Annotated in this window: 37 protein-coding genes (2 of these 37 only partly in view); 25 read left to right on the forward strand and 12 right to left on the reverse strand. The window is 36.9% G+C overall.

Annotated features, from left to right (window positions below; translation table 11 throughout):
• Together K9M53_RS02935 and guaA are read right to left on the reverse strand one after the other, a co-directional pair.
• Positions 1–460, reverse strand: partial view of an ABC transporter substrate-binding protein gene (locus tag K9M53_RS02935; RefSeq protein WP_224017830.1) — the beginning only. The gene continues 713 nt to the left of window position 1, outside the view; only the first 460 of its 1,173 coding nucleotides appear in the window; it begins with the start codon at positions 458–460; the stop codon falls past the left edge of the window.
• A 137-nt stretch (positions 461–597) separates the two neighbouring features.
• Positions 598–2,133 carry a glutamine-hydrolyzing GMP synthase gene (gene guaA, locus K9M53_RS02940; protein ID WP_224017832.1) on the reverse strand — a complete coding sequence of 512 codons (1,536 nt, stop codon included), beginning with the start codon at positions 2,131–2,133 and terminating at the stop codon, positions 598–600.
• A 102-nt stretch (positions 2,134–2,235) separates the two neighbouring features.
• On the opposite strand from guaA, the gene K9M53_RS02945 reads away from it, so the two are divergent.
• From K9M53_RS02945 to htpG, 5 genes are all read left to right on the forward strand, one after another.
• Positions 2,236–3,591, forward strand: coding sequence for a glutamine synthetase family protein (locus K9M53_RS02945; RefSeq protein WP_224017834.1), 1,356 nt, complete (start codon positions 2,236–2,238; stop codon positions 3,589–3,591).
• A gap of 98 nt (positions 3,592–3,689) precedes the next feature.
• On the forward strand, positions 3,690–4,733 hold the full coding sequence (locus tag K9M53_RS02950) for an aminoglycoside phosphotransferase/kinase family protein (RefSeq protein WP_224017836.1): 1,044 nt from the start codon (positions 3,690–3,692) through the stop codon (positions 4,731–4,733).
• Between the two features lie 126 nt (positions 4,734–4,859).
• Entirely contained in the window at positions 4,860–5,705 is an 846-nt protein-coding gene (locus K9M53_RS02955) for an HAD-IIA family hydrolase (protein WP_224017838.1), read from the forward strand.
• A gap of 93 nt (positions 5,706–5,798) precedes the next feature.
• Positions 5,799–6,956, forward strand: coding sequence for a GAF domain-containing sensor histidine kinase (locus K9M53_RS02960; protein WP_224017840.1), 1,158 nt, complete (start codon positions 5,799–5,801; stop codon positions 6,954–6,956).
• Positions 6,957–7,455: 499 nt separating this feature from the next.
• Positions 7,456–9,303 (forward strand): molecular chaperone HtpG, encoded by a 1,848-nt coding sequence (gene htpG, locus K9M53_RS02965; RefSeq protein WP_224017842.1) that lies wholly within the window; start codon positions 7,456–7,458, stop codon positions 9,301–9,303.
• Between the two features lie 86 nt (positions 9,304–9,389).
• Here htpG and recJ read toward each other — a convergent pair whose 3' ends face one another.
• Both recJ and K9M53_RS02975 read right to left on the reverse strand, forming a co-directional pair.
• Entirely contained in the window at positions 9,390–11,096 is a 1,707-nt protein-coding gene (gene recJ / locus K9M53_RS02970) for a single-stranded-DNA-specific exonuclease RecJ (protein WP_224017844.1), read from the reverse strand.
• A gap of 124 nt (positions 11,097–11,220) precedes the next feature.
• Positions 11,221–12,183, reverse strand: a complete 963-nt coding sequence (locus K9M53_RS02975; protein ID WP_224017846.1) for a polyprenyl synthetase family protein — start codon at positions 12,181–12,183, stop codon at positions 11,221–11,223.
• A 287-nt stretch (positions 12,184–12,470) separates the two neighbouring features.
• On the opposite strand from K9M53_RS02975, the gene K9M53_RS02980 reads away from it, so the two are divergent.
• From K9M53_RS02980 to K9M53_RS03015, 8 genes are all read left to right on the forward strand, one after another.
• Complete coding sequence (locus K9M53_RS02980; protein WP_224017849.1) at positions 12,471–14,189, forward strand: OmpA family protein; 1,719 nt, start codon at positions 12,471–12,473, stop codon at positions 14,187–14,189.
• A gap of 146 nt (positions 14,190–14,335) precedes the next feature.
• Positions 14,336–15,163: an outer membrane protein assembly factor BamD gene (locus tag K9M53_RS02985; protein WP_224017851.1), complete on the forward strand. Its 828-nt coding sequence runs from the start codon at positions 14,336–14,338 to the stop codon at positions 15,161–15,163.
• A complete protein-coding gene (locus tag K9M53_RS02990) occupies positions 15,132–15,473 on the forward strand; it encodes a DNA-directed RNA polymerase subunit omega (protein WP_224017853.1) in 342 nt (113 codons plus the stop codon). The genes K9M53_RS02985 and K9M53_RS02990 overlap by 32 nt, the downstream gene beginning before the upstream one ends.
• 78 nt (positions 15,474–15,551) lie before the next feature.
• Positions 15,552–16,742, forward strand: coding sequence for a bifunctional phosphopantothenoylcysteine decarboxylase/phosphopantothenate--cysteine ligase CoaBC (gene coaBC, locus K9M53_RS02995; RefSeq protein WP_224017855.1), 1,191 nt, complete (start codon positions 15,552–15,554; stop codon positions 16,740–16,742).
• On the forward strand, positions 16,735–17,652 hold the full coding sequence (gene porD / locus K9M53_RS03000) for a type IX secretion system protein PorD (protein WP_224017857.1): 918 nt from the start codon (positions 16,735–16,737) through the stop codon (positions 17,650–17,652). The genes coaBC and porD overlap by 8 nt, the downstream gene beginning before the upstream one ends.
• The gene (locus K9M53_RS03005; RefSeq protein WP_224017858.1) at positions 17,649–18,050 is read left to right on the forward strand and encodes a DUF4296 domain-containing protein; all 402 of its coding nucleotides are present in this window, start codon (positions 17,649–17,651) and stop codon (positions 18,048–18,050) included. The genes porD and K9M53_RS03005 overlap by 4 nt, the downstream gene beginning before the upstream one ends.
• On the forward strand, positions 18,047–18,742 hold the full coding sequence (locus K9M53_RS03010; RefSeq protein WP_224017859.1) for a CoA transferase subunit A: 696 nt from the start codon (positions 18,047–18,049) through the stop codon (positions 18,740–18,742). The genes K9M53_RS03005 and K9M53_RS03010 overlap by 4 nt, the downstream gene beginning before the upstream one ends.
• A 53-nt stretch (positions 18,743–18,795) precedes the next feature.
• Entirely contained in the window at positions 18,796–19,449 is a 654-nt protein-coding gene (locus K9M53_RS03015; RefSeq protein ID WP_224017860.1) for a CoA transferase subunit B, read from the forward strand.
• Between the two features lie 50 nt (positions 19,450–19,499).
• Here the strand turns inward: K9M53_RS03015 and K9M53_RS03020 are convergent, their stop codons facing one another.
• On the reverse strand, positions 19,500–20,591 hold the full coding sequence (locus tag K9M53_RS03020) for an Mrp/NBP35 family ATP-binding protein (protein WP_224017862.1): 1,092 nt from the start codon (positions 20,589–20,591) through the stop codon (positions 19,500–19,502).
• 166 nt (positions 20,592–20,757) lie between these two features.
• On the opposite strand from K9M53_RS03020, the gene K9M53_RS03025 reads away from it, so the two are divergent.
• A complete protein-coding gene (locus K9M53_RS03025; protein ID WP_224017863.1) occupies positions 20,758–21,423 on the forward strand; it encodes a carboxypeptidase-like regulatory domain-containing protein in 666 nt (221 codons plus the stop codon).
• Positions 21,424–21,449: 26 nt separating this feature from the next.
• Here K9M53_RS03025 and K9M53_RS03030 read toward each other — a convergent pair whose 3' ends face one another.
• Both K9M53_RS03030 and fumC read right to left on the reverse strand, forming a co-directional pair.
• Positions 21,450–22,040 (reverse strand): hypothetical protein, encoded by a 591-nt coding sequence (locus tag K9M53_RS03030; RefSeq protein ID WP_224017865.1) that lies wholly within the window; start codon positions 22,038–22,040, stop codon positions 21,450–21,452.
• A gap of 234 nt (positions 22,041–22,274) precedes the next feature.
• Positions 22,275–23,672, reverse strand: a complete 1,398-nt coding sequence (fumC, locus tag K9M53_RS03035; protein ID WP_224017867.1) for a class II fumarate hydratase — start codon at positions 23,670–23,672, stop codon at positions 22,275–22,277.
• 408 nt (positions 23,673–24,080) lie between these two features.
• On the opposite strand from fumC, the gene K9M53_RS03040 reads away from it, so the two are divergent.
• Together K9M53_RS03040 and K9M53_RS03045 are read left to right on the forward strand one after the other, a co-directional pair.
• Positions 24,081–32,237: a fibronectin type III domain-containing protein gene (locus tag K9M53_RS03040; protein WP_224017869.1), complete on the forward strand. Its 8,157-nt coding sequence runs from the start codon at positions 24,081–24,083 to the stop codon at positions 32,235–32,237.
• Between the two features lie 132 nt (positions 32,238–32,369).
• A complete protein-coding gene (locus K9M53_RS03045) occupies positions 32,370–33,761 on the forward strand; it encodes a chloride channel protein (RefSeq protein WP_224017871.1) in 1,392 nt (463 codons plus the stop codon).
• Between the two features lie 74 nt (positions 33,762–33,835).
• Here K9M53_RS03045 and K9M53_RS03050 read toward each other — a convergent pair whose 3' ends face one another.
• The 3 genes from K9M53_RS03050 to K9M53_RS03060 form a co-directional block, all read right to left on the reverse strand.
• Positions 33,836–36,172: a hypothetical protein gene (locus K9M53_RS03050; protein WP_224017873.1), complete on the reverse strand. Its 2,337-nt coding sequence runs from the start codon at positions 36,170–36,172 to the stop codon at positions 33,836–33,838.
• Between the two features lie 116 nt (positions 36,173–36,288).
• On the reverse strand, positions 36,289–36,834 hold the full coding sequence (locus K9M53_RS03055; protein WP_224017875.1) for a hypothetical protein: 546 nt from the start codon (positions 36,832–36,834) through the stop codon (positions 36,289–36,291).
• Positions 36,835–37,072: 238 nt separating this feature from the next.
• Entirely contained in the window at positions 37,073–37,588 is a 516-nt protein-coding gene (locus K9M53_RS03060) for a hypothetical protein (protein ID WP_224017877.1), read from the reverse strand.
• Between the two features lie 228 nt (positions 37,589–37,816).
• On the opposite strand from K9M53_RS03060, the gene recG reads away from it, so the two are divergent.
• From recG to K9M53_RS03080, 4 genes are read left to right on the forward strand one after another with little or no spacing between them, the layout of a single operon-like run.
• Positions 37,817–39,910, forward strand: coding sequence for an ATP-dependent DNA helicase RecG (gene recG, locus K9M53_RS03065; RefSeq protein ID WP_224019170.1), 2,094 nt, complete (start codon positions 37,817–37,819; stop codon positions 39,908–39,910).
• A 59-nt stretch (positions 39,911–39,969) separates the two neighbouring features.
• Positions 39,970–43,638: a DUF7948 domain-containing protein gene (locus tag K9M53_RS03070; protein WP_224017879.1), complete on the forward strand. Its 3,669-nt coding sequence runs from the start codon at positions 39,970–39,972 to the stop codon at positions 43,636–43,638.
• A 34-nt stretch (positions 43,639–43,672) separates the two neighbouring features.
• On the forward strand, positions 43,673–44,701 hold the full coding sequence (locus K9M53_RS03075; RefSeq protein WP_224017881.1) for a PorP/SprF family type IX secretion system membrane protein: 1,029 nt from the start codon (positions 43,673–43,675) through the stop codon (positions 44,699–44,701).
• A 52-nt stretch (positions 44,702–44,753) separates the two neighbouring features.
• Entirely contained in the window at positions 44,754–45,398 is a 645-nt protein-coding gene (locus K9M53_RS03080) for a hypothetical protein (RefSeq protein WP_224017883.1), read from the forward strand.
• Here the strand turns inward: K9M53_RS03080 and K9M53_RS03085 are convergent.
• Positions 45,395–45,919 (reverse strand): LOG family protein, encoded by a 525-nt coding sequence (locus tag K9M53_RS03085; RefSeq protein WP_255580670.1) that lies wholly within the window; start codon positions 45,917–45,919, stop codon positions 45,395–45,397. The genes K9M53_RS03080 and K9M53_RS03085 overlap by 4 nt on opposite strands.
• Positions 45,920–46,010: 91 nt before the next feature.
• Between K9M53_RS03085 and K9M53_RS03090 the strand changes: the two genes are divergently transcribed.
• From K9M53_RS03090 to K9M53_RS03110, 5 genes are all read left to right on the forward strand, one after another.
• A complete protein-coding gene (locus K9M53_RS03090; protein WP_224017887.1) occupies positions 46,011–47,558 on the forward strand; it encodes a sodium:solute symporter in 1,548 nt (515 codons plus the stop codon).
• An 89-nt stretch (positions 47,559–47,647) separates the two neighbouring features.
• On the forward strand, positions 47,648–48,289 hold the full coding sequence (locus K9M53_RS03095; protein ID WP_224017889.1) for an O-methyltransferase: 642 nt from the start codon (positions 47,648–47,650) through the stop codon (positions 48,287–48,289).
• Between the two features lie 74 nt (positions 48,290–48,363).
• Positions 48,364–49,527 (forward strand): glucosaminidase domain-containing protein, encoded by a 1,164-nt coding sequence (locus K9M53_RS03100; protein WP_224017891.1) that lies wholly within the window; start codon positions 48,364–48,366, stop codon positions 49,525–49,527.
• A 3-nt stretch (positions 49,528–49,530) separates the two neighbouring features.
• Complete coding sequence (hpt, locus tag K9M53_RS03105; protein WP_224017893.1) at positions 49,531–50,058, forward strand: hypoxanthine phosphoribosyltransferase; 528 nt, start codon at positions 49,531–49,533, stop codon at positions 50,056–50,058.
• 79 nt (positions 50,059–50,137) lie between these two features.
• Complete coding sequence (locus K9M53_RS03110) at positions 50,138–51,895, forward strand: vWA domain-containing protein (protein ID WP_224017895.1); 1,758 nt, start codon at positions 50,138–50,140, stop codon at positions 51,893–51,895.
• Positions 51,896–51,921: 26 nt separating this feature from the next.
• Here the strand turns inward: K9M53_RS03110 and K9M53_RS03115 are convergent, their stop codons facing one another.
• Positions 51,922–57,671 carry the 3' portion of an alpha-2-macroglobulin family protein gene (locus tag K9M53_RS03115; protein ID WP_224017897.1) on the reverse strand. It continues 361 nt past the right edge of the window, so the window shows 5,750 of its 6,111 coding nt (coding positions 362–6,111); the start codon falls outside the window, past its right edge; the stop codon is at positions 51,922–51,924.

Genomic DNA, 57,671 nt, shown 5'->3' on the forward strand with positions numbered 1-57,671 from the left:
TTACAATTACTAAGTAAGGATTGTCTGTAATACCGCCATCATTGGGATAAGTAACGGAAATAAACGGAATGTGTTTTTGTGACGCAAATGCTGCCAACTCTTTATATTCTTCGTCTTTAACAGAACCTATAATTAAATTCAGTGCATCTAATTTTTTATTCTTTATTAGTTCGGAAACAGGGTCGCTATAAGATTTTGAATCGTAAACAGCAGCATTAACAGTAGCGCCGTTTATATCCATTGAATCCAAGGCTATTTCAGCACCCTGTACAAAGTCCAATCCCGGTATAATAAACTTGGGAATGCCTTGTTTATACAAAAACGTTTGATTGTTAAAAACAGAATCTAAATAAAGCGGCGCAAAAATTCCAACATGATAAGTCTTTGAATTAGTCTGGGCAATTAGTGTATGACTAATCGTTAGTAATAAAACAATCGCTAAACAAACTCTTCTTATCATATTATTCGCTTCAATAAAAGTTCAATAGTAGTAATGCTGATGAACGTAATGTGACACAACAATGTTTAATAGTAATACTTATGTCTGATGCATAATAAACACAATTGTTATTACTAATTATTCATTATTAATTAAGATTACTCCCATTCAATGGTTGCCGGCGGTTTGCTGCTTATATCATACACCACACGATTAATGCCTCGTACATTATTGATTATCTCGTTTGATATATCAGCTAAAAAATCATAAGGTAAATGCGCCCAATCAGCCGTCATTCCATCAACGGATGTAACCGCTCTTAGTGCTACTGTATATTCATACGTTCTTTCATCACCCATTACGCCAACACTTTTTACCGGCAACAAAATAGTACCTGCCTGCCATACTTCTGAATATAAATTCGCTTTTTTCAAGCCATTAATATAAATATCATCAGCATCCTGCAACAACCGTACCTTTTCTTCTGTAATCTCTCCTAAAATTCTAATGGCTAATCCCGGACCGGGAAAAGGATGACGGAAGATGAGATCCGGTGGAATTCCTAATTCCAATCCAACACGACGAACTTCATCTTTGAATAAATAACGCAAAGGCTCTACCAGGCCTAATTTCATTTTTTCAGGTAAACCACCTACGTTGTGATGAGATTTGATTGTTACAGAAGGTCCATGCACTGAAACAGACTCGATTACATCAGGATAAATAGTACCCTGACCTAGCATCTCAATGCCTGTTAATTGCTTTGCTTCTTCATCAAAAATTTCTATAAAGCCGCCGCCGATAATTTTTCTTTTTTCTTCAGGATCAGTTTTCCATTTCAACTTATTGTAAAAATGTTCTTTGGCATCTACACCTTTTACATTTAATCCAAGATGTTTGTAAGTTTCTAATACTTGTCCAAATTCATTTTTACGTAATACGCCGTTATCAACAAAAATTCCAAACAGGTTTTTGCCAATCGCTTTGTTGATCAATGTTGCAGCAACAGTGCTATCCACGCCACCGCTTAATGCCATGATCACTTTTTTATCACCTATCTGTTGCTTTAATGCTTCTACTGTTTCGGTAATAAAATGTGCCGGGGTCCAGTCCTGGTGGCATCCGCAAATATTTACTAAAAAGTTCCTGATGATTTTTTTGCCTTCGGCAGAATGATATACTTCCGGATGAAACTGTAATCCATATAAAGGATTGCCTTGTTCACTGTTACGCATAAACGCAGCAACAGGAATGCTATCGGTAGTTCCCAGCAATTCAAATCCTGCAGGTAATTCTTTAATAGTATCGCTGTGGCTCATCCACACTTGAGATGTTGTGGAAATGTTTTGCAGTAGTGCATCTTCTTTCTGTAATTGTAAAATCGCTCGACCGTATTCACGTTTAGCACTTTTATCTACTCTTCCGCCAAATAATTTGGCAGTTAATTGAGCACCGTAACAAACACCTAAAACAGGTAATTTATCAGCCATTGACTTCACATCAACAGTTGGAGCTTTATCTTCATTTACTGAAAAAGGAGAACCGGAAAGAATAATACCTTTCAAGCCTTCTTCGTATTTTACTTCTTTGTGATATGGGGTTATTTCGCAATAAACATTGGCTTCACGAACCGCACGGGCTATTAACTGTGTGTATTGAGAGCCGAAATCGAGAATAAGAATTTTTTCCGTCATGGTGGTGCGAAGGTAAATAATTCGGATTTAAAAGAGGTTTATCAATTCCAATTCTTAGCCATTAAGTAATTATCTTTATTGCCATTTTAAAGTTGTGCAGAAATGACTGAAAAAGAGATCATAGAAATTATAGAAAGCAGCGAAAGTAATCACATAAAGGTTGCTGTTACTGATATCGATGGCGTGCTGCGAGGCAAAATAATTAACAAGCAGAAATTTTTTAAAGCTGTAAAAGACGGCTTCGGCTTTTGCAATGTGATTTTTGGATGGGATATAAATGATGCCTGTTATGACGAAAGTGATGTAAGCGGATGGCACACCGGTTATCCCGATTCAATTGCTACAATTGATTTAAATACATTGCGCCATGTTCCGTGGAATGAAAATATTCCTTTCTTTTTGGCTGATTTCAGCAATGCAAAAGATGTAAATGTTGCCTGTCCCAGAACATTATTAAAAAAGATAAAACAGCAGGCGGATGATGCAGGTTATGCTACATTGTTTGCAAAAGAATTTGAGTGGTTTAATTTTAAAGAAACACCCCAATCTTTATACGAAAAGAACTTTACCAACTTGCAACCACTAACACCGGGAATGTTTGGTTATTCGTTGTTGCGTACCTCTCAATACCAATCTTTTTATAACGATATATTTAATTTGTTGCGCAGGTTCCATGTGCCGTTGGAAGGGTTGCATACAGAAACCGGTCCGGGTGTATACGAAGCAGCTATTGAATATACCGATGCCTTGGAAGCAGCAGACAGAGCAGTGTTATTTAAAACTGCTGTAAAAGAAATTGCTTATCGACATGAATTAGTTGCAACATTTATGGCAAAGTGGAACAGCAGTTTACCCGGTTGCAGCGGACATATTCATCAAAATTTATTAAGCGTAAATGGTGAAGAGAATTTGTTTTACGATGAAAAAGAGAAAGATGGCATTAGTAAATTAATGCAACATTATATAGCCGGACAATTATATTGTTTGCCTTTTATTATGCCGATGTATGCACCTACTACCAATAGCTATAAGCGTTATGTAGAAGGAGCCTGGGCATCTACTTCTATTAGCTGGGCAATAGAAAACCGTACAACGGCGTTGCGTGTAATTAACCAAACACCGATGCATACACGATTGGAAACACGAGTGCCCGGTGCTGATGCCAATCCTTATTTATCTATTGCTGCAAGTTTAGCATCAGGATTGTATGGTATTAAAAATAAATTACCATTAACAATTGCTGCAACAAAAGGAAATGAGTACGAAAACACCCATTCGCAAAAATTGCCCAAAACATTGCAGGAAGCAACCACGGCAATGAAAGATTCACCTGTTGCAAAAGAATTGTTTGGAGAGGCTTTTGTAAATCATTTTATTTTAACAAGAGAGTGGGAGTGTAAGCAGGTAGTAGAAAGTGAACCCAACGCAGAATTAAAAAGATATTTTGAGATTGTCTGAACCAGGATTTAGCTGATTTTTATGATTCAACTGATTGTAATTACTAATTCATCTCAGGGAATTATTAATTATCCATTATTAATTATTAATTAAGAAGAATGTCCTTTATAGATTTTACAGCCATAGTGAAAGAAGCCTGGAATGCTTATGATGATACAAGAGAGATCATACGCATTGTAGATATCAGTGCTAAAGTTTCTACCAATTATGTTTTTAGAATAACGTTTAAAGATGAAAGCTTCATCATTGCCAAGCTCAGTTATTTTGGCAAGTTTGAACATTTTGTAGAAGATCACTCTATCATCAATGCATTGTCGAATAATTTATCGGCACCGTTTGAGAATTTTTTAGCCCGTTCATTAATGAAAGGTAATTCGTTGTATGTATATCGTTTTCAAAATGAGTTGTTGGATGCCTGGGTCGTATTCTATCGTCCGATAGAAATAAGAAAGCGTTTGCCACGTCGCTTGGATGAAGAACAGATAACCAGGCTGGGAACACAAGTGGCGCAATTTCATAAAGCCTGCTCTAACATACGTAATACATTGCCCAATTCATCTAAAACATTAAAGATGGATATTGACTCATTGTTGCGTACGCTCGACACGGATTATGGCAAATACGAATACCGTATGTTCATTGATGAAATAAAAAAGCAAACTGATCTGTTTTATGAACATCGTGAAACATTACAATCGGATACGTTTGAAAAAATTCCGGTGTTTATTGATTGGAACATCGGCAACTTTTCTATTACGTCTTCTTTTAAATTGTTCTCCCGTTGGGATTATGATTGGTTTAGAGTGAGCAGTCGCATACTGGATTTGTATTTTATGAGCCGTGTTGTGAGCGATATAGGAGATAAAACTGTTTTTAGTTATATCATCAATCCGTTAATGGAAGACAGGTTCATACTTTTCTTAAAAGCCTATCATGCCGAATATCCATTGACAAAAAATGAAGTGCTGTTTTTAAAAGAGGCATACCGGTTTTTTATATTGAATTATGTGGTAAAAGATGGAAGGCATTTCTTTCATGAGATTTTTGCGAACAAATTATTGCATGAAGCATACAAGATCTATTTGCCATCAATAGAAAAAGAATTTAAAGCAGATAAAATTTTGAAGGCGTTAAATCTTTAATTAATAGATCGTCTTCGACAGGCTCAGGCTGACAGCTCTTTGTCATGGTGAGCTTGGCGAAACATAGACAAAAAGCGGCGTTACTATTCATTTGACTTAAAGGCAGTGTTTCACAAAAAATAGAAAATGAAAATTCAACCATTTCAATCAGTAGCAAAAAAATTTAAAGCTGTTTTCTTAGATTCTTACGGAGTAATAAAAAATTATGGCGGCTTAATAGATGGTGTGCAAGGCACAATCGATTTTATTCGAAAAGAAAATATTGCCTTACGCATATTAACCAATGATGCATCAAGAAGCAGAACGCAGCAGGCAGAAGGCTTTTTGAAACTGGGTTTGAAGGGAATTGAAAAAGAAGAGATCATTACATCCGGAATGATGGCTAAACATTTTTTGGAGCAAAAAATATTGCACGGAAAAATAGCATATCTCGGCACCGAAAATTCTGCTCATTATATTTTACAATCGGGTTTACAACATATCGCTGTAAAAGATATCGACCTTAATAATATGAATGATGTTTCTGCTTTTGTTTTTTTAGACGATGAAGGCTTTGACTGGAACACCGATATCAATAAAACCATCAATCTTTTAAAACATAGAAATATTCCTGTAATTGTTGCTAACTCCGATAAGTTATATCCTGTTTCCAAAACACATGTATCGGTTGCTACCGGCGGCATTGCACAATTGGTAGAAAGCATTCTTAATAAAAAATTTATACATTTTGGTAAGCCCGATTCGCAGATGTTTATGTTTGCTTTTGAGCAGCTCAATTTAAGAGATGGATTTGGCAAAAAAGATATTTTAATGGTAGGCGATACCTTGCACACTGATATTCTTGGTGGTAATAAATTCGGCTTACAAACTGCATTGGTTTTATCGGGAAATACAGATGCAGCAGAGGCGCAGCTTCAAATAAATTCTACTGGCATCATCCCTGATTTTATATGTAATTCTATTGGAAATTGATCTTGCGTAATTGTTTTATAAGATGACGAAAATCAGGTAATGTATTTTATAAAGTTCTACTTTTGTATCGCTTGATTACTAAACCTCAGAACTATGCAATTACCTCCTATTCCGGCGGATGAAGAACTGCGCCTGAACGACCTTCTTTCTTACGAAATATTAGACACTATTGAAGAAAAAGAATTTGATGACCTGGCTGAACTGGCAGCTGATATCTGTGGTTGCCCCAGTGCATTAATTACATTTATTGATAAAGATCGACAGTGGTATAAAGCCCGTAAAAATGTTGGACCAACTGAAATAGCCCGAGATCTTTCCTTTTGCGGGCATACGCTGTTATTCGATGGCGTAATGGTAATTCCGGATGCTAAATTGGATGAACGCTTTTTTGATAATCCTGCAGTAGCAACAGGATTAAGAGTGAATTTTTATGCAGGTGCTCCGATCATAAGTGCAGCAGGAAATAAGATTGGAACCGTCTGTGTTTTTGATCAGGATCCAAGAAATAATTTTACAGATCGGCAAAAAAAGATGTTAAGCATTATTGCAGATCATGTAACCAAGTTATTGGAGTTACGCATCGCTAATAAAAATATCATCAATAAGTCAAACGATTTAATTGCAATAGAAAGAAAGATGGCGCAATTAAATATTGAAGCAAGAGAAGAAGAGAATACAACCATTGCGTATCAACTGCACGAAAATTTTATACAAACATTAGGTGCCGTAAAACTGTATATCGATTTTGCCTCACAATCGAAAGACCTGGCAGATCATTTTTTAGAGCTGAGTAAAGAGCAGATTCATTTACTGATCGATGAAATGAAGGCACTGACGAAAACCATTACTCCTACTACGTTACAAAGTGCCAACTATTTACATGTTATTGAAGATATGGTATATCGATTCAGCGAAGAGAATAATATTAAAATAAGTTTTAAGACTGATGACGGTGCTGCTGCCATCGATTCCGGTATAGGGTTAACCTTGTATCGTATTGTAGAGCTGCATTTAAAAAATGCGCAACATGCCGGTGCTAAAAAAATCACTATCAGTATTAAAACAGGAAAGCAATTAAAGATCACTATTAAAGATGATGGAGTTTACAAGGACAGCGCTGAAAAGAAAATGTACTTCAGTAATATTTATACACGTGCCGACCTATTAAAGGCAAAAACAAAGAAAACAAAAACCAAGTGGGGGCATAATGTGCTGCATATTGATATACCAGTTGCTGTGATGAAAAAATAGGTTTTTATTTTTAGCTTTACTTATAATGCGTTCAATAATACATCACAACCCGTTCCCAACTCCTTAATAATACCTTTATAAATACATCATATACCGTTATCAACTCCATTAATAGTAGTTTTTAACTGCTAAGCAATGCCTTCTTTACGGCTTGACAGTGCGTTTTTAAATACATTCAAAAGCGTAATTAAGTCCATGCCAACCCTTTTTGAACGGGCTGGTAACCCTTACTGAACGGATCGGGAGGGCGTCGATATAGGATTGTCAGGGAGTTTGGAAGGGGATTTAACCCCCTTCCGAACGGCTATTGTATAAGACAACTATTTCATTGTAATTAAAGAGTTTGGTTGCATTTAACTTATACTTCAATATTTTTGCCATCCTGTCAGCAAACCCTTGCTGGCATTTTATTTGTTTAAACGAAAAAATCATTTAACTAATTAACGTACCCGTCAAAGCCTCCCCTTTAGGAGAAATTTGATGGGGTAAAATTTTAATCATGCAAAAAGGAAGTATAAGAGTACAAACAGAGAATATCTTTCCAATCATTAAGAAGTTTTTATACAGTGATCACGAGATTTTTGTGCGTGAGCTGGTAAGTAATGCAGTAGATGCTACGCAGAAATTAAAAACACTTTCCAGCATCGGGGAAGCAAAAGGAGAATTAGGAGAATTGCGTATTGACGTAAAGCTGGATGCTGAAAAAAAGACATTGACCATCAGCGATCGCGGTATTGGTATGACAGCGGAGGAAATTGATAAGTACCTGAACCAGGTAGCTTTTAGCGGCGCCGAAGAGTTTTTAAATAAATACAAAGGACAAAACGAAAACAATATCATTGGGCATTTTGGATTGGGATTTTATTCCTCATTTATGGTGAGCGATAAAGTAGAAGTAATCAGTAAAAGTTTTAGAGAAGGTGCAAAAGCGGTTCGTTGGGAATGTGATGGCAGCCCGGAGTTTACATTGGAAGAAGTAGAAAAAGAACATCGTGGGACTGATATCGTTTTATATATTAATGAAGAAAGTAAAGAATTTTTAGAAGATCATCGTATAGAAAATATCTTAAAGAAATTTTGTAGCTTTTTGCCTGTTCCGATCTTCTTCCAGGATAAGCAAATTAATAATACCAATCCTGCATGGACAAAGAAGCCAAGCGAGCTTACAGATGAAGACTATAAAAACTTCTATAAAGAATTATATCCATTTGGTGAACCGCCTTTATTCTGGATCCATTTGAATGTTGATTATCCGTTTAATCTTACCGGCATTTTATATTTCCCTAAAATCAAGCAATCGTACGAAGTACAAAAAGATAAAATTCAATTATACAGTAACCAGGTTTTTGTAACCGATGAAGTGAAGGATATTGTTCCTGAATTTTTAATGTTGCTGCATGGCGTAATTGATAGTCCGGATATTCCGTTGAATGTTAGCAGAAGCTATTTGCAGGGAGATCCTAACGTAAGAAAGATAAACAGCCATATCACTAAAAAAGTAGGAGATAAGTTAGAAGAGATCTTTAATAAAGACAGAAAATCTTTTGAAGAAAAATGGGAAAGTCTTGGTTTGTTTGTGAAGTACGGAATGATGACCGACGATAAATTCTTGGACAAGGCAAACAAGTTTCATTTATTGGAAGATACTACCGGCGGCACTTTTTATACATTGGAAGAATACAGAACAGCAACAGAAGCTTTGCAAAAAAATAAAGATGGCAAGCTGGTGATCTTATATACTACTAATCCTGTTCAACAAGATGCATACATACAGCAAGCAACTGCAAAAGGTTATAAAGTAGTTAAGTTGGAAACCATTATTGATGCAGGATTCATCAATCAGATAGAAATGAAATGGGAGAATGTAGCGTTTACAAGAGTAGACTCCGACATTGTTGATAATTTGATTGATAAACAAGAAAACAATACCAGCGTATTAAGCAAGGATGAAGAAGAGACCTTAAAAGGATTGTTTGAAAAACAATACAGCGATATTCATGCAACAGTAGAAATAAAAGGCTTAAGTGTGGACGCACCGCCGGTAGTAGCAACTCGCCCTGAGTTTATGCGTAGAATGAAAGACATGGCGGCTTTGCAAGGACAGATGGGCGCTTTCTATGCACAAATGCCTGAAGAAGTAACGTTGACAGTTAACGGCAATCATAAAATCTATAAAAATGTTTTAGCAGAAGCTGCAAAAGATAAGCAGGAAAAGATCGTTCATAACCTGGCTGATTTGGCTTTATTATCTCAGGGATTATTAAAAGGTAACAGTCTAACGGAGTTTATTACAAGAAGTGTGGATCTAATGGCGAATGAACCTGCGAGTAAGATAATAACGGTATAGTTTTGAAATGATATTTTATATTAATAAGCCGTTAAGAAGGAGATCTTAGCGGCTTATTTTATTTTCTTGGCATCTTTGCGTGAAACCTACTCACTTAATTTGACATCAATAACTTTCAGTTGAAGAGTTTTCGTCCCATTCCATTCATTTTCATCCAACGTAAAAACAATATCAAACGGTTTTTTGGTTTGCAGCAATTCAAAATGAGTTGCCATATTAAAACCAATGCCGGTAAAAGATATATTGCCTTGCTTTACTACAAAACGTAAATGCAGTTCTTTTACGATCTTTGAAAAGCCTGTATCCAGTACGTTTCGGGCTACAAAAACCGGGCGCATATTTTCCGGTCCATAAGGTTCCATCTGGCAGATGATATTGTAGAAAGAATTGTTGATGTCACTGAAATTTATTTCTGCATCGATAATAATTTCAGGTATCAATAAATGTGCTTCAATAGTAGAAGAAACAACTTGCTCAAATGAGTTATTGAATGCTTCTAAATTTTCAGGTAATAAGGATAATCCTGCTGCAGCAAAATGACCACCATAGCCCAGCAAATGTTCACGACAGGCATGAATGGCTTCATATAAATTAAATCCCGGTACGCTTCGGGCGCTACCGGCAATAACATCACCACTTCGTGTAAGCACTACCGTTGGGCGGTAGTATGTTTCAATCAATCTGCTTGCAACAATACCCACCACACCTTTATGCCAATGCTCTTTAAATACTACTGTCGATTTTCTTTTTATTAATTCGTCATTGCCGTTAATAATAGATAAAGCGTCTTCTGTTATCGTGCTGTCAGCTTCTTTTCTATCAGTATTATCGTTGTGTAATAGTTCTGCGTATTCTAATGCTTTATTGTAATCCTGTTCAATAAAAAGTTGCACTGCTTTACGGGCATCATCCATTCTGCCGGCGGCATTCACTCTTGGTGCAATAACAAAAACTACATTGTTTATACTAAGCCGTGTTTTATTCAATCCGCCTAATTGAATTAATGCTTTAATGCCATTGCAAGGATTACTATTTATCCTTTCTAAACCATGATAAGCCATGATCCTGTTCTCGCCGGTAATAGGTACAATGTCTGCTGCAATAGCGGTAGCTAATAGATCCAGGTAACATAAATAGTGTTCTTCGTCTATGTTAAACTCTTGTGCTAAAGCAGTGGCAAATTTGAAGGCAACGCCACAACCACATAATTCTTTATAAGGATAATTGCAATCAATTTGTTTTGGATTGAGAATGGCAACAGCAGGCGGTAAAACTTTATCCGGTAAGTGATGATCGCATACAATAAAATCAATACCTAAGGTTGCTGCATATTCTATTAATTCAACAGACTTTATTCCACAGTCAACAGAAACGATTAAGCTGAAATTATTTTCCTTGGCAAAATCAATTCCCATTTTGCTTACGCCATATCCTTCTCTGTATCGATGCGGCACGTAAAACTCAACTAAAGAAGGTTCGTATAGTTTACATAAAAATTGATACAGTAAAGCAATGCTGGTAGTTCCATCCACATCATAATCGCCAAAAACCAATATTTTTTCTTTTCTTTCAAATGCAGTGGTGATGCGACTTACAGCCTTGCCCATATCTTTCATTAAATAGGGGTCGTGTAATAGAGATAGTTGCGGACGGAAATAATCTTTTGCCTGCTCATAGGTTTCTATTCCCCTTCCTGCAAGCACTTTGCAAAGTGTAGGATTTATTTTTAATGATCGATGAAGACTGTTTACAATAGCTTCATTGGGTTGTATAATTCTCCAGCGCTTATTCATAATAACACTAATTGAAACGAACTACACGAATGTATGTTTTTTGTTGAATAAAGATGAGGACGCACAAGGGAGTGACACAAGAAAAGCTAAATAGTAGTACAAAAGTCAAGTACAAAAAATTATGCTAATACTTTCTATCGGTAATGTACATTACCAGTTTTTCCAATCCATCTCTTACATTGTTTTGTGGAAACTCGTGCAGGATGCTTAGCGCTTCATCGCGGTATTGGTTCATTTGTTCGGCAGCATATTTTATGCCGCCAAATTGTATCACGGTGTCGATCACACGATCTACTTTTTTGGGATTGGTGTTCTCGTTTTTAATAATATAGATGAGTTCTTTTTTGGTGGCTTTATCAATATTATTGAGCGTATAAATAAGCGGTAGCGTAAGTTTCTTTTCTTTTATGTCGTTGCCGGTTGGTTTGCCAACATCTTCTTTTCCATAATCAAAAAGATCATCTTTAATCTGAAACGCAATGCCGATCTTTTCACCAAACAGACTCATTTTGTCCCTTATATCAGCGTTTTGGCTGGTACTCCATGCTCCTACAGCACAGGCAGAAGACAGTAATGAAGCAGTTTTGCCTTTAATGATCTCAAAATAAACGGCTTCGTTTAAATTAAGATTACGGGATTTTTCTATCTGCAGCAATTCACCCTCGCTCATCTGTTTTACTGCTTTGGATAGTATGTGGAGATGTTCAAAATCGTTATTATCGGTAGAGAGCAATAAGCCTTTTGATAACAGATAGTCCCCTACCAATACGGCTATCTTGTTTTTCCAGATAGCATTGATAGAAAAAGAACCCCTTCTTTCCATTGCTTCGTCTACAACATCATCATGAACCAATGTTGCTGTATGCAATAATTCAACCAATGCTGCTGCTCTGTAAGTGCTTTCGTTTACGGGTGCCTGTAACTTGGCACTTAAAAAAACAAACATCGGACGAAGCTGCTTTCCCTTGCGCTTTATGATATATTTCATTATTCTGTCAAGCAAAGGAGCCTGACTTTTAACGGAATCTGAAAATTTCTTTTCAAAAATGCTCAATTCTTCCCCTATGATGTCCTTAATAAAGTTCATGTATAAAAAGAAGCAATATAGTGCAGTATATCACCTCTGCAAAGATTATTCTTACTGTTTTATTTTAAAAGTAAAGATGAAATTGAACAACATGTAGAATTTTATTTTAAGACGACGCAGCACATGAAAATAAAAAACAGTCTGTGCAATGTGTAAAAAACATAAGAAATATCAATAAGAGGGAGCCTAAATACACAATAAAAAAATTTGCGTTTTGAATCTCAATTGATATTTTTGCAAGAGATCAGTTTTAATTTTTCAGAATTTTAATAATCAATCAATTAGTTATGTCAAGCAAAAAGTACAAATTAATGTTGTTGACTTTATGTACATTTTTGGCGATAGGGACTTTCGCTCAAAAAAATACATCTGTCTACGACGTTTACGATTCGGCCGTAATAACCAAAAAAGGCCAGCCACAACAAAATGAATTTTGGAACAATCATTATGATTTTCCTGCTAAACCTCGTAATCAATGGGAAATAGGTGCTTCTTTAAGCACTATCACAGAAAGTAGTGATATTCCTTCTGTATTTCCTACACTTCCTTCATTTGAAGTACACGTAAGAAAAGCATTGGGATATGTATTTTCTTTAAGATTACAATATACACGTGGTATTGCTAAAGGATTGAACTGGAATCCTTCTGACAACTATAGATACAACTCTGCATGGGTAGCAGATCCTAACAGTCCTTTTGGACCTAATAAAACATTGTATGTAGGCGGTCCTAACGCAGGCGGCGGTATCGATTCTTATAATCCAGCCGGCTCATCTAATCCTGTTAATCATGTTTTTTATAATTACAAAACGCTTATTAATGATTTATCATTAGAAGGTCTTATTACATTGAATAACATTCGTTTCCACAAACAAAAAACGGGCTTTAATATTTATGCAGGCGGTGGTATCGGTTTAACATGGTACCATGCTACTGTAAATGCAGGTAGAGATGATGGAACTAACTATAACACTTTATTTAGTGCAATTTTGAATGGTGTTGGTTCAACTCCAGCTATTCCTATCACTTACGATAACAGAAGCAAAATAATTGATGCACTTAAAAATGGTTATGGTGGTATTCCTGGTATGGATAATACATACGAAAGCCGTGCAGAAAGCGAAGCCAGCCGCCGTCCTACTCAGGGTGATGGATATTATACATTAAAACCTTCAGGTACAGTACTTGTTGGGATTGCTTATAAATTAAGTAACAGAATCAATCTTCAATTAGAAGATCGTCAAACTTTCGTAAAAACAGATTTATTGGATGGACAACGTTGGGCAGAACAAGTTGCGGGAAGCCCTGTATTGACTCCTGATTATGATTCTTATAACGTTCTTTCTCTTGGTATCAACTTCAACTTAGGTGGTAAAGCGGTTGAACCATTATATTGGTTAAATCCATTGGATTATGCTTACAGCGAGTTGAACAATCCTAAACACATGAACTTCCCTAAACCTAAGTTCGATGATGCGGATGGTGATGGCGTAGTTGACCAATTGGATAAAGAACCAAATACACCTGCCGGTGCTCCAGTTGATACACATGGTGTATCAAGAGATACTGATGGTGATGGTGTTCCTGATTACAAAGACAAACAATTAATTACTCCTACAGAATGTCAACCTGTTGATGCGGATGGTGTTGGTAAATGCCCTCCTCCTCCTTGTTGCGATTCATTAAAAGGTGGATTTAATCCTAAAAATGCTTGTCCAACTGATTATCCAAGTGTTTCTTTCAAAGGAAATGGTATTGGATTAAGCGGTGATGCTAAAGCATTATTAGCAACAGTGGCTGCTAAAATGAAAGAAAGCCCTGATTGCAGTGTTAAGATCGTAGGATATCCTGGTGCTTCTAAAGCTCGTCAGTCATTAGCAGATAAGAGATTAGCTGCAATCACTAAATACTTAGTAGAAACATTAGGTATCAGTGCTGACAGAATTACTACTGACAAAGTGATTGGCGGTGGTGATGAAGGCACATTTGATATCAAATCAAACTAGTACTTTTTGCTTATTGATATATTACCCTCCCGGTTTCGGGAGGGTTTTTTATTTCAGCTGTTTATCAAAACATTAACCGCTTATTTTTTGCCGATAAATAAATAGCAGTGATTTTTGGGGTAAATCCTTTAAATTTGCACTCCTTTATGCGTTTCTTAAAGATAGTCACAGTTGTTTTTTGCGTAGCAGCAGTATCATCCTGCAATAAATTTGGCAAGGTGTTGAAAAGTAAAGATTCGGCTTACAAGCTGGAGCAAGCGGATAAATATTATGCAGCAAAAAAATATCTTCAGGCGCAACAACTATACGAAGATCTATATACGATATTTAAAGGTACAGAGCGATTTGAAGAATTATATTACAAAGACGCCTATTGTTATTACGAGCTAGGAATGTATAAAGATGCTGAGAATTTCTTTAAAGGATTTTTGGAAACATTTCCTAACAGCAATAAAGCGGAAGAGGCAGATTATATGAGGGCTTATTGCTTTTACAAGCAGTCGCCTAAAGTGGAATTGGATCAAACTGCCACTACCAAAACGATTGGTATGATGCAGACATTCATTAATACGCATCCTGGTTCTGCTAAAATAAAAGAAGCAACTGAAATTATAGATAAATGTAGAGAGAAGTTGGAATTGAAAGAGTTTCAGGCAGCTGAATTGTACTATAAAATAGGGCAGTATAGAGCAGCCGCCCTGGCTTATGAAACGGTTTTGAATGATTATCCTGAATCAGCTAAAGGTGATGAATATGAATTGAAAATAGTAAAATCCTATTATCAATTTGCCCGTTTAAGTATATTTGAAAAGCAGCAGGAACGTTATGAAAAAACGATCGCTTCATATAATGATTTTGCAGACCGGTTCCCCGAGAGCAAATTGTTAAAGGATGCGGAAGAATATAAAACTTTAAGTCAAAATAATATTAAAGAAATACAAAATGAGCAAGCTAAGACGTCAACTCAGCGCTAATACTACAAACGTAGTGGAGCCAAAAAATCTGTTCGATATTAAACAAAGAACAGGTAATCTGTACGAATCAATTGCTATTATTGCTAAGCGTGCAAACCAAATCAATATTTCTATTAAAGAAGAATTGCATAATAAGCTGGAAGAATTTGCCAGCCATACAGATAGTCTGGAAGAAATACACGAAAATAAAGAGCAGATAGAAATTTCAAAAGCTTATGAAAGAATGCCCAACCCGGCATTGTTGGCAACACAGGAATTTATTGAAGAAAAGATATACTTCCGTAAAAACGAAGAAGACCTTTTTAGTTAATACTTTTCTTTTAAGAGCTTTTTTAGATAAGAAGTTATAATTTTAATGCCGTATCGCCATTGGCGATACGGTTTTTTTATGTTGCAAAATAAAAAAATATTGATCGGGGTTACAGGCAGTATTGCTGCTTACAAAATCCCCATTTTAGTTAGACTATTAATTAAGGCAGGTGCAGAAGTAAAGGTGGTATTAACTCCTGCCGCAAAAGAATTTGTTTCTCCATTAGTACTTTCTACACTTTCCAAAAATGAAGCCTTGGTTGACCTGTCAACGAATAACTCTTGGGCCAATCATGTACAATTAGGTAGATGGGCTGATGTATTATTGATAGCTCCTTTAAGTTGTAACACGCTGGCAAAATTTGCAAATGGAAGTTGTGATAATTTATTAACGGCAGTTTATCTTTCGGCAACCTGTCCTGTAGTAGTAGCTCCGGCAATGGATGAAGACATGTGGCATCATCCTTCCACAAAAAATAATCTTTCAAAAATAGCATCGTATAGTAATCATATAATACCCGTTGAAAAAGGAGAACTGGCCAGTGGTTTGATTGGTGATGGAAGAATGGCAGAGCCTGAAACGATCGTAAAATGGCTGGAAGATTTTTTTTTATCCGGTAATCAATTAAAAGGTAAAAAAGTACTGATAACAGCCGGACCCACCTATGAGGCAATCGATCCGGTCCGTTTTATAGGCAACCATTCATCTGGCAAAATGGGAATAGCAATTGCTAAGGAATTAAAAAAATGTGGCGCAGAAGTCACCCTTATAATTGGACCGACACAAGTTGAACTGCCTGTTGTAAATCAGGTAATAAAAGTCAGATCTGCAGAGGAAATGTACAATGCCTGCGACAAAATCTTTTCTCAAACTGATATTGCCATATTGAATGCTGCCGTTGCTGATTATACGCCGGTTATTGTTGCAGAAGAAAAAATAAAAAAGCAAGATGGAGTTCTTGAAATTGAACTCAAAAAGACAAAAGATATTTTGAAGCATTTAGGAGAAATAAAAACACTCAAACAATTTTTGGTAGGCTTTGCATTGGAAACTACCAATGAAAAAGAATACGCATTAAAAAAATTGCGGGATAAAAATGCCGATATGATCGTTTTAAATTCTTTAAATGATAACGGCGCCGGCTTTGGTTACGACACTAATAAAATAACTATTTTTGATAAGCAGCAAAACGAATACAGTTTTGAAACCAAAACAAAAACAGAAGTAGCTGCTGATATCGTAAATACTATAGTAAAATTGTATGTATAAAATTATCATTGTCATTGTTTGCATATTGACATTTAATTTTTCCAACGCACAGGAATTAAATGCAAGAGTTACTGTTAATACCAGCAGTGTTGGTACTACTGTAAATCAAAATGTTTTTCAAACATTACAATCTGCTTTAACAACATTTATTAATAATCGTAAATGGACAAGCGATAATTTTTTGCCTAATGAAAAAATTGATTGCAGCTTTTCATTTACATTGCAACCCACCGATGACCAGGACGTATATAATGTTACATTAACTGTTCAAGCTGGCAGACCTGTTTATAATACCAGTTATTTATCCCCTATAATAAATTTTCAGGATAAAGATGTGCAGGTGAAGTATGTACAATATCAGCAACTGCAGTTTAGCGATAACAATGTAGCCGGTACTAATCCGCTTCAATCAAATCTCACGGCAGTAATAGCCTACTATGCTTACATGATCTTAGGCTTTGACTATGATTCTTTTTCTCCACGTGGCGGTGATGTCTATTTTCAAAAGGCCCAAAACGTTGTAAACAATGCACCGGAAGACAGAGGTATTACAGGCTGGAAAGCATTTGACGGTGTGCGTAACCGCTATTGGCTGGTAGAAAATATGCTGAATCAACGTTATACAATAATGCATGATGTATATTATAACTATTACCGCAAAGGAATGGATAAGCTATACGATGATGATAAAACTGCCCGTACAGAAATAATGAATGTATTGAATCAATTGAATAGCTTTAAAACAGAGAACCCGAATGTAATGATAAGCCAGTTTTTCTTCCAGGGAAAAACTACAGAACTGATCAATATATTTTCAAAAGCGGCTATGGATGATAAAGCCCGTGCTTCTGATTTGCTGCAAAAACTGGACATCACCAATGCCAACCGGTATAAAGAAGAAATAAAATGAGTCGCTTTTTATTATTAGCATGTTGTATTGTTTGTTTTGCCAGTTGCCGTAATAATAATGATATGCCCTCCGATGTGTTGAACAAGCAAAAAATGCAGGCTGTTTTATGGGATATGTTGCGTATCGAAGCGTATACCGAAAATTTCTTAAAAACGGATACTCTTAAAAACCTTCAAAATGAAAATTTACAATTGCAACAAAAAGTATTTGCTATTCATCATATAACAAAAGAAGCTTTTTATAAAAGCTACGATTATTACAAACAACATCCTGCCTTATTAAGCGAAGTATTGGATAGCATTACAACAAAAGAAGCTGTTAATAGAGAACATAAAATAAATAAACCACTTTATAAACCTGAAATAAAAAAATCACCTCTTTTATCTAAGCCAAAATGAACAAAGTAGTTGCTGATGCTGCAGAAGCAATAAAAGATATTTCAGATGGAGCAGTATTGCTGCTTGGCGGCTTTGGTTTGTGTGGTATTCCCGAAAATTGTATTGCAGCATTGGTAGAAAAGAAAATTAAAGCACTTACCTGCATATCAAATAATGCAGGTGTTGATGATTTTGGTATTGGGCTCATGTTACAAAACAAACAGGTAAAAAAAATGATCTCTTCTTATGTTGGTGAAAATGCCGAGTTTGAAAAACAATTATTAAGCGGTGAATTAGAAGTAGAATTAATTCCGCAAGGAACATTGGCAACCCGATGTATGGCAGCAGGCTATGGTATGCCTGCAATCTATACTCCCGCGGGTATTGGTACAGAAGTCGCCGAAGGAAAGGAAATCAGGATATTTAACGGTAAAGAATATTTATTGGAAATGGCGTTTGATGCAGACTTTGCTTTAATAAAAGCCTGGAAAGGAGATACACATGGAAACCTGGTCTATAGAGAAACAGCCCGCAATTTTAATCCCTTAATGGCAATGGCAGGAAAGGTCACCATTGCAGAGGTGGAAGAATTAGTGCCGGCAGGAGAATTAGATCCCGACCATATTCATACGCCTGGCATCTATGTAAAAAGAATTTTTCAGGGAAAAGATTATGAAAAAAGAATAGAACAAAAAACAATCAGAAAAGTATAATTCTGGATTTAGGCATTAGCGTATTAGACATCAGTAAATTGGCATATTAATAAATGTTAGATAAAAACCAAATAGCACAACGTATTGCACAGGAACTGAAAGACGGTTACTATGTAAACTTAGGCATTGGTATTCCAACATTGATCGCTAATTACATTCCTAAAGAAGTAAATGTTATTTTGCAAAGTGAAAATGGATTGTTAGGTATTGGACCTTTCCCTGTTGAAGGAGAAGAAGATCCTGACCTGATTAATGCAGGTAAACAAACGATAACAACTATTCGGGGCTCTTCTTTTTTTGATAGTGCGATGAGCTTTGGAATGATACGTGCCGGAAGAGTTGACCTGACTGTACTGGGAGCCATGGAAGTAAGCGATAAAGGGGATATAGCGAATTGGAAGATTCCGGGTAAAATGGTGAAAGGAATGGGAGGCGCTATGGACCTGGTAGCAAGCGCAAAAAATATCATTGTAGCTATGATGCACACCAACCCTAAAGGAGAAAGCAAATTGCTACCCGCATGTACACTACCGTTGACGGGTATACGATGTGTAAAAAAAATAGTTACCGACCTGGCTGTATTGGATGTAACTGAAAGTGGCTTTAAGCTATTGGAGCGTGCGCCCGGAATATCTGTTGAAGAAATAAGAGCAAAAACTGCCGGTAAACTTATAATTGAAGGCGATATTCCAGAAATTAAATTCTAACTCCACAGTCATATTCATAATTCAAAGCAAACTCTACACTAAAGACCAAATTAAACTACTTCTTGTATTTCTGTCGGCGCTAATTGGGCATTCCGCATAGCTATACCTCTCACCGCATTACCTGCAAAATTTGAAAAGGCTTTTTTAGAAATAGCATCATCACTTACCATTACGGGCACTCCAATATCACCGCCTTCACGAATGCTTTGTACGATCGGTATTTGCCCTAAGAAAGGAATATCAAATTCTTCTGCTAAGTTTTTACCTCCATCTTTACCAAAGATGTAATATTTGCTTTCAGGTAATTCAACCGGAGTAAAATAACTCATGTTCTCAACCAATCCAATAACAGGGACTTTTAGCTGAGCCTGACCAAACATGGCGATACCTTTTTTAGCATCAGCCAATGCAATGGTTTGAGGTGTTGTAACTACTATTACACCAGTAACAGGAACTGTTTGCATGATCGTTAAATGAATATCGCCGGTACCGGGAGGCATATCAATAATTAAATAATCCAGATCACCCCATTCCACATCACTTACAAATTGTTTAATGGCACTGCTTACCATTGGGCCACGCCAAACCACCGCCTGCTTTTCATCTATCAGTAAGCCGATGCTCATTATTTTAATACCAAACTTTTCAATGGGTACTATCAAACCTTTTCCATTTACATCTTTCATCAGGGGTCGTTCGCCACGAATGCCAAACATAATATGCTGACTTGGGCCATAGATATCCGCATCCATTAAACCAACCTTTGCACCACCTTGTGCCAATGCCAAAGCGAAATTGGCAGATACGCTGCTTTTACCAACACCACCTTTGCCGCTTACTACAGCAATGATATTTTTCACACCGCTCAAAATCGATTTTGTATCTTTTCTGTTACTGCTGGTATTGCTGGTAAAATTCACTGTTACCACAGCATTTTTATTTACCAATAATTTTACTGCATTAATACAAGCGCCCTGTATCATATCTTTCATCGGGCAGGCTGGTGTAGTAAGCACTACCGTGAACGATACATTATCGCCATTAATTACAATATCTTTTACCATGTTAAGGGTAACAAGGTCTTTGCCGAGGTCCGGTTCCTGCACATTTCCAAGCGCTTTCAGAATATCTTCGTTTGTCATTTTCAATTATTTGTTAAAAAGCCGTTAGCAGTTGCAAAATTAACCATTGAACATCTTATTTTGTTTATTAATTAAAGAATGTTGGATATTTTTGTGACCGGCTTTAGAGCTACTATTAAACATCGTTGTGTCACTCTCTTATACGGCATACCTATACTGAACTATAATGAAGAAACTTTTACAATACATTTTAATAACTGCATTATTTTTTCCTTTAACAGCCAAGGCTCAGTTTGAAAGTTTTAAGGATTCCGTTGTACAATTATATGGAGTGGTAATGACAGCAGATAGCCTGCAGGCTGTTCAAGCTGCGAGCATTGTGGTTAAAGGGCAAAACCGGGGAACCATTACCAATGAGCAAGGGGTATTTAGTATTGTGGTTTTAAAAGGAGATAGTATTGAATTTAGTTGCGTAGGATACAAGCCTAAAACAATCGTGATCCCTACTAATATCCAGGGAAATCAATACAGCGTAATTCAATTAATGACAACCGATACGGTTTATTTGGCTGCCACCATTATTAAGGCTCGCCCAAGTAAAGAACAATTTGAAAGAGATTTTTTAAAAACAAAAGTGCCTGATGATAATTTGGAAATAGCCCGTAAAAATATGAGCGAAAAACAATTGCGCTTTTTAGCTGCTACTATGCCAAGAGATGCAAGAGAAGCCAGTTCACTGTATTTGCGGCAACAGGCGGCTAAAACATATTATTCAGGACAAATACCTCCCCAAAATATTTTCAACCCTTTTGCATGGAACGAGTTTATTAAAGCGTGGAAAAGAGGCGATTTTAAAAACCAGCCGTCCACACTTTCCACTGATGGGAATTAATATAAATAGTTAGCTGTCGGGTATCTTTATTGTTGCCCGATCTTATACGTTCCGTTTATAAATTTTAATTTAAACCTGGGGAACATCATTCCTTCAACAGAAATTTCGTTCAATGTTCCTTTAAGTGTTATCCATTTTCCTTCTAATTCTTCTTTTGTTTCTTTGATCCCATCTTCAATTTTCACATATTCAAAAGAGAATATTTGTGTTCCTTTACTATCGTTCACGCCCGAAAAAAATGTGTTCTTATCATCATCTGAAATATGAGTGCAATTAACATAACAATCGCTGTTAAACGGATGGGAAGGCAATATCATGTCTTTGCCCTGCAAATATTCTGTTCTTTTTAAAGCCTCTTTTTGTGTTATTTTCTTTGCATTTAATAATCCAGCATTGGTGTAAATGTAGATATATCTTAAAACCATCTTCTCTGTTTGCATGGAGTCAATAGGTTCAACATACTTTAAAAGTTCTTTGCACGCTTTTTCTGCCTTCACCCAATTTTCAGCTTCTAAATTTTCCAGTAAGGCATTGTACTTCGTATTAAAATAAGTGTTCTGCGAAAAAGATGTAAAAGAAACAAAGCAAAGAAGAAATGTGATAGCTAAATATTTCATAGAAGAACAATTATTTAAGTTTGGGTCAAATATATAAGTTTAGATTGATTATATGCTGCGCAAAATATGTTGTAATGATTACTATTGTTCAAAAGCTGCCCGATTGAAGCGACACCGGAGCGCAGCGCAGGTATAGCGAAAAGCGGGAGCAAATGTTGATGATAATTAAATGCTCACAGCACCAAAATAAAAAAGACTGCTTGTGGCAGTCTTTTAATTATATACAATTAAACCTTAGATCTTTCCAACCATATCGGCAGGTATTACCCATTCATCAAATTGTTCAGGAGTAACATATCCCAACTTTACCGCCATTTCTTTTAAAGTAGTTCCTTCTTTATGCGCTTTCTGTGCAATTTCTGCAGCCTTGTAATAGCCAATTTTTGTATTGAGTGAAGTAACCAACATCAAAGAATTGTCAACATGCTTTTTAATGTTCGCTTCAATAGGTTCAATACCAATGGCACATTTGTCGTTGAAAGAAACACAACCGTCGCCGATCAATCGTGCGGAGTGAAGGAAATTATAGATCATCACCGGTTTAAACACATTCAATTCAAAATGCCCCATGCTGCCGCCAACACTGATAGCAACATCATTGCCCATTACCTGTGCCGCTATCATCGTTAATGCCTCGCATTGTGTTGGATTTACTTTGCCCGGCATGATAGATGAACCCGGTTCATTATCAGGAATAAACAATTCGCCTATGCCTGATCGTGGCCCGCTGCTTAGCATACGAACGTCATTAGCGATCTTCATTAAGCTAACGGCAACCGTCTTTAATGCACCATGGGCTTCTACAATAGCATCGTGTGCTGCCAATGCTTCAAATTTATTTTCGGCAGTTACAAAAGGCAAGCCTGTTAAAGTTGCAATATGCTTTGCTACATTTTCAGAATAATTAGCAGGTGTGTTAATGCCCGTTCCTACTGCAGTTCCACCTAACGCCAATTCACTTAAATGTGCTAATGTATTCTTAATAGCTTTTAATCCATGGTCTAGCTGTGACACATACCCGCTAAATTCCTGTCCTACAGTTAATGGCGTTGCATCCATAAAATGTGTACGACCAATTTTAACGACCTTCATGAACGTTTTGCTTTTTTCGGCTAATGTATTTCTTAATTTTTCAATTCCCGGTATAGTGACTTCCAGTAAAATTTTATAAGCTGCAATATGCATAGCAGTAGGGAAGGTGTCGTTGCTTGATTGCGATTTGTTTACATCATCGTTCGGATGCAGGAATTTTTCTTTATCATCTAATTTACCGCCATTCAACACGTGCCCTCTGTAGGCAACTACTTCATTTACGTTCATATTGCTTTGCGTACCGCTTCCTGTTTGCCAAACCACTAACGGGAAATAATCATCCAGTTTTCCTTCTAAGATCTCATCACATACTTTACCAATTAAGTCGCTTTTTTCTTTTGGTAAAACACCTGCTTCAAAATTGGTAATCGCGGCTGCTTTTTTTAAGTAAGCAAATGCTTTGATGATCTCTTTAGGCATTTTATTAATATCCTGCGCAATTTTAAAGTTATCGATGCTGCGTTGTGTTTGTGCACCGTAATAAGCATCCACAGGCACTTTTACTTCGCCCATGGTATCTTTTTCAATTCTGTAACTCATAATTTTTTTAGATTGATGATTAGCGGCAGCGAAGGTACAGCGTTGCTATTAATGTTTTGATTTTTAACAGGAAAAGAACCGAAAACGATTGCGTACGGCGATAGCAATAAACGTATTAAATATTTTTTAAAAACAATACAGAAAAAACAGGAAATAATGATGCTTAACAATACAAAAACGAAAAATTTTTGACAAAAGCCTTGCATTATTTAATTAAAACTGTAATTTTACGGCTCTTATCCCCTTCATTGCGAGACATAATTTGTCGTTTTAAGCAATTTTAATTTCCACCTGATCCGAACCAACCCTATTCTCCAATTCCTTTTTTGCAAGTAAGAACTGCAGAAATACCGATGGAATTTACCCCTGTAAATTGCTTTTGCCAGTAAATTTTTTAAATCATAAGAAATGAAGAATTTTTTATTAGCCGTACTTACGTTAGTAACAATAGGTTTAACCAGCCAATACGCCAATGGGCAGGCAGGAGTATTAAAGCCTAATGATGCCTATGCACCTTTTCCGTCTACGGTGCCCGCTTATGGCTCTATAGCCAAGTGGTCTAACTCGTCTAAAAGTAATACGTATGGCTTTCAGTCATACTATTTTAATGGAATGGCATTCCGTCTAAAATTTCCTAAAAGCTATAGTGCCGGCGATAATAAAACTTACCCGGTATTTGTTTTTATACATGGCGCCGGTGAGTATGGTACCATATATGATAATAACCAGCAATTGTATTGGGGTGGTCAGCTACATGCACAGGCTGTAGATAATGGTAAGTTTGATGGATTTTTGTTATATCCGCAAAGTACCAGTGGTTGGTTACAACCTTATGCAGGAGTGATCTTTGGTGTGTTGGATTCGATGATAAAATATATAAAAGCAGATCCTGATAGAGTTATTGTTTCTGGTTTATCCGGTGGCGGACAAGCTACCTGGGATTTTTTAAATGTTACTTATTCTCCAAAAATTGCTGCAGCTATTCCTTTATCTGCTGCAAAAGCGGATGATATACAATATTTTCCTGACGCTATTACTATTCCTGTATGGATGTCAAATGGTGGGGTTGATAATGATCCTGCGCCTCCTACCGCAACACAGGTAGTAGATACTTTTACTAATTTGGGCGGTAATATCAAGCAAAGTTTTTATCCTACTCTTGGTCATGATACGTGGGAAAGCGTTTGGGCAGATGCGGATTATTTTCCTTTCTTAAATCGTCAGAACAAAACCAATCCGTTGGTTTATTTCCAGGAAACACAATTTTGTAATGGACAGGTAAATGCCCGTTTGGCTTTGCAGCCCGGTTTTTTTGCATATCAGTGGATGAAAGATAGTGTAATGATCGATACAGCAGTTTCAAGCCAATTATTAGTTACGCAATTTGGTACTTATGTAGGAAGATATAAAAGAACAGAGACTTCTGATTGGTCTTCATGGTCGCCAACACCGGTAGTGATCTCTCCTAAATCACCATCAATAACTCCTTTAGTACAGGTTAATGGTCCATACAGTAATGTATTGCCTTCTCCTGATGGAAATACTACTACTGTTCCTTTAACGGCAGTAGGTAATTATGCATCTTACGAATGGCATAAGGTAGATAATGGCGATACAATCGTTGGTTCAGCAAAAACATTGAATGCGGCAATTGGTCAATATCAATTAAAAGCAGCAGATCAGTCCGGTTGTAGCAGCGGTTTCTCTGCCATCTTTAAAGTAGTAAATGCAAATGGAGCGAATGGTCCTGATAAAGTAGTGAATGTTACAGGTGCTGCATTATCTAAAACATCTATTCAATTAGATTGGAATGATAACCCGAATCCGGCTTATAATGAAACTGCATTTGAAATTTATCGCAGCACTACATCTGGTGCAGGATATCAATTAGTAGCAGTAAAAAATGCAGATGTTCTAACGCATGTTGATCTGGATCTTACTCCGGGTACAAAATATTATTATATCATCCGTTCAGTAAATAATAATGGCGCTTCACCAATCAGTAATGAAGTGAGTGTAACAACGCAAGCGGATGTTACAGCACCAACTGCGCCAAGTGGTTTAGTGCTTACTGCATCTACTTCTACTACAGCTTCGTTATCATGGAATACTTCTACAGATGATGTGGGTGTTTACAGGTATGATATTTACATTAATGGCGTTAAATCCTATTCAACTGCCAGCACAGATTTCACGGTAGTAAATCTTACAGCCAATACTTTGTATGCATTTACTGTTAAAGCAAGAGATATTGTAGGTAATGTTTCTCCTGCAAGTAACCAGGTAGTAGTTGGTCCGGTGGTAACTTCATCTATACCAACCAAGCCAAGCGCTTTAAATGTTACTGCAACTTCTTACAACAAAATAAGCTTAAGTTGGACGGATAACAGCAGCAACGAAACAGGTTTTGAAATTGTTCGTTCAACTGATCGCGTTAACTATACACCACTTACAACAGTAACAGCAGGTACTGCGAGCTTTGTTGATTCAATAGGTTTGTCTGCTTCTACCAAATACTGGTATAAAGTAAGAGCTATTAATGCTAATGGCGCTTCTGCTTTTGTAACTACGTTTGAAGCAGGCTGGAATTTTAATGGCGATCTGACCGATGCCAGCGGGAATGGTTATACACTAACGCCAACGGGTACCACAACATATTCTACAGATAAAGTAGAAGGAACGAATGCTGTTTCTTTAGATGGAAGTACACAATATTTCGATCTGGCAAATAGCACTACTTTCCCTAATAATAGTATTACTGCACGCACAATAAGTGTTTGGGTTAAACCAACAGCCGCTACTATAAGCGGTTCCAATAAGATCATTTATGATCTGGGTTCATCAACAGTAGGTATTGGTTTGCGTTTTAATAGTGGTGCATTGCAAGCCGGTGTTGCCGGTAGTATTTTACTGCATTATACTGCTGTTGTAAATAATATTGCAACAGATGCAAACTGGGTTAGCAATGGATGGAACCATATAGTAGTAGTTTACAATACCAATACGTTACAGTTATATGTTAATAAAGTATTAAAAGCAACTACCAGTTTAGGTGTTTCTTCTTTAGGAACTTCTACAACAGGATTCCGTATTGGAGCAACCAATTCAACCAATGCATTTAGCTCTGCTGCTACTTCTACTAACTATGCCGGTTTGATAGATGATTTTGAAATGATTTCAGAACCATTGAATGCAACGGGTGTTACTGCATTGTACAATCAAACATATGCAGCAGCAACCACTTCAGCATTGCCTTCGGTTCCTGCAGCGCCTACTTCATTGGTAGCACAAGCAACATCAACAACCAAAGTCTCAGTATCATTTACAGATAATGCCAATAACGAAACAGGTTTTGAAGTGTATCGTTCTGTAACTGACACAGGTAACTTTAAAATATTAACTACCTTAACTGCAGGTAGTAACGGCTTTACAGATTCAACTGTATTCCCTAATGCTATCTACTACTATAAAGTAAGAGCGATAGGAATTGGCGGTAGCTCAGCTTTCTCAAATATTGATTCAGCATCTACAATCATCATAACAGTAAATCATCCGCCCGTTATTGCACCTGTCGCAGACTTTACTTTACGCTATGATGCTTCTAAAACAGTTACATTAACTGCTACAGATGCAGATAATGATCCGATCGTATTTACTCCACTTTCGGCACCTTCATTTGCTGTATTTACAAACGGAGTAAGCGGCACTGCAACGATGCAGGTCGGTCCAACATCTATTGCTGATACAGGTGTTTATACTATCTCAGTAGTAGCAAAAGATAATCACGCTGCTACAGATACAATTACATTTAAAGTAACAGTTAACGCTAATTACTTACCAACGGTAACAGCTGTAAGCAATCAAACTGTAAATGAAGCAGATTCATTAAGTATTCAAATAACAGCAAATGACCAGGATGGAAATGCGGCTTTGGTATGGTCGTTAACAAATGCGCCATTTTTTGCTACAATCAGCGGCACTGTAAATGGAGTTGCAACGGTTACTTTCAAACCTAACTATGCAAGCTCGGGTACATACCCAATAACACTTACTGTTTTAGATGCAGCAGGCGATACCGCTTCTACGACGTTTACATTAACTGTTGTTGATGTAACGCCTCCTACACAAAAAATATTTATGGATATGCGTTATAACAGCCCATCAGCTCCGGCTCCATGGAACAATATAACAGGTATATCTTCAACTAATTTATTAAACAGCGATGGACAATCAACTACTGTTGGTCTCCAATTTTTAAATACACCTTGGAATGCAGGTAACGCCAGCAATTCAACTGGTAATAATTCGGCTATTTATCCTGATGCAGCTATTGCAGATTATTTCTGGTTCGGTATTTATGGCGCACCAGAAACAGTTTCATTCCAGTTAACAGGATTGGATCCATCTGCTAAATATAACCTTAACTTATTCTCAAGTTCAACATGGCAAGGTGCCGGACCAAATGGTTCAACAGTGTTTACTATTAATGGTGTAGCTAAATCTGTAAATGCAAATTATAATTTGCAAAATACAGCAGCTTTCACCAGCCTGCTTCCGGATGCTTCGGGAAATATAACAGTTGCTATGAGTAAAGCAGCTAATACTCCTTACGGAATGATAAATGATATTGTATTGGAAAAACAATACAACGATAATTCAGTGCCTGCATTGCCAACGAATGTAACGGCACAGGCTTTATCAAACGGTTCTGTTCAATTAACATGGAAAGACAATGCATTTAATGAGAACAATTATTTAGTGTATCGTGCAACATCAGCAGCAGGAACTTATACTGCATTAAATGCAGGTGCAACCAATGCAAACGATACTTCATTTACTGATGCAACAGTTTCGGCAGGCTCTACTTATTATTACAAGATAGAAGCAACCAATGCAAACGGTTCATCAGGCTTAACAGCGCCGGTAAGTGTAACTGTGGCATCGATCATTATTCCCGCAACAGAAAAAATATACATGGATATGCGTTATACTACTCCATCAGCTTCGGCTCCATGGAATAATATAACAGGCGTTACAACAAATAATCTATTGAACAGTAACGGTCAATCAACTACTGTTGGATTAGCATTCTTAAGTACACCTTGGAATACAGGTAATGCAAGTAATTCAACCGGCAATAATTCAGGTGTATATCCTGATGCAGCCATTGCAGATTATTTCTGGTTCGGTATTTATGGCGCACCTGAAACAGTATCATTCCGTTTAACGGGATTGGATCTATCCACTAAATATAATGTTACATTGTATTCAGGTTCAAACTGGCATGGAGCAGGAACAAATGGTACGATCAATTATACTATCAATAGTGTTACAAAATCATTGAATGCAGAGAGTAATGTTAAGAATACGGTAACGTTTACTAACCTTACTCCCGATGCTTCAGGATATATAACGGTAGCATTGAGTAAAGGATCTAACACTCCTTATGGTATGCTGAATACCATCATGCTTGAAAAACAAGTAAATGATGCTACAGCGCCGATCATGCCGACGAACTTGGCGGCGCAGGTATTATCAAGCGGCTATGTTAAATTAACATGGAAAGATTTTGCATATAATGAAGATAATTATCTGGTTTATCGTGCAACAGCAGCAGCTGGTCCATATACATTATTGAATGTTGGAGCAACCAATGCTAACGATACATCTTATACAGATAATACAACTGCAGCGAATACTACTTACTATTATAAGATTGAAGCTACTAACGTAAATGGTTCTTCAGGACAAACAGCACCGGTAACAGCAGTAATCGGCAATTTAACTCCGCCAACACAAAAAGTGTATATGGATATGCGCTATACAACTGCTGCAGCTCCAGCTCCTTGGAATAATATATCAGGAGTAACTTCTGCAGGATTGTTGGATGACCAGGGGCAAGCAACTTCTATCGGTTTGCAATTCTTAAGTACACCTTGGAATACAGGTAATGCAAGTAATTCAACCGGCAATAATTCAGGTGTTTATTCAGATGCTGCAATTGCTGATTACTTCTGGTTTGGCGCATATGGTGCACCGGATTCAGTGACCTTCCGTTTAACAGGATTAGATGCTGCATCTAAGTATAACGTTACATTGTTCTCGAGCAGTACATGGCAAGGTGCCGGTCCAAACGGAACAGTATTGTTTACATTGAATGGTGTTCAGAAATCGATCTATACTGAACATAATTTGCAAACTACTGCTACCTTCAGTGCAATTACTCCGGATGCATCAGGATATATAACTATCAAGATGAACAAAGGATCAAACACACCTTACGGTATGTTAAATGATATTGTGTTGGAAAAACAAGCCAGCAGCTCTACGCCACCTGTAGCGCCAACTAACCTGGCAGCGCAGTTATTGTCCAACGGCTCTGTACAATTAACATGGAAAGATGTTTCTAATAATGAAGATAACTTCTTAGTGTCTCGTTCTACTACAGCAACAGGTACATATACTACATTAAATGCGGGAGCAACCAATGCCGGTGATACCTCTTATATTGATGCAACTGCTTTAGGCAATACTACTTACTATTATAAAGTAGCGGCAAGTAATGCAGGTGGTTCAGCATCATCTCCTGCGGTTACTATTACTACAGTGAATAAGATACCTGCCTTGGCAGTATTGAAAGATACTTCTATAAAAGGTGGTGTAAGCGCAACAATAAATGTAACAGCAACAGATGATCCAAGTAATACATTAACAACAACTGTTACCGGATTACCATCATTTGCAACTTATACAAGTACAGGAAACGGAACAGGTAAAATAGCTGTTGCACCAACTGTAAATGACCTGGGTATTTATAAAAATGTAATCGTTAAAGTGTCCGATAATTTTGGTGCAAGTGTTGTCGATACATTTAATATTTATGTAGTGGATAGTGCACTTCGTACAGTGTACATCAATTTTGGCCCTTCGGATGCAACACCACAGGCAAGACCATGGAATAATTATTTAACGTATCCGTTTGTAAACTTCCCATTAACAGGTTTATTGGATGATAATAATGTAAATACCGGTTTCAGTATCAAATTAAATGATCAATGGGAAAATAATTTCAATATTGGAATGGTTACAGGCGATAACAGCGGTGTTGTTCCTGATAATGTAATGAAAGGTAGTATTGAAACTTCTGATACATTGCCACATGTAATTGAGATTGGAGGATTGAATCCTGCTAAAAAATATGATATAGGCATTGTTAGCAGCTTTGACGGAGGTGTGGATGCAACAGCTACTTATACAAGCGGAACTGCAAGTGTAACATTTAACGGAATGTATAACAGCAATACAGTTGCTTACCTGAACGGATTAACACCGAATGCTTCAGGAATTATACAGGTAACGGCTAAGAAGGCTGCATCAGCAACCTATATGAATCTGAATGCAATAGAAATACATGAGTATGTTGCAACAACTACTCCTGTACGTCCATTTAATTTGATAGCAGAGTCTATTTTAAGTACAAGCCAGATCAAATTAACATGGAGTGACAGAAGCACAAATGAAACAGGATTCCAGATCTATCGTGCTACATCACAAACCGGTACATATTCATTGGTTACAACAACGAGCCCTGGTGTTACTACGTATACGAACACAGGCTTAACTGCTAATACACGTTACTATTATAAAGTAAGAGCTATTAATGGTTCAACCATCAGTAGCAACTACAGTAATATAGCATCAGAAGTATTGCCGGTTAATATTGTGTATATTAATTTAAATGCAAGCTCGGCACAAAATGCACCTTCACCATGGAACAATACAAGTGGTCCATCTACACAAGGTTTGGCATTCCCGAATTTGATAAATGGTTCTGCTGTTAATACCGGCTTCCAGATGACAATCACGAAAGCCTTGAATGGTGCAGGTTTTGCTGGATCAACAGTGAGCAATGGTTTATTCCCTGCAAACGTTATGACCAGCAACTACTGGACAGATGCAAGCCAGCATTCAGAAGTTAAATTTGATAACCTGGATGTTCGTAAGAAATATCGTATAGGCATCTTCGGTAGTGCGATCAACTTTGGTTACTTCCTGGCTAACTATAGTTGCAATGGAAAAACAGTTCAGTTGAACAGCTATAATAACAGCACTAAGATTGTTTACCTGGATAATTTAACTCCGAACCAGGATGGTGAATTGTATATTGATATTACACCTGAAACGGGTTATCCATATTGCTTCACCAGTGCATTCACTATTGAGTACTTTGATGATGTGACAGCACCGGTATTACCGATCTTAAACAGACCAATTGCTGAAACGGAAGAAACAGTTCCTGTAGCAGATGTAAATGTTTATCCAAATCCATTTACTGATCATTTAACTGTTGAGTTGAATAGTAAAGATGCAGGTAGAACAGCATTAGGATTGTATGATATATCCGGTCGTTTGTTATACAGACAAGAAGTAACAAAAGGAGAAGGCAAGCAAACCTTCAATATTAATATACCGAATGCGGCAAGCTTAAAAACGGGTAATTACATCTTTAATGTAAATATCGATGGCAAGCTGAATAAGTCAGTGATATTGTTGAAAGGAAATTAAAATATAAACACACCATTTTATAAAGTCCGGCAATGGCCGGACTTTTTTATTGATAAGGTTACTATACATTTATACTTAATTTTGCAGATCGACGCTTTTATCTCATTGCTTCATATCACTTAATTAATTGTAATGTTTTTAATTACTTCACTACGACTCTTTTTTAAACGAAATTTTGATAAAATAAAAAACCCAAGAGTACGGCTAGGCATATTACAAGCCATACCTTTTTGGGTAGCCTCGATAATAGTTGGTTTGGTGACGGTTTTATATGCAAAAGTGTTTGCATTGGCAGAACAAACAATGGGAAAGATTTACGACTGGCATCATTGGATAATCTTTATACAGTTACCTTTATTTATGTTGTTGGCGTGGTGGATAGTACAAAAATTTGCACCGTATTCAAGAGGCAGTGGCATTCCGCAAGTAATGGCAGCAACAGCATTGATAGAAGAAAATCCTAAAACAAATGTTGAGAAATTATTAAGCATAAAAGTTGCTATCGTAAAAGTAATATCAACTTTATTTATGGCGTTGGGTGGTGCGGCTATAGGAAGAGAAGGTCCTACGATACAAATAGCAGGCTCCATTTTTAATTATATTAATAAACTGATTCCTAAAAGTTGGCCTAAATTAAATCGTACCAATATGATTGTTGCGGGAGCTGCTGCAGGGTTGGCAGCTGCTTTTAATACACCATTAGGAGGAATTGTTTTTGCAGTGGAAGAATTATCAAGGACACATGTAAGTTTTTATCGTACTGCATTATTTTCAGGAGTGATCATTGCAGGACTAACGGCGCAGGCTATGCTAGGACCATATTTATACTTAGGTTTCCCCGATGTAAGCGGAACCTCCTGGCATATATTATTTTCTATTTTATTAGTAGCTGTTATTGCTGGCATTGCAGGAAGTTATTTATGTTCACTGATTATAAAAGTTATACGTTGGAAAGCGAGAGCATTTACTAAAAAATCGCAGCATGTGTGCTTCGTTTTAGGAGTGGCAGTAATAATGGCATTTCTTACTTTCTTTATCAGCTTTTCTGTTACAGGTTCTGGTAAAGAAATAATGTTGCAGTTACTGTTTACCAACGATAAGGTATTACCCTGGTATACTTTTCCTTTACGCTTTGTGGGATCTTTATTAAGTTTTACAAGTGGCGCTGCGGGTGGCGTTTTTGCGCCGGGTTTGGCAGCAGGAGCAACCATTGGCGCATCTATCGGTAATTGGTTTCACTTTCAATCTGCAGATACTAATTTATTGGTGTTGGCAGGAATGGTCGCTTTCTTAACAGGCATTACTCGTACACCGTTTACATCAGCCATTTTAGTTTTAGAAATGACAGACAGGCATTCAGTGATCTTTTACCTGATGTTGGCAGGAATGATCGCAGGATTGGCTTCGCTATTGGTCGATCAACATTCTTTTTACGATCATTTAAAACATGATTTTGTTCGCGACTTTAAACGAAAAGAAATAGAAGAGCAGCAAAAACTTGTTCCTGCGGAAGAAGGCGGATGATCTTATAAATAAAACAATAAACCCTGCAAGCTTAACCTGCAGGGTTTATCATAATGCTAATGTGTATCCTGAAATTATCTTCTTCTACCACCACCGCCATTTCCTCTGTTTCCTCCGCCGCTGGTTCTACCTCCTCCACCAACTCTATTGTTGGAAGGACGTGAAATACCGCCTCCGCCACCAGGAGTAGTTCTTTGCTGTTGAAAATTTTGTACTCGCTGTTGACCTCGTTCACGCATTTGTTGCTGACGGTTTAAATTGTCTATAGTAGTTCTATTTGTAGTGTTATTGTCTACGTTACGCCATTGATTTTGCTGGCGTTGTTGCCATTGCTGGCTGTTAGTGTTAGGCGTTGTATTATCTCTTCTATAAACATTTCCATCTCTATCAGTTTGGATATTAGGTTGAGTATTGTTATTGTTGTTTACTCTGGGAGTACCATTCCGGTTAGGATTATTTTGTTGTGGACGATTATTAGAACCATTATTAATTGTAGTAGTTGGCCTGTTATTAATAGTGGTCGCAGGTCGATTATTAATGTTTGCAGGCCTATTATTTATCGTAGTGCGACGGGCAATACGATTATTTGGATTAAAGACATTATTATTTCTTGTTACTACATCTCTGCGGAAATTGTAAATATTGTTGCTAACTCTTGTACGGTTATTTACAACAGCAGGTCTGTTTTGTATGCCGGCTGGTCTTCTTCCATAATAACCATAGCTGCGGTTGGAAGTTCGGATATAGGGAGGACGATACACTGAAGGACCCCACCAGCCACCTCTCCATCTGTTCCAGCCACCTGTTCCAAAGCCAACATTAAACCATCCATAATTAAAACTATACCCAATGCTCCAACCTACCCATGGATTGTAGCGCACACCAAATCCCCATGTGTAAGGACGTGCATAATAATAATTACCCCACCAAGGACGATAATGAAAACCTGTTCCATATACTACGGTTGGTCCGTAAATAAATGTATTTAAATATCCGGGAGTATAACCCATATAAACCCAATCAGGCGTGTAATCATAAACATACACATACTTGATGTTATATACAGGGCAGCTTGGAGGAATGATGTCTACTTCATCAGGACGGTCTACAGATACTACCCATGGACCTGCCGGTGAACCCGATTCAAACCAAACACCGTTATCAACACAGTAGTATTTATCACGGTAACGAATAACTGAACTTTGTGTATTGGTGGCATATTGCATATCGGTTCCCTGGATATTATCAAATTGCGGATCACCATCGTATGTAACATTTGCAGAAGCTGTATTACGATCAACCTTTGCTGTTTGTGGAATTTGAGCATCCATTACGGCTTCACGGGCAGCATTGGTTCCCGCAACACTTGCCAACACATTGTCTTTAGGAGAGCCTTCCGGTATATTGGCAAAATCGGCAGGTAAGGCATTGGAGGCTACATATTGCCAGCCGGTATTTAATTTGGCAGACTTATACCATCTGCCTGAGATCAATACATAATATTGTTGTGAACTTTTATCTAAGAAAATATCATTGGAGCTGTTGTTGGCATATGATAAGGATGTTCCATCAATATCGCTGAATGAAGGATTGCCATTGGTTTGTATTAATTCGGCAGGTACTGTACTTACGATCACAGCAGGTGTTATATCGCTTGAAGAGTCGCTATATCCTGCATCGTCACTATTGGCATTGTCTATGGCTGTTTGTACTGTGTTCAAATTAGCAGGTGTTCTGCTCACGTAAGTGAACGGTCCACTTGCAGAAGAACCTTTATACCAATGCTTGCCGCCATATAAATAATAATAACTATCAGTATTTTTCACAATGGCATAAGGTGTATTCACTACTGCATCCAAGCCCCACTGATCATTGTGCTGTAATTTAGGCTCCCCGTCTATAACTACTAACATAGAAGGCTTGTTGGCATATATTATTGTAGGAGGGTCGTTGCTTAGATCTTTTGATAATTTCTTTTCTTCAGTATTATTATCAATTGCAGCTAATATTTCATCCTGCGGAAGACTGGGAACTATAGAAGGAATTTGTGTTTCCAATGCTGTTTTTAAGTAGCTGATGGTATTGGCATCCACATCACTGCTGGAAAATTTAATATTAGGAACTTTTGCAGAAATAATATTTATAAGCCTGTTGTCTCTGTCTGTCTCCACTGTTTCTACAGCCCAAAATGTTCCGAAAACGGGATCGGTTTTCCCCGACTGCAATAATGAAATGGCAGAGCGTGTTTTTAAAGTGTTTCCCGAAAAAGATTCAGGATCGGGTTCGTAAATTTTAATTACTGAGCCATCTTGCGTATTAATAGTGCGTGGCCAGTCGTTGTCTTGTGCTTTTGCATTGCTGAAAACCGCAATAAAAGAAAACAGCAATGATATGCTTCGTAATTTGTTCATCGTTAATAAAGTTTCGTGTAAAATTATACAACTTACAGACGACAACTTTACGGCAAAGTTTAGTTAAGAGCATGCTAATTATGTTAATGTAGCATTCGGAATATCAAAATCGGCGATTACTTATCCTCTTCATGTAGTAAATCAGAGTTAAAATAGGTATTTGTAGTTCCTTTAAAAACAGTTCCTAAGGATAGCACCTTATATCCGGAAAAAAGATGAATGACTTCTGTTCCGAACAAAATAAAAGAAGAATCATTACAGCTAATGTTTATATGAAACTCTGCGAAAGGATATTGTGTTGTTTTATCAAAAACCAGGTTCACTTTTTTGATCTTATTCCAATCAATTCCCAATTTTCCCCCCTTGTTGATTATTTGCTCAAAATTATTTTTATAGTTGAGTTGTGCCGAATCTGCATACAATCTAAAACTATCTAAAAACGTACTTTTTTCTTCTTCGGGCATGTGCATCACTTTGCACATGATATCTATTAATTCTTTGTAATTAGAACTATCAATATATAGCTTTTTGCATTGTGAAAAGTCTTTGCTTTTAAATGCCGAAATGATCGAATCGGCTAATTTGGTTGAATCTGAAATTTGTGCGGCAACATCATTTTTAATAAATAAAAACACCAGGAGTATAAGTGTAATTTTTTTCATTATCAACCTTTATTTAGGCAATAAATATACAACGTTGTGTAACGAATTGAAGACGCTGAATAGAAATACAATTGCTTACAGGCTGCCCGATTGAAGCGGCACCGAAGCGCAGCGGAGGTATAGCGAAAAGCGAGAACAAAAGTTTACTAATGATCTGCAGGAGACAGCCCAATAAAAAAGCATCTGCACTTTAGGTTAGTAAATAAAGTACAAATGCTTGTTGTAAGTATTACTATTTTTAAGCTCTGATGCCCACTTTAAAAGCAAGGCTGAAATAAGAGAATGAATGTGCTTTATTGTCTTTTGTAGAAAAGCGCCACTCCTGTCCATTGGTGAAAGGAGGGTTTTTATGGTTGCCTACTGTTTCGCCCACACCAATAAAACTATTGGGGCATTCTAAGCGAAAGCCATAAGTTTCATCTTTATGTAAATGAATATTGTTGAGATCAAAGTTGATCCATTTACCGGAATCGTTCTTGCTTAATTCAACGGTTGCTGAACCTAATTGCTTTCCCCATATTTTTTGTTCGGGGTCGAAAGAATAAATGGTAAGCACAGCTTTCCCCGGCGTGGCAACAATGGAAGAATAAATTTCGATGTTGTTAATATCTCCTTCAACCGGCGATTTAAACGTTTGTCCGCCGCTGATGTTTTCCTGGTGTGATGGATGATGACCGATCCAGGTGGTAGTGTTGTTATTTACTTGTTCTACTGCAGTATTCTGCAATGAGGAATTTTTTGGAAGCGTTGGCATTTTGTTATCGTTTTAATAATTAGCAAATGTTGTTTCAAAAAGGCAGGAAGGATAATTTTATAACACTTTAAGTTAAACAAATATTATACGAGACTGAAGTTTTTTTGCTAAAGCGCTGTTAATCTTCATGAATAACTAATTTCATTAACAAACACTGTGAGTACTAATAGTGTAACTGTTTATTAAAATATATTTGTAAAAATTATAGTTATTTCTTCAGTTAATAATATACTACAAACTCCTATTGAATATTTAAAAGGCGTTGGCCCTTTACGCGGCGATATGTTGCGGAAAGAATTGAATATTCATACGTTTAAAGACTTACTGGAGTTTTATCCTTTTCGCCATGTTGATAAAACCAAGATCGATAAGATTTCCTCCTTAACGCCTAATACAGAATACGTGCAGGTTGCAGGCAGGTTGAATCAGTATGAAACAGTAGGAGAAAAACGAGGCAAACGCTTAGTAGCTTATTTGCAGGATGATAGTGGTGAGATTGAATTAACATGGTTCCAAGGCATTAACTGGATACAGAAAACATTAGAGATCGGACAACGTTATTTGGTTTTTGGTAAAGCAAGCTTTTTTATGGGCAATCCCCAGATCATTCATCCTGAGATGGAAATATATACACCTGAAAAAGCAGGAGGAAGAAAATATTTAGAACCCATTTATTCCTCTACTGAAAAATTAAAAGCAAGAAGTTTGACAGGACGTGCAATGGGCAAGCTGACATTTGCGCTGTTGCAACAAATATCAGAAAAAGATATTCCTGAAAATCTGCCGGCTTCGCTTGTTCAAAAATTTAATTTTATTTCAAGATATGAGGCTTTTAATAATATACATTTCCCTGTATCGGAAGAGTCTTACAATATTGCAGTAAGAAGGTTAAAGTTTGAAGAATTTTTCTTTGCACAATTGCGATTGGCATTAATAAGAAGCTCCCGCCATCGCTTTAGTAAAGGTTTGTTGTTTGATAAAGTAGGTGACCTATTTAATACATTTTACAATACCTATCTTCCTTTTGAATTAACGGGTGCGCAAAAAAGAGTGTTGAAGGAAATAAGAAAAGATACAGGCAGCAACCGGCAGATGAATCGTCTCTTGCAGGGGGATGTGGGAAGTGGAAAAACAATTGTTGCATTGTTAAGTATGTTGTTGGCGGCAGATAATGGTTTTCAAAGCTGCATGATGGCGCCTACAGAAATATTGGCGCAGCAGCACTTTAACGGTATTTGTAGCTTATTAAAAGACATGCCGGTGAGAGTAAGATTGCTGACAGGATCTACCAAAACAAAAGAAAGAAATGAAATAATAAAGGCTTGTGAAGAGGGTTCTTTGAATATATTGATCGGCACACATGCGGTGATTGAAGATAAGGTGGTATTTAAAAATTTAGGCTTTGCTGTGGTGGATGAGCAGCATAAGTTTGGTGTGGCGCAGCGGGCGCAATTATGGAAAAAAAATACAATACCACCGCATATTTTGGTGATGACGGCAACGCCTATCCCAAGAACGTTGGCTTTAACGGCTTACGGCGACCTTGATTACAGCATAATGGATGAATTACCGCCCGGCAGACAACCCATTGCTACTGTTCATCGTTATGAAAATAAACGGCCGCAGGTAATGGATTTTGTAAAAGAAGAAATTGCAAAGGGGCGACAGGCTTATATCATTTATCCGTTAATTGAAGAATCATCCAAGATGGATTATGAAAACTTGATGAAAGGGTATGAAGAAGTAAAATCATTTTTTCCCGAACCTAAATATTGGATAAGCATGGTGCATGGCAAGCAGCCTGCCGATCAGAAAGAAACCAATATGCAACGTTTTGTAAAAGGCGATACTCAGATAATGGTTAGTACGACCGTTATTGAAGTAGGTGTAAATGTGCCGAATGCGTCTGTGATGGTTATTGAAAGCTCGGAACGTTTTGGGCTGTCGCAATTGCATCAGTTACGTGGAAGAGTTGGGCGGGGAAGCGATAAGAGTTTTTGCATTTTATTAACAGGCAGCAAGATATCAAATGAAGGCAGAGAGCGTCTTAAAATATTGTGCGCTACCAACGACGGTTTTAAAATTGCAGAGAAAGACCTTGAGATTCGTGGACCCGGCGATATAGAAGGAACAAGGCAAAGCGGCGAATTGAATTTTAAGTTAGCCAGCATTGTTCAGGATAAAGTGATATTGGAAACCGCAAGAAATATAACTTCTTCTATTCTCGAATCTGATCCGGATCTATCAACAGAAGAAAATCTCCCTATTAAAAATTTTCTGCAAATGCAAAAAGGTAAGACTGTGTGGAGCAAAATTTCGTAACTTATAGCAAATAATTGCATTGCTTGCAGTATATCATAGATAAAATAAAAACAGTTTAGGTGATCAAAAGAAGAATAACAGCTTTTATAGTATTTGTTTCAACATTTTTTATTGTTAGTCATGGTTATGCTCAATTGCAGTTTGTAGAAAACAAAGGGCAATGGGATAAGCGAATAACTTACAAATCTGATTTTGAAACCGGCGCTTTCTTTTTAGAAAAAGATGGGTTTACTGTTTTTATGTATCAGCCGGATGATCTGCAAAACTTTTCAGAATACTATCATCATGGCGCTTCTAAAATAAACGCCGCTACAAATGGAACGGATAAATTACAGCTAAAGCCTACCGCTACTTCGCAACCTGCAACATCATCAGGAGTACTTCGTTCACATGCATATAAATTGAATTTTGTTGGCGGCAACAATAACCCGGTAATTGTTGCAGATAAAGTAATATCCACTTATAATAACTATTATATCGGTAATGATAAAAGCAAATGGCAAAGTAATTGTAAGATATACCAGGGCATTACTTATAAAAATGTTTATCCGAATATAGATGTACGTTATTATACCAGCGCCGGATATTTAAAGTATGATTTTATTGTTCGTCCTGGCGGAAATGTTGATGATATCAAAATGCAATATGCCGGTGTAAATAAGCTTAGTGTTAAAAACAATGAACTGATCATCGGCACCTCCATCGGCGATAGCAAAGAGTTATATCCTTATACGTATCAACTAAATGATGAAGGCAGACAAACACTCGATTGTAAATATGTAGTAAAAGGAAATACCGTTCAGTTTACTATAAAAGATTATCAGCCCAATGCTACTATAGTAATTGACCCTACTCTAATATTCAGCACCTTTACGGGAAGCACTGCAGATAACTGGGGCTATACGGCAACGCCGGGTCCTGATGGAAGTATGTTTGCTGCAGGTATCGTTTTCGATTTTGGATATCCAACTTCACCGGGAGCCTTTCAGCAAAATTTTAATAGCAACGGAACAGGCGATGACCAGTTTGGTGTGTATGATATCGGTATTATAAAACTTTCCTCTAACGGCGCTAACCGAATTTACGGTACTTACCTTGGCGGCAGCAGAAATGAACAGCCGCATAGTATGATCTGTGATAAGCAAGGAAACCTGATCGTTGCTGGACGTACTTTGTCATCTGATTATCCAACAAAGAATGCGCAGGGAGGAGGCAGCAATGTAATTGGTACCGGTGGTGGGTATGATATTTTTATTACCAAGTTTAATTTTGATGGTACAGCTTTAATAGGCTCCGTTCGTATTGGCGGTTCGGGAGATGACGGCGTAAATGTCCGTCCGAAGTATATCGGGGCAAAAGGTGCAGAATCTATAAGAAGAAACTACGGCGATGATGCCCGCAGCGAAGTGATCGTTGACCCTAATGGTAATGTATATCTTGCATCATGCACAAGAATAGATGGATCAGGAAATAATTTTCCAATAAAAAATACTTCTGTTCAAAACTCTTTCGGCGGTGGCAACCAGGATGGAGTAGTGCTAAAATTTTCTCCTGACCTGTCTGTATTAAATTTCAGCACTTATTTTGGAGGTTCGGGGGATGATGCTTGTTTTGTACTGGCAGTAAGTCCTACTAACGGTGACGTGTATGTTGCCGGAGGTACTGCAAGCAGTGATCTGCCGGGTAATAAAACCAATGTACTAAGCGCAACATATAGAGGTGGTGCAACCGATGGCTTTATTACAGAATTAAAGTCAGACGGTTCCGGTATTGTACACACTACTTACGTTGGAACAGGAGGTGTTGATATTGTTTACGGCATTCAGTTTGATAAATACGGATACCCTTATATAATGGGCACTACAAGTGGTACATGGCCTGTTATCAATGCTATCTTCAGCAATCCTAACAGCAAGCAATTCATTGGAAAACTACAAACAGATCTTTCAGGCTATGTGTATTCTACTGTTTTTGGTAATGGCAGTGCAGATCCCAATATATCACCGGTTGCATTCCTGGTAGATCGTTGCCAAAATGTATATGTGTCGGGTTGGGGTGGTGAATTGAATAGCGCTGACGATTATCCTTCGGCAGGAACATCCGGTTTACCACTCACAGCAAATGCTATTCAACAAAATACCGATGGTTCTGACTTTTACTTCTTTGTTTTGGAAAGAGATGCCACCAGCCAATTATTTGGAAGTTACTATGGGCAAATTGGAGGTTTCCCCGATCACGTAGATGGAGGCACCAGTAGATTTGATGCGAATGGAGTTATATACCAGGCTATGTGTGCCAATTGTGCTATAACAGGTGAGCCTAATGTGAATTTCCCAACTACGCCGGGTGTTTGGTCGTCAAGAAATCGTTCCAGAGATTGTAATGAAGCAGCAGTAAAGATTGAAATGGATTTTACCGGGGTAGCTGCAAGCATTAAATCTACCATCAATGGAAGAATTGATACGGCGGGATGTGTGCCTTTGGATATTGTATTTACAGATACACTCGCTAAAGGAAAACAATATCGTTGGAATTTTGGAGATGGTACAACTGAAATACAAACTATCGTTCCAACTGCAACTCATACTTTTACGACTACGGGTTATTTTAAAGTGCGTTTAATTTCTATTGATTCATCTACCTGTAATATTGCAGACACGGTATATATAAATGTTCATGCAGGAAGTAATATAATCGATGCCTCTTTTACTCCGGCCAAAGTTGGCGGATGCCAGAGTTTGACCTATCAATTCAATAATACTACTACTGCTGTTATTCCTGTTTATACCGATTCAAGTTTTATATGGGATTTTGGAGATGGAAGCCCTGAAGTAAAAGCCAATAAAGTAGCCGTCACGCATACGTTTCCTTCTGCAGGCACCTATAAAGTTATGTTGATCGCAGATGATACTACTTTCTGTAACTCGCCCGATACAGCCATTCTTACTTTGAATTTAGCCATGAATGTAAAGGCGGCATTTACTACTCCTGCAAAAGGATGTTCTCCTTACACAGCAGTTATTACCAACACATCGCTTGCAGGTACTGAATTTAATTGGGACTTTGGAGATGGAACAACATCCACGAGCACCAACCCAACAGTAACACATTTATATAGCGATACAGGTACTTATACCATACGGTTAATTGCAAAGGACATCTCTACCTGTAATTTGGTGGATACAACTTATTTTACAATAATGGTTGTTCAAAAGCCAACTGCCACATTTACCTATTCACCTGATCCATCAAAAGAAAATACACCGACAGAATTTACCAATGCTTCTGTAAATGCTACACATTATGTCTGGAATTTTGGAGATGGAGATACATCAATACTCGTTAATCCTATTCATCAATATAATGCCTCTACTACATTTCATACTTGTTTAGTAGCATTAAATGATGTGGGATGTGCAGATACCACCTGCCAGGATATTACAGCAATTGTGTTGCCTTTGTTGGATGTTCCCAATGCTTTTACACCCGGAAAATTTGGAACAAACAGTGTAATTAAAGTGGTTGGATTCGGCATTGGAAAAATGGATTGGAAAATTTATAATCGCTGGGGACAATTAATCTTTCAATCAAATGATAAGGATAATGGTTGGGATGGAACTTTTAAAGGAGCATTGCAACCAATGGATGTTTATACGTACACGTTAGATGTTGAATTTACAAACGGAAAAAAGTATCGTAAGACGGGAGATATATCATTATTGAGATAAGAAGTAATTAACAGAAGAATTTTAAATTGAACAGATGAATTGGAAACGAAAAATATTATTATTGATCATTGGATGTGCGCCATTTCTTTATGGTGAAGCACAGGACCTGCATTTTTCGCAATTCTATAATTCGCCATTAACAGCCAATCCTGCTAATACAGGCTTTATACCTGATGCCGATTATCGTTTTGGCGGAACGTATCGCAATCAATGGTCATCAATATTGTCATCACCTTATAGAACATTCAGCGTATTTGGAGATGCGCAGGTAATGCGCAATAAATTTGAAAATGGCTGGTTGGGCTTAGGCGGCGTAATACTTAGTGATGTGGCAGGTAGTGGAAATATGAGAAGTACAAAAGTGTATGGTTCTTTGGCATATCATCAAATGTTAGGAGAAAGCAGCTTGTTAAGTGCCGGCTTTAACCTGGGCTGGGCAAATAAACGTATTGATGTAAGCAAGTTGGTTTTTCCTGACCAGTTTGACGGTAAATTTTTCGACGCCGGGTTACCTACTTCTGTAGTACTTACCAATACCAATGTCAGCTATTTTGATATACAGGTTGGAATGAACTATGCTTATTTCCCTAATGAAAATACGTATGTCCACTTTGGATATTCATTGCTACATGTAAATCAGCCACGGGAAACATTTTTTACTGAAGGAGAAGGAAGCATCATACCAATGCGACATGTTGTTTTTGCTGACGCGATGTTAAAAGTAAATGATCGTGTTATTTTAAATCCGAATGGGTATTTTACAACGCAGGCAAATGCTACTGAAACGATATTAGGACTTACGCTCAACTATGATCTAAGTGGCGATAAAGAAGGTGATAGGCAATTGATATTAGGCTTGTACGACCGTTTGGGAGATGCGTTGATACCTACAGCAGGGTTGGAGATAAATAACATTCGTTTTACATTTAGTTATGATGTAACAAACTCTTCCTTAAGTAATTTTAACAGCTCGCAGGGTGCACAGGAATTGAGTATTATAAAAAAAGGTTTTTATAATAACTATAATGGAGATAAACGACAAAGCCTGTGCCCACAATTTTAACAGCGTTCATTAATTTCATTTATTTTTATCCTGATTTTATAAAACCTATATAATGAAAAAAATATTTTTTGCCGTATTATTTCTTTCCATTTCAATGATATCATTAGCACAAGAAGCAAAGGAAGAAGGAGAAAAAGTATTCAAGAAAGAAAATCTCTTTACAGGAGGCGGAGTGAATGTGGGTATTTCAACTTATTCAACGGTATTGGGCGCCAATCCTGTATTAGGATATAGTGTTGCAAAATGGCTGGATGCTGGAATTGCATTTAATTTTACATATTCTTCCAGTCGGTATATTAATTCATATGGAGAATTAACCGGCGATAAATTACGGCAGCTTTTATATGGCCCGGGAGTATTTGCAAAGATCTATCCGATAGACGTAATATTTGTGCAGGCACAGTTCGAAGAAAATTTTATTCATCAACACGATGTAGATGCTAATGGCAATACATACAACTATCCTAATATCTCCGTTCCAAGTTTGTTAGTAGGTGCAGGTTATTGTACGGATAGGGATAATAGCCGTGAGCCATTTTTCTATCTTTCTATTTTGTTTGATGTTTTAGATAGAGATTATTCGCCTTACACAGAACCAACTTCCAGTGGCAAGCCGGCAATAGTTCCAATCATACGCGGAGGCGTGCAGATCCCTTTGTTCCAGGGAAGTAGAAGTCGTTACAGAAGTTCCAACTAAAATAAATAGTCCGGTAATAATTCAGGATTTTCTAAAATCGTTATTCTTGAATCAATTTTTTCATGCAGAAAGTTTTCTTCCTGCATTTTTTTTAAATGATTCAATAAGAAGTTATAAAAACCATTTGTATTCAATAAGAATATCTTTTTGTTGTGAATGCTTAATTGATTCCAGGTGAGCATTTCAAAAAATTCATCCAGGGTTCCTACGCCGCCGGGAAGTATAATAGCAGCATCACAACGTTCATACAATAATTTTTTCCTGGTATGCATATCATCTACTACTATTAACTCTGTAATAGTAGTATGCTGGTGTTCCCATTGTGTAAAAAAAGAAGGAATAATACCTATCACTTTTCCATTTCTTTCCATAGCAGCATTAGCAACGGCACCCATTAAGCCTTTGCTGCTGCCTCCATAAATTGCGTCAATCCCTTTTTCTGCAAGCAGATAACCTAATTGTTGAGCATGTTGTATAAACAACGGATCATTACCGGTTTTACTTCCGCAAAAAACAGCCATGGCTTTTATTGTCATAAATTATCTAACTTGAAATTAAATTAGTGATATTGCTTCTGCTAATTTATAGTATTAAACCATTATTAATTCATTTATGTCTGCACAGTTGTTGCTTTGTTTTGTTGTTGGATATTTTTTAATACTTTTTGCGGTAGCCTGGTACACCAGTCGTAATTCCAATAACGATTCTTTTTTTATTGGCAACCGAAACAGCAACTGGATGCTGGTAGCATTTGGAATGATCGGCACCTCCCTGAGCGGAGTAACCTTTGTGAGTGTTCCGGGAAGTGTTGGAAATATTGCCAAGGCAGGAGGTTTGGCAACAGGCATAATATACTTCCAGGTAGTGATCGGGTATTTATTAGGATACATGGTAATTGCATATGTGCTGCTGCCTTTATATTATAAAATGAATCTTACTTCTATTTATAATTACCTGCAACAACGGTTTGGAAATTGGGCGTATAAAACAGGTGCTTCTTTTTTTATTTTATCACGAACAGTCGGTGCCACTGCAAGATTGTATTTGGTAATTAATATTCTGCACATTTTTATTTTATCAAGATTACAAATTCCTTTCTGGATATCCGTTGCAGTGGTTTTATTAATGATCCTTTTATACACGTTCGAAGGCGGTGTAAAAACAATTGTATATACCGATACCTTGCAAACAACTTTAATGATAGTAGGCTTGATCGTCTGCACAATTTACATTTTATCTCACCTGCATTTATCTGTTGGCAATGCTGTTAATGCAATGGAATCAAAACATCTGACACGTATTTTTGATATGGATTATAAAAGCAAAACATTTTTCCTGAAGCAGATTATCGGAGGTGCTTTTATAACGATTGCCATGACGGGACTTGACCAGGAAATGATGCAAAAAAATATCAGCGTTAAAACATTAAAGGATTCTCAAAAAAATATTCTAACCTTTAGCGTAGTGCTTGTTTTTGTGAACCTCTTGTTCTTATTGTTAGGGGGCTTATTGTATTTGTATGCGTATCATTACGGTGCTTCGTTTCAAAATATAATGATCGATGGAAAACCGGTTTGGACGTTTGCTCAGAACGGAACGAATATAACAGGAGATAGTTTATTCCCATCCATCGCTTTGGGCTTGCTGCAAACCATGCCTTCTGCTATAGCTGTTATTTTCATTATAGCATTAATATCTGCTTTGTTTCCCAGTGCTGATGGTGCGTTAACAGCGCTCACCTCATCTTTTTGTATTGATATTTTAGGGCTAAAACAAAGAGATGATCTGAATGAAAAGCAAAAGAAAAAAATAAGAATGAGCGTGCATCTTTCTCTTACTATTATCTTTTTTATTTGCATACTCATTTTTAGATGTATCAACAGCCGATCGATCATAGATAAGATATTAGAACTGGCGGGTTACACATACGGTCCGCTTCTCGGCTTGTTTGCATTTGGAATTTTAACAAAACGTACCCTGCCCAATCATTTTATAATTGCGTTGATTGCATTGATCAGCCCTATACTCTGCTATATGCTGCAACTCAATGCAGTAGCTTATCTTAATGGATATGTTGTTGGGATAGAAATATTGATTATAAACGGACTTTTTACATTTTTAGGTCTTCTTGCAATTTCAAAAAAGCCGTTAACCAATTAAAATTATAGTGTACTTTTGCAGCGTTAGTAAGTGCCATTCTTTGCTTTTGATTTGAAAGTGAGGGGTGGCTGTCTTTTTAAAGTAAACAGATGATGGAAATTGTAAGCTCTTTGGCAGAAGCCTATGCAAAAGAATATACTTCTCCGGAAGATGATCTGATAGCAGAAGTGGCAGCATATACCATGCAAACACACAGCAATGCACATATGCTTAGCGGCCATGTGCAGGGGAGATTTTTGTCGCTTTTGAGCAAGTTGCTTAAACCAAAATGCATATTGGAGATCGGAACCTATACCGGCTATAGTGCTTTGTGTTTGGCACAGGGATTAGAAGAAGGGGGCGAATTGCACACGTTGGAATTACGGGAAGAGGATGCGAATATCGCCAAAGGTTTTTTTGAGCGTTCCCTTGCAAAAGATAAAATAAAGTTGCATTTGGGAGATGCTAAAACAATTATTCCAACGTTAGATCAAACATGGGATATTGTTTTTATTGATGCGGATAAAACAGGTTATGTAGAATATTTTGACCTGGTAGTTCCATTGGTGAAACAGAATGGATTAATTATTGCAGATAATGTGTTGTTTCATGGAGAAGTACTATTAGAAACCATCAGCGGTAAAAATGCAAAAGCAATAGATACATTTAATGCACATGTGAAAAATGATGATAGGGTAGAACAAGTGCTGGCTACTGTAAGAGATGGATTGATGTTGATTAGAAAAAAATAAAAATCAAGACAAGATATACTTCATGTAATTCAGCAGGGATGCATGAAAGGGAAAGCAAAAATTCTGTATTGAAAATGAAGAAAAATATAACAACACTTGTTGTATGCATATTAATGACGCAGGTTGTTACTGCGCAAAAAATAACGCCTGAGCAATATATAGCAACCTATAAAGATATTGCCATGCGTGAAATGAAACGCATGGGTGTGCCGGCTGCCATCACATTAGCACAGGGATTGCTGGAAACGGAAAGCGGTAACAGCGACCTGGTGAAAAAATCAAACAACCATTTTGGCATTAAATGTAAGAATACATGGACTGCCGGTGGTGTTAGCCATAATGATGATGCAATAGGCGAATGTTTTCGTTCTTATCCAACAGCAGAAGATTCGTACAGGGATCATAGCAATTTTTTGCGTGGCGGGGATCGATATGGTTTTTTATTTAAGCTTGATCCAACAGATTATAAAGGCTGGGCCTATGGCTTAAAGAAAGCAGGTTATGCAACCAATCCAATGTATCCTACTATTTTAATAAGAAATATTGAACAATATAATTTGGAACAATATTCATTATTGGCAGCAAAGGATATGCCTGTTTATGACCCTTCTCTTTACCAGGATGATTCCGAAGTGGCGCAGGTTAAACAGTTAGAAAATGACAATTCAGATGCCAGCACACCTGTTTACCTGGATGCAGCAGGTACTGCCGGTATCATAAATAATACCAAATATATTTTTGCATCAGCAGGAACATCTTTGTTGGCTATTGCTTCAAAAAATAATATCGACCTAAATAAACTTTTAGAGTATAACGATATGAAGAAGGATGGTATTTTAGCAAAACCACAGATCATCTTTTTACAAAACAAACAAACAAGCGGTGACAAAGATTTTTACATAGTAAAGCCGGGTGAATCGCTATATGATGTATCGCAGGTAAATGCTATTCAATTGCAATCTTTAATTGAATACAACCAGTTGAATGAATCGTCGCAATTAATACCGGGTACAAAATTGAAATTAAAACCGCAAACAACTGCAACGCTGGCACCGGCTACCAATGATGTGCCCGTTAAAGCCAACGGCAATGCTACTATCCATAATGTTCAACCTAAAGAGGGATTATATTCCATTGCAAAAACATACGGCGTTACAGTGGATCAGCTAAAAGAATGGAATAACCTGGCGGATGAACAAATACAAATAGGCCAACAATTAATTGTAAGCAAACCATAACTAATGCAGGTACACGATAAAAAATTTAAACCATATATAAGCGCTGCAGAAGTAAACGAGCGTATTAAATTATTAGCTGAAAAATTAAATGCTGATTATAAAGGTAAAAAACCTTTATTCATTGCCATATTGAACGGCTCATTCATGTTTGCGGCAGAGCTGTTTAAAAGTATCCATATAGAAGCGGAAATTTCTTTTATAAAGCTGGCATCCTATAAAGGAACAAAATCAACCGGAAATGTAATTACTTCAATTGGGCTGGATGAACCATTAAAAGGACGACATGTAATTATTTTAGAAGATATAGTGGATACAGGAAAAACATTATCGCAATTTTTACCACAGTTACACGATCAGCAGCCGGCATCTTTAAAAATAGCTTCTTTATTATTTAAGCCGGATGCATTGCAGCATTCATTAACGATCGACTATCATGGGTTTACTGTTCCGAATAAATTTTTATTAGGCTTTGGTTTGGATTATGATGGGCTTGGAAGAAATACCGCAGATATTTATCAGCTGGATGAATAAATATTGTGCAAATTTTGATTGTTAGATTTTTAGAACAATTCCAATATTTTATTAATTTTCTCCAATATAATATCCCGATTTGAAAAAACTACTCCTATATATATTCTTCATTCTTTTTTCCGGAAACCTATGTGCCCAGTATTACTTTACGGGAGAAATAAAAAATACTAACGGAGAATTATTGCAAAATGTAAAAATCCTGATACGCTCCACCCGCATGCTGTATTATGGTGGTAACGACGGTAGTTACGGCATTACTTCTAAAACAGCTACCGATTCTGCTACATTTAGTTTAGATGGTTATGAAACGAAGATCATACAATTAAAGAATGCTGCTTTTCAGTCTTTGGTGCTCAGATCTTTTTCTGCGAAGCTAACCCGTAGTACGCCGCATCTTAATTCCATAACAACAGATATCAGCAAGGCAAAGCGTTTTATCATATATCCTGAAGATGATTCTTATTTTTCTTTTATAGAGAATCAAACTGCAAATGCAAAACAATATCCCAACACTGCTTTTTCATTAAATATCGATAAAGCATCTTACAGTAATATACATCGGTTCTTGAATTTTAAAACAGAAGTACCGCCAGATGCTGTTCATATAGAAGAGTTGCTGAATTATTTTGGCTTGCATTACCGCGAGCCTGATAATAATGAGCCATTCAAGATAGAGTCTTTTATAACGGATTGTCCATGGAATTTAAAAAACAAGTTGCTATACCTTGCTATTAATGCAAAAAAAATTGAGCTGACCAAAGTACCTCCGTGCAATTTGATCTTTTTGCTGGATGCTTCTGGAAGCATGGATATGCCGAACAAACTGCCTTTGATAAAAGCTGCATTTCAATTGTTGGTTAAAAATCTAAGACCGGAAGACACCGTTTCAATAATAATATACGGTGGTTCTGTTGAAACAATATTGCCTCCTACCAGCGGATCAGAAAAACAAAAGTTGATACAGGCGATAGAGCAAATAACGCCTAATGGCGATACGCCCGGCGAAGCCGCCATTCGTGCAGCTTATAAGGCAGCAGAAAAAACATTTAATAAAAAGGCTAATAATAAAATTATTTTAGCAACAGATGGAGATTTTAATGTAGCGCAAACAACTGAAGAGGAACTGGAAAAATTAGTAGAGAAAGAAAGCAAAGCAGAAATTTATCTTAGCTGTATCGGTGTTGGTAATGGAAATTTAAAAGATTCAAGTCTGCACGTTCTGGCAAAAAAAGGAAGTGGTAATTATGCTTATTTGGATAATATCAATGATGCAGAGAAAATGCTGTTAAAGGAAATGACACAAACCATCTTTGCAGTAGCTAATAATGCTTCTGTAAATGTGGAATTTAACACCGAGGTGATACAGCAGTATCGTTTGATCGGGTTCGATAATAAAAAAGATCTGTTACCTGATAGTACTCTTACATTGCCAGGCGGCGAAATAGGAAGTGGCAGCAATGTATTAGCAACATTTGAAATTACTCCTGCCTCTTCCCTGGATTCAATCAATAAAACATTTCAACAAAAAGTAGCAGATGTTTATTTGAAGTACAATTTGCCTGGCGAAGCTGCAACAAAGCAATCCAGGTATATCTGCTTAAATGATTATACTCCTCTTAAGAATATTGATAAAGACATACGTTTTGCAACTGCAGTAAACTGGTTTGGTTTAAAACTGCGCACATCTAAATTTATTGGTGTTACGGGTTGGACCGATATAGAAAATCTTGCCCTCACTTCCGTGAATGCCGACGATTACCTGCAAAAGGAATTTCTTACCCTGGTAGGCATTGCTAAAAAAGTGTATGCTAAAAAGAAAAAGTACAGCAGTGATTAACTCTGTTTGTTTTTTCTTCTCATTGTTTAGGGTGTAACATTTACTCTCACTCCTTCGCTGTGTGCGGTAAACTCAGGTGCATACATGCATTGAATAGTTGTAATGCCATTACTGAAATTGCCACTATGTGTTACAAATAATGGATACTCGAAAACATATGTTCCTTTGTATAATTGGCTAAAGAAGAAGTTAGTGCTGGCGTCTTTGGTGCTTTCGTAATAGCCTAATCCATCCTGCCATTTGTATTCACTTAAAACATTTACAGGTTCCATGCACGATGCACGCATGTCTTTCATGTGTACATATTCCATGTCTCTGTCAACACGTAATTCAATACGCACTTTTATTTTATCGCCAACTTTTAAGCTGGTGCTATCTGTAATAGCAATTAAAACGGGACCTGTGTCTGAGTTTCTTTCAATAAATAATTTCTTACTAAGTTTAAGAGGAGTTTCTGCAGACGTTATTTTATCCAGGTCTTCAAAATACTGCCAATAGACTGAACCCCAGGCGCCACTGCTTGTAGAAGAAGCAGGAGAAACTGCTACAGAAATATTTCCCATCTCCGGCTTTATAATATTGCCGGTAATTTTTGTTTTAAAGTAGCCGGTACCTGCTTCTGTGTTTTTAGGATCGGTTTGTATTGTTGTGTCGCCTAAATGTATAGTGACTGTTTTTTCTTCGTTCAGCCATTTACTTCCGGTTAATAATAGCGCATAACAGGCTTCTGATGTAGCCTTGGTAGTTTTCCAGTTTTGTGTTTGCTTTTGTTTTAATAGCCATGTCTTAAGATCATCAATAGTTACTTGTGTCTTGTCTATTTCTGTAAATGCTTCGATCATTAATGCCTGGCTTTCTATCGGTGCCTGATACCAATAATAACCACCTGTGTTCCATTCTTTCCAATACATGCCCATTTCTTCATTGGTGATTGAATTTTCTTTTAAAGATTTAATGATCGCTTTTGAGGTGATATTATCATTCGCTCTGTTCAAGCTTAATGCGATCATCGCCTGAGTGTATTTACTATTGTTCAACCAATATTTTTGCGCTTGAGATTTGTAATAATTATAAGCTATTTGAGATGCAGCAGCAATCTTATATTCAGGAAAGAAGCTGCGCATGTATAAATAATCAATCGCAATAGAACTTAAATTATTATTACTGAGCCTTACTTTAGATTTTATAAGATTGTCGTAATCTTCTTTTATCTTTTTATCGAGATAAGGAATTGCTTTTAAGATAATAACAGACAGGTCTTTGTTCTGTGATAACTGTACTGCATTTAGTTTCTTTAAGTGACCAATACCAGCAACAATATATTGAGTAATGTACCTGTCATCCGGACCGTCTTTGAACCAAACAAAACCGCCATTGCTGCTTTGTAATTCTTTTAACTTGTCGATTGCTTTTTGTGTTTCGCTGCTCATTTTAACCATATCGAATAACAACGCAATGTTTTTCTTTTGTTGATCTTCATTTTGTGCATCCAATACCCAGGGCGTTTCTTGTAGTAAAGCGGATTTTAACTCTTCATTTTTTTCTAAGTTCGATTGTAACGCCGCAGTATCGATCGTTTTCCATTTTTCAAATACTGCTTTGATTTTTGGAGTAGAGTTACTAACGTAAGATGCCAATGTATTGGCATAATAACGATTAAATGTTTGCTCTGCACATTCATAAGGGTATTCCATTAAATAAGGCAATGCCTGTACAGCATACCAAACCGGATTGGATGTAAATTCTATTGTTAATGATTGATTGGTTAAAGTTTTACTGCTGCCGCTGTTTAGTAATTTTTCAAACTTAAAATCTTTCTTATTTGTATTACGAAGATTTAGCGGTAAACTTTCGGTAACAAGTGTACGATTGGTAAGTACAGGAATGGTGTTTTCTTCTCCGTCTGAAACCTTATTAGCTTTCGCTACTACTCTGTAAGTTAGAGCGCTGTTGAAATTTACAGGAATTGTTATTGGAAATTTAACTGCAATGCTTTGTCCTGCCGGAACAGTGAAATCCTGCAATGTTGTTTTGTTAGCAAAAGAAATATCTACAGGCTGATCAGTAGTAGCATCTATTAACTCCAATTGCGCATTGCCGGTAATTATACTGTCACTAAGATTCACCACTTTAGCACTGAATTCTATTTTATCTCCTTCCCGTAAAAATCTTGGCGCATTGGGTTGTATCATTAATTGTTTTTGAGTGACCAATGTTCTTTCTATATAACCGCTTGCCATATCTTTTGTATGTGCCAATGTCATCAGCTTCCATTGTGTAAGTGCTTCAGGAATGGTGAATGAAAATTCTACGTTTCCTTGAGCATCGGTTTTAAGATCAGGAAAGAAGAAAGCTGTTTCGTTGAAGTTTTTACGAATTTGAATATTGTCAGGATTGGTTGTGTTGATTTGTTTGGACTGACTGATTGTTTTATCCAATTGATCCACTATGCCATCACCATCTGCATCATCGAATTTTGGTTTGGGAGATTTCATGTTAACTCCTGAAACTCTTCCTTTTAACAATGCGTTAGTGAAATTGCCTGTAGGTCTTTCTGCAACGGATTCATCTGCACTATAATCTCCTTTATATTGAAATTTAGAACTATTAAAATAAAAATATGGAACACTCTTTAATGGAGCATCTTCAAATCCAAACATATAATCATAAGACTTCGGATAGTCATATGAAATATAGCTATAGGTATTATAATCTTGGGATTCTGCATCATTAAAACCATCTTTACTCCAGTTAATAATAAAATATAAGCTTGGCCAAACATTTGGCTTATACCAGCTATGGAGATTAAATTGATCTAAAGATGCATCATACATTGCAGTTAACATCTCTGCTGCTACTTTTTCATTTTTATTGCCACTTATCTTAACACTCCATTTTTCATTGGCACCAGGTAATAATTTATCTCTGAAAGTATTAAAGCTTATGTTCAGGTCTTTATTACTCCAAGGAATACTTAAGTTGTTAACAGATGAATAAACACGATTGTGTTTTACAAAGGCAATACTTAATCCAATACCACCTCTATCATTTTCTGTAATGGGTATGGTAAATTGTAAGGGTTTGTTTTGTCCAATGATAGGATATGTAATCAATGTATCCCTATTCATCTTGCATGCATATTGAATAGTCCAGATCTTATCAAAACCGGTGTTGACAGAATAATTGACCTTGTCTCCGGGTTCCGCTGTTGGTTTATCATTGTTTATTTCAATTGAATTTTCTGTGGAGGTATTGATTGAAGTTAACTGAATATATTTTATTGTTTTTACATCTTCACCATATTTATCTTTTGTAGTAGCAGTGAGCTTATAATAGCCTGTCGAAAATTGTTTGTTGTCAATTATAAGTTTTCTATTGGTTGAATCCGTAATACCATATACTTTGTTTTGTACATCGTAATTCTTTATTTCATTTTCATTCTTATAAATATCATAAGGGAAATAACCGTAGTATTCATCTTTGCTCATTACAAATTGATCGGGCTCATTCCAGTATCTTTCTCTGAATATTTTTCCCGGGGATCTTAATTTTTCTATTGTAAATGAAACAGCAGCATTCTCTTCGATATCATTTATATTGGTGCTTTTAATAGTCGCTTGTTTAAAACTATCCAATGCAATTTTATCGGCTACATTAATATTTAGTTGAAGCGTCTGGTAAGAAACCCCTACGGAAGTATTACCGCTTCTTGTTTCGCCATTATTATCAGTAATATCAGCAGTTACATCATAATAAAAAATGGGCTCATCTTTTTTATCAACGCTTTTATCAGGGATTGCTTTAAAATGAACAGTAAATTCTCCTTTCTCATCAGTTGTTGTTTCTCCGTTAGTAATTTCCATTTCATCGGAATTATTATAAATAGTTTTTCTAAATGAAAAACCATAATCCCACCAGATAGGATATTGTACTCGGCGAACCACACGATAACTAACTTTAGCACCATCGATATTGTTGCCTGCATACGCTTTTGCCGTGCCTGTAACGGTAATGCTATCGTTTAAACGATAAGTGGCTTTGGGTTTAGGAATGTCAACAGAAAACTTTGGGCGCTTATATTCTTCAACATTAAAATAAACATTACTGCCGGTGATAGAATCCCGGATAGAGAATTGCCCGGTTAGCAAACCTTGAGGTAAAACAAATTTTCCGTTGCAGGAACCAAACTCATTGGTTGTAACTGACAGGGACGCTGCTTTTTGAAAATTGGCATCCATCAGTAATATAGTAGTGTTAAAACCTTGTACGGTACTGGTCTTTTTGGTAACGCTGTCAGTGGATGCAAAAATACTTTTAAAATAAACTGTTTGCCCAGGTCGGTAAATACTACGATCGGTAAATAAAAATCCAAAAGGCTTAGCTGTTTCTTTAGCATAACTGTTATAAACTGAATTGCTGTTCATTTCATTGTCTAAAAATAACTCATCATTACCTGCAATTATTTGCAGTAAAATATTCCTGTAATCCTTTGAGTTCCTTAGTTTAAAATGCCCGTTCTTATCAGTAGTATATTTTTCTGCTTTGGTTTGATCGTATTGATAGGTTGTATAGTTATACTTGCTTTCCCAAACCTGTACCTGTGCATTTGATAAAGGTTCGCCGCTATCCCTGTTGAGAATATAATAATCATTGTCTGTATGGATAAAGCTGATATTGCTTACATACACTACTTGTTTTGATAATACATTTTTGGTTAGTGAAAAATCAGGCTGTTGACTCGCTAAAATAAAGTACACACCATCTTCCAATCCATCTGCTTTTATTTCTGTTGAATGTTGCTGGTAATCCTGCAGGTTGGGCAATGCAATATTCCATTCTTTTATGGGTTTAAGTTTTGTAATGTTTGTCCAGTATTTTTTAGCATCGTTGCGATCCAGTTTTTTTATTTCCTCACGGGATGTTTTAATGATACGCACATACAGCGTATTGATATTTTTATAAGAAACAAGATTGCGGAAAGGTTGAGAAGGGATGTTTACCTGCTCGGATGTTAATTTTAATGATGGTTCGGTAATAGAACTGAGCAGGTTTTTTGCATTGATGCCACCTTCTGATTTTGGAAATTTTTGAACAATGGTTTCGCACAATTCCTTTGCCCGTTTTATTTCGTATTGATCTTTTGTATTGGTTAGCGGTTCAAACTTTTGTCCATGTTGATAGTAAAGTGCAGCACGCAAATACATTGCCTGTGCGGTAACAGAATCGTTGGGATATTTTGTTTCGATCGATCTTAAGGCTCCTTCAAAAAGCTCATCTTTATTTTCCATTACCGCTTTATCGTGTACAAAATTTAAACGTAGAATATCTGCGTCGATCAAGGCTGAAGGCGAAGCATCTGACAAATGGAATTTCAAAATATCCTGTAACAGTAAGATGGCATTAAAATATAAGGATGAAGAATCTTTGGTTTGAAAATGGCTGCCTGTAAACTCAATAGCGGGTTTAAAGTAGGCTTCGTCATCAATCGTAAATTCATAAGCAGGCTTGGTTACAGAACGTTCATCATTATTAAAATAATCGAGTGCCCGAAAAGCAAGAAAATCATACAAGGATGGACGAAGCTTGAGGGTGTTCTGTCCTTTTACAACGATAGCATCATATGTATTGATGTTGATCTTTTTAAGTATAGTTTCGTTGGTAAGCGATTGTTTGTATAAAGTTGCAATGGTAGCACTTAATTTTTCAATGCTCCAGGTAGTAATGTCTTTACTATTCTCCGTTTGTAGTTGAGTGCGATTGTAAAATTTATAGCGAT

The organism is Ferruginibacter albus (assembly GCF_020042285.1).
GTDB classification, from domain to species: domain Bacteria; phylum Bacteroidota; class Bacteroidia; order Chitinophagales; family Chitinophagaceae; genus Ferruginibacter; species Ferruginibacter albus.

Excerpts from the sequence above, each read along its gene's own strand:
- guaA (WP_224017832.1), bottom strand. The coding sequence starts at position 2,133 with ATGACGGAAAAAATTCTTATTCTCGATTTCGGCTCTCAATACACACAG.
- K9M53_RS02945 (WP_224017834.1), top strand. The coding sequence starts at position 2,236 with ATGACTGAAAAAGAGATCATAGAAATTATAGAAAGCAGCGAAAGTAAT.
- K9M53_RS02950 (WP_224017836.1), top strand. The coding sequence starts at position 3,690 with ATGTCCTTTATAGATTTTACAGCCATAGTGAAAGAAGCCTGGAATGCT.
- K9M53_RS02955 (WP_224017838.1), top strand. The coding sequence starts at position 4,860 with ATGAAAATTCAACCATTTCAATCAGTAGCAAAAAAATTTAAAGCTGTT.
- K9M53_RS02960 (WP_224017840.1), top strand. The coding sequence starts at position 5,799 with ATGCAATTACCTCCTATTCCGGCGGATGAAGAACTGCGCCTGAACGAC.
- htpG (WP_224017842.1), top strand. The coding sequence starts at position 7,456 with ATGCAAAAAGGAAGTATAAGAGTACAAACAGAGAATATCTTTCCAATC.
- recJ (WP_224017844.1), bottom strand. The coding sequence starts at position 11,096 with ATGAATAAGCGCTGGAGAATTATACAACCCAATGAAGCTATTGTAAAC.
- K9M53_RS02975 (WP_224017846.1), bottom strand. The coding sequence starts at position 12,183 with ATGAACTTTATTAAGGACATCATAGGGGAAGAATTGAGCATTTTTGAA.
- K9M53_RS02980 (WP_224017849.1), top strand. The coding sequence starts at position 12,471 with ATGTCAAGCAAAAAGTACAAATTAATGTTGTTGACTTTATGTACATTT.
- K9M53_RS02985 (WP_224017851.1), top strand. The coding sequence starts at position 14,336 with ATGCGTTTCTTAAAGATAGTCACAGTTGTTTTTTGCGTAGCAGCAGTA.
- K9M53_RS02990 (WP_224017853.1), top strand. The coding sequence starts at position 15,132 with ATGAGCAAGCTAAGACGTCAACTCAGCGCTAATACTACAAACGTAGTG.
- coaBC (WP_224017855.1), top strand. The coding sequence starts at position 15,552 with ATGTTGCAAAATAAAAAAATATTGATCGGGGTTACAGGCAGTATTGCT.
- porD (WP_224017857.1), top strand. The coding sequence starts at position 16,735 with ATGTATAAAATTATCATTGTCATTGTTTGCATATTGACATTTAATTTT.
- K9M53_RS03005 (WP_224017858.1), top strand. The coding sequence starts at position 17,649 with ATGAGTCGCTTTTTATTATTAGCATGTTGTATTGTTTGTTTTGCCAGT.
- K9M53_RS03010 (WP_224017859.1), top strand. The coding sequence starts at position 18,047 with ATGAACAAAGTAGTTGCTGATGCTGCAGAAGCAATAAAAGATATTTCA.
- K9M53_RS03015 (WP_224017860.1), top strand. The coding sequence starts at position 18,796 with ATGTTAGATAAAAACCAAATAGCACAACGTATTGCACAGGAACTGAAA.
- K9M53_RS03020 (WP_224017862.1), bottom strand. The coding sequence starts at position 20,591 with ATGACAAACGAAGATATTCTGAAAGCGCTTGGAAATGTGCAGGAACCG.
- K9M53_RS03025 (WP_224017863.1), top strand. The coding sequence starts at position 20,758 with ATGAAGAAACTTTTACAATACATTTTAATAACTGCATTATTTTTTCCT.
- K9M53_RS03030 (WP_224017865.1), bottom strand. The coding sequence starts at position 22,040 with ATGAAATATTTAGCTATCACATTTCTTCTTTGCTTTGTTTCTTTTACA.
- fumC (WP_224017867.1), bottom strand. The coding sequence starts at position 23,672 with ATGAGTTACAGAATTGAAAAAGATACCATGGGCGAAGTAAAAGTGCCT.
- K9M53_RS03040 (WP_224017869.1), top strand. The coding sequence starts at position 24,081 with ATGAAGAATTTTTTATTAGCCGTACTTACGTTAGTAACAATAGGTTTA.
- K9M53_RS03045 (WP_224017871.1), top strand. The coding sequence starts at position 32,370 with ATGTTTTTAATTACTTCACTACGACTCTTTTTTAAACGAAATTTTGAT.
- K9M53_RS03050 (WP_224017873.1), bottom strand. The coding sequence starts at position 36,172 with ATGAACAAATTACGAAGCATATCATTGCTGTTTTCTTTTATTGCGGTT.
- K9M53_RS03055 (WP_224017875.1), bottom strand. The coding sequence starts at position 36,834 with ATGAAAAAAATTACACTTATACTCCTGGTGTTTTTATTTATTAAAAAT.
- K9M53_RS03060 (WP_224017877.1), bottom strand. The coding sequence starts at position 37,588 with ATGCCAACGCTTCCAAAAAATTCCTCATTGCAGAATACTGCAGTAGAA.
- K9M53_RS03075 (WP_224017881.1), top strand. The coding sequence starts at position 43,673 with ATGAATTGGAAACGAAAAATATTATTATTGATCATTGGATGTGCGCCA.
- K9M53_RS03080 (WP_224017883.1), top strand. The coding sequence starts at position 44,754 with ATGAAAAAAATATTTTTTGCCGTATTATTTCTTTCCATTTCAATGATA.
- K9M53_RS03085 (WP_255580670.1), bottom strand. The coding sequence starts at position 45,919 with ATGGCTGTTTTTTGCGGAAGTAAAACCGGTAATGATCCGTTGTTTATA.
- K9M53_RS03090 (WP_224017887.1), top strand. The coding sequence starts at position 46,011 with ATGTCTGCACAGTTGTTGCTTTGTTTTGTTGTTGGATATTTTTTAATA.
- K9M53_RS03095 (WP_224017889.1), top strand. The coding sequence starts at position 47,648 with ATGATGGAAATTGTAAGCTCTTTGGCAGAAGCCTATGCAAAAGAATAT.
- K9M53_RS03100 (WP_224017891.1), top strand. The coding sequence starts at position 48,364 with ATGAAGAAAAATATAACAACACTTGTTGTATGCATATTAATGACGCAG.
- hpt (WP_224017893.1), top strand. The coding sequence starts at position 49,531 with ATGCAGGTACACGATAAAAAATTTAAACCATATATAAGCGCTGCAGAA.